Below are 56,926 nucleotides of genomic sequence, written 5' to 3'. Positions count from 1 at the left end.
CTGTCGGCGCTCGGCGGAGCGACGTCACCGCCCGAGCCGGTGCCGGGGGTCCCGGACGGGCTCGCGCTGCTCGTGCCACCGCGGCCCGCGGGGTTGCCGGCGTGTCCGTCGTCGCCCAAGATCAACCCTCTGATCAGCGACGACGTCAGGAGCACGGCGAGCGCGCCGCCCACCGCCGCGGCGATCAGTACCGGGCGGGCGGTGCGTCGCGCGGGCCGCCGCGGTGGCGGTGGCGGGACGGTCCAGCCGGGGCCGAACGAGGTGGGCGGGACCGCCCCGGGCATCCCGGGCGCCCCGCTCGCGCCGCTCGCCCCGCGCGTGCCGTCCGCGCGGCTCGTGCCGGCCACCCCCGACGGCCCCCGCATCAGCACCAGCGAGCCCCCGGCCCCCGCCGACCGGCGCTGCGGCCGGGGCAGGCCCCTGGCCAGCAGCGTGCGGTCCACCTCCGAGTGGATCTCGTCGAGGGTGAGCGGGACCGGCGCGGCCAGGGCGTCCAACAGGGCGCCGGTGAAGGCGGTGTAGGGCTCACCGGGCGGTGCGAGCGAGGGGCGGTGCCCCGTGGTGGACGTCAGGGTGTACGTGCCGGCCAGGTCGAGCTGGCCCAGGGCCAGGTCCGTCGGCCCGGTCATCGCGGAGATCGCCCGGCCCGAGAAGCAGCAGTCCAGGACCAGCACCCGGGCCCTGGCCCGGGCCTCGCCCACGTGCCGCCGGACCAGGTCGATGGGGACGGCGGAGAAGCCGAGGTGGTCGCGGTCGGTGTGCATCAGGCCCAGGTGCAGCAGCCCGGTGGTGTCGTCCACGATGCCGTGGCCCGCGTAGTAGACCAGCAGCAGTTCCTCCGCCTCCCGCCCCGCCCAGGCCAGCGCCGCCCCCACGGCTGCCGGGTCGGCCGGGTCGGCCACCACCCGGCAGTGCTCCGGCGGCAGCAGACCCTGGGTCCGGTGGGTGAGCGCGGTCCACAGTGCCTGGAGGTTGCCCGCGACCGAGGGGAAGTTCTCCAGGTCGGGGCTGGTGAAGCGGCTGGTGCCGATCAGCACGACGCGGCTGGCTGCGCCGTTCGGGAACCATCTGTCGGTGTCCGGATCCTTCATCGATGTCCTCCCCCATGACGGATCGTCGCCGTCATCCTGGCACGATCATCCGGGCGGCAGGGGCCGATTCCGACGGACCGGCCCGGGCAATCCGCGGGCCCATCTCCCGCCCCGGACAGGGGAGTTCAGGCTCCGTTTCCGACCGGGTCGTCCGGCAGCACGAACTCGCACCACAGCGCCTTGCCCGACCCCCGCGGCTCGGCGCCCCACCGGTCCGACAACGCCTCCACCAGCAGCAGCCCCCGCCCCGAGGTCGCCGTCTCGCCGGGGTGCCGGCGCCGCGGCCACTGACTGGACCGGTCCTCGACCTCCAGCCGGAGCCGGCGCGGGGCACCGGGCACCAGCTCCACCGAGACCAGGGCGCCGCTCTCGGTGTGGGTGAGCGCGTTGGCGATCAGCTCGGAGGCGGCCACCTCCACGTTGTGGGTGACCGCGCCCGCCCGCCACTGGTCCAACGTGCGGCGCAGCGCCGAGCGGACCTCCGCGGTGCCCGCCGGGTCGGCCTGGTGGACGTGCAGCCGCAGCCGCGGCGTGGCGGCCTCGCCCGGGATCGTGCTGCGGTGCAGCAGCAGGAGCGCCATGTCGTCGTCCGAGCCGGGTTGGGCCCACAGGTGGTCGGAGAGCAGGTCGGCGAGCGCCTCCAGCGCGGTGGGACCGGCGCGGACCGCGGCGGACAGCGCGTCGATCCCGGCCGAGATGTCCTGGCCGGGCTGCTCGACCAGCCCGTCGGTGCACAGCAGCAGCGTCGAACCCGGCTCCAGGAACAGCTGGGTCTCGGGGAAGTGGTCCTCCCCGAAGCCGGTGGCCAGCCCCAGCGGCAGCCCGCCGCAGATCTCCGGCCAGTCGATGTGCCGGGAGGCGTTGCAGATCAGCGGCCCCAGGTGGCCGGCCCGGGCGATGTACAGCGCCCCGGACTCCAGGTCGGCCTGGATGTAGGTGCAGGTCGCGAACCGCTCGGTCTCCAGCTCCGCCAGGAAGCGGGAGGCCCGCACCAGCACCGTCTCCGGCGGGTGGCCCTCGCTGGCGTAGGCGCGCAGCGCGATCCGCAACTGGCCCATCACCGCCGCGGCGTGCGTGTCGTGCCCCTGGACGTCGCCGACCACCAGCCCGGTGCGGCCCTGCGGCAGCGCGATCACGTCGTACCAGTCGCCGCCGACGTCCCGCCCGACGCTCGCCGGGTGGTAGCGGACGGTGACCTCGCCGCCCGCGATGGGCGGCAGCCGGCGCGGCAGCATCGCCGCCTGCAACCCGGTCGCGAACTCCCGCTCCTGGTCGAAGAGAGTGGCCCGCTGCAAGGACTGCGCCACCACACCGGCCAGCGCCAGCGCCAGGTTCCGGGCCTCCGGCGACTGCACCGCCGGCTCGTGATTGAACAGCCCCAGCGCCCCGAGCACGGTGTCCTGCGCGACCAGCGGCAGGAAGGCGGCGCTGCCGGTCGGCAGCACGTCCACGTACGGGCGCAGCCGCGGATAGCGGGCGATCAGCTCGCCCCGGGTGCTCAGGAAGCTGGGCCGCCGGGAGCGCACCGCGTCGGACAGCGGGAGGGTGTCGTCGAGGTGCGAGTGCGTCATATCGGCGGGCACCTCGCCGTCCAGCCCGGCGGCGGCGATCACCTCGAACCGGTCGTTCTCGACCAGGCCCAGCACCAGCGCGTCCGCGCCGAACCGCCGGGCGCCGCCGCTGCCGGTCAGCACCCGCGTGACGTCCTTGACCGACAGGGCGCGGGCCAGCGCCGCGGTGGTCTGCTGCACCATCACCGTCTGCCGCTGCCGTTCCTGCTGGAGCGAGCGCAGCAGCGCGGAGTCGGCGAGTTCGCTGGTCGCCTCCCGGACGATGCCGATGACCCGGTACGCCACGCCCTGCGCGTCGTGCAGGATCCGGCCCTGGGCGTGGGTCCAGCGCCGGGTCCCGTCGCGGCACTGGATCCGGAAGTACGCGCCGTAGGAGGAGTTGCCGTCCTGGAGGGCCTGGGAGAGCGCGGCGTCCAGCCGCAGGCCCTCCTCCGGCAGCACCCGGGAGATCAGCGACATCGGCGCGCCGTCGTACTCCCCGGGGCGCAGGTCGAAGACCTCCATGGCGCCGGGGTCCAGGTCCATGCGCCCGCGGTCCAGGTCCCAGTCGAAGGTGCCCATGCGGTTGAGCGAGAGCCGTTCGCGCAGGTCGATCGGCTCGTGGTGGGACACCCCGGATGCCGCCTCCTCGACCCGGGGCGTTTCCCGGTCGGCACGGGGGTCGTAGCCCTCCGTGGAGGGGTCGGGGGGCCGCTCGGCCATGCGAACACCTTAGGCGGGGCCCCGGGGACCCGCACTCCCGGCGGCCGTGACCCGCGGTGACGGTGTCACCGCACGTCACGGCCGGGACGGTGCCCGGGGTGCTCAGGCGTGCGCCGCGGCCCGCGGGGCCGGTGCCACCGGCCCGGTGCAGGCACCGGCGCTGCCGTGCTTGCCGTTGTCGAGGCAGGGGTGGTGGCCCAGGACGATCTTCCAGCGGGCCCGGGACGCCCGCAGCGCGCCGTCCAGCCAGGCCCGCTGCTCCGGCATGTACGGCCCGTCCCGGCAGCGCCGCGAGCGGGTGGCGTAGCGGACCTCCCGGTCCCCGTGGGCAGCACCGCCAGCGCCGCACCGGCCATCGCCCCGCCCAGCAGCGCCCGGCGCCCCAGAGGGGCCGGAATCCGCCCGGTGGTCCGCGGCGCCGCCCCACCGATGGTGACGGAACGATGAAGCCGAGGTGGACGTGTGACGATCAGTGGTGGTCGTCCGCCCGGCGGACCAACCGGCGCAGCGTACGGCCGAGATGACGGACGTAGGCGCGTTGGAAGAGCGGCAGCAGTGGGCCGGCGAGGCGGGCGAGCGGGCGGGCCGGCCGGCTGAAGGCGGTGACGACGAGCCACACCGAGCCGTCCGGGCGGTGCACGACGACGAACGCCTCCTCGCCGCACACCGGATGACCGGGCCGGGACCCGTACCCGAAGCCGGCCCGGTCCGCCGTCTCCACGGTCCACACCACCCGGCACGGGCCGGTGACCCGCAGCGGGCCGAGGCCCACGGAAACGTCGACGGCCACGCCCGGGGCGGCCCGTGGCGCGTCGGCCCGGATGCGGGTGCCGGCCGCGCGGTGCATCCGGAAGCCGGCCACCGCGTCGCCGGCGGCGGCGAACACCGCCCGGCCGTGGCCGAGCCGGACCGCCTCGCGCAGCGGGCGATAGCCGGGTGGCAGCGGGGAGCGCCGGGTGCCGCCCCGCTCGGGGTAGGTCAGATCGCCGTCGGTCATCGGGCGTCGTCCACCGCCCCGTGCCGCCCGGCGCCCGCCGCGAACCGCGCCGCGCCCACCAGGCCCTCCGCCAACACCGCCTGCCCGTACAGCAGTTCGGTGGCCATCGCGCTCTCCTCGTCCCGACCCTCCTGGTCCAGCAGGGACGCCCGGTCGCTGCGCAGGCACGCCTGCGGGAGGCGGGCCAGCTCCGCGGCCAGCCGCTCGGCGGCGGTGCGGGCGGTGCCGGTGGGGACCACGCGGTTGACCAGCCCGATGTCCAGGGCCTCCGCGGCCGGCACCGGGCGTCCCGTCAGGACCAGGTCCATGGCCCGGCCGGCGCCGATCAGCCGGGGCAGCCGCACCGTGCCGCCGTCGATCAGCGGGACGCCCCACCGCCGGCAGAACACCCCGAGGACCGCGTCCGCCTCGGCCACCCGCAGATCGCACCAGAGCGCCAGCTCCAGGCCGCCGGCCACCGCGTGCCCGGCGATCGCCGCGATCACCGGTTTGCCCAGCCGCATCCGGGTCGGGCCCATCGGCCCGTCGCCGTCCGGTGCCACGCGGTTGCCGCGCGCGGTGCCGACCGCCTTGAGGTCGGCACCGGCGCAGAACGTGCCGCCCTCGCCCCACAGCACCGCCACCCGCGCGTCCTCGTCGGCGTCGAACGCGCGGAAGGCGGCGGCCAGTTGACGGGCGGTCGGCCCGTCCACCGCGTTCCGGGCGGTGGGCCGGGACAGCACCACCGTCGTCACCGGCCCGGCCCGCTCGACCCGGACCGAGGCGCGGCCCTCCCGGTCCTCCTGGCTCTCCTCCGCCATCAGGCGGCGTCCCCGCCGGTCCGGGCGCGTCCGAGGATCGCGGTGAGGTCGGCGCCTGGCGGCAGGGTGCCGAAGGCGTGGCCCCACTCGCCGTCCAGCCGGGAGGCGCAGAACGCGTCGGCGACCGCCGGGGTGCTGTGCCGCACCAGCAGCGACCCCTGGAGCACCAGCGCCAGCCGCTCCGCCAGCGAACGCGCCACCAGCTGGGCCCGCTCCGGGTCGCCGAGCCCGCCGAGCGTCTTGCGCAGCCCGGCGACCGCCGCGTCCAGCCGCCGGTCGGCGCCGGCCGCGGTCTCGACCTCGGCGAAGTAGGCTTCCAGTCCCGCCGGTTCGCGGCCCAGCGCGCGCAGCACGTCCAGCGCGGCGACGTTGCCCGAGCCCTCCCAGATCGACAGCAGCGGCGCCTCCCGGTACAGCCGCGGCATCCCCGAGTCCTCGACGTAGCCGTTGCCGCCCAGGCACTCCAGGGCCTCCGCGGCGTGGGTGCTGCCGCGCTTGCACACCCAGTACTTGCCGGCCGCCAGCGCCAGCCGGCGCAGCGCGGCCTCCCCGGCGTCGCCGGCCTGCGAGCGGTCCACCGCCGCCGCCAGCCGCATCCCCAGCACGGTGGCCGCCTCCGACTCGACGGCGAGGTCGGCCAGGACCGAGCGCATCAGCGGCTGCCGGTCCAACTCCCGCCCGAACGCCTGCCGGTGGGCGGTGTGGTGCAGCGCCTGCCGCAGCCCCGCCCGCATCCCGGCCGCCGAGCCCAGCACGCAGTCCAGCCGGGTCATGTTCACCATCTCGACGATGGTCCGCACCCCGCGGCCCGGTTCGCCCACCGGCCAGGCGCCGGCGTCCTCGTACTCGATCTCCGACGAGGCGTTGGAGCGGTTGCCCAGCTTGTCCTTCAGGCGCATCAGCCGCATCCCGTTGCGGGTGCCGTCCGGCAGCACCCGCGGCACCAGGAAGCAGCTCAGTCCCTCGTCGGTCTGTGCCAGGGCCAGGAACACATCGCTCATCGGGGCCGAGGTGAACCACTTGTGGCCGGTGAGACGGTAGCTGCCGTCCGCGGCCGGCACCGCCCGGGTGGTGTTGGCCCGGACGTCGGAGCCGCCCTGCTTCTCCGTCATCGACATGCCCGCGATCAGGCCGCGCTTGGTGAGCGGGGCGCGCAGCCCGAAGTCGTAGGTGCGGGCGGCGAGCAACGGCTCGTACCGGGCGGCGAGTTCGGGTGCGGCGCGCAGCGCGGGCACCGCGGCGTAGGTCATCGAGATCGGGCAGCCGTGGCCGGGCTCGGCCTGCGACCAGACGTAGAACTTGGCGGCGCGCACCAGGTGCGCCCCCGGGCGGTCGTCGGTCCACGGCGCGGCGTGCAGACCGTGTTCCACGGCGGTGGTCATCAGCTCGTGCCAGGCCGGGTGGAACTCGACCTCGTCCACCCGGTGCCCGTACCGGTCGTGGGTGTGCAGCCGGGGCGGCTGCCCCTCCGCCCAGCGCGCCCGGTCCTGCACCGCCTCGGAACCGGCCAGCGCGCCGAGTTCCGCGACCTCGGACTCGCCCCAGGCGCCGCCCTCCCGGCGCAGCGCCTCCAGCAGCGCCGGCTCGTCCGCGGCGCTGAAACCGGTCAGCGGTGGAGCCTGATTGGTTACTTCATGGGTGACGGTCATACCGCGACGTTACAGATTTTCAACAGTCGAAGGAAGAGCGTAAGGAGTCAAGGACGGGCGCGGCGCCGGACGGTCGCGGGCCCCGCCGCCCCGGCCCGGGGTGCTCCCCGCGCCCGGTCCCGCCGCCCGCACGACCTAGACTTCCGGGCACCTATGAACGACGCCCCGCTCGCCCTCCGGCCGCTGACCGCCCGCTCCGTCGTGCTGAGCACCCTCCTCGGCCACCACCCGCCCCGGCTGCCGGTGCGCGCGCTGGTGCGGGTCGGCGAACTGTTCGGCATCGCCGAGGGCACCGTCCGGGTCGCGCTCTCCCGGATGGTGGCGGCCGGAGACCTCCGGCAGCAGACCGGCGGCTATGCGCTCAGCGCGCGACTGCTGGCGCGGCAGGCCCGGCAGGACGAGAGCCGGGCGCCGCGGACCCGCCCGTGGCACGGCGCGTGGGAGATCGCCGTGGTCACCGCGGACGGCAGTCGCCCGCCCGCCGAACGCACCGCGCTGCGCCAGGCGATGGCCGGACTGCGGCTGGCCGAGCTGCGCGAGGGCAGCTGGCTGCGCCCCGCCAACCTCGACCGGCCCCGCCCGGCGGTGGCCACCGCGCAGTGCACCTGGTTCACCGGCGCGCCCGACGGCGACCCGGCCGGGCTGGCCCGGAGCCTGTGGGACCTGGACGGCTGGGCGGTGGACGCCCGCGAACTGCTGGCCGCGCTGGACCGCGCGGACACCCCCGCGGACCGCTTCACCGTCGCGGCCGCGGTCCTCCGCCACCTCCTCACCGACCCGCTGCTGCCCGAACCCCTCCTCCCGGACGGCTGGCCGGGGGCCGTGCTCCGCTCCCGCTACGACGCCTTCGAGGCCGAATTCCGGGACCTGCTCCGGCACTTCCTGGCCCCCGGCGAGGCGCCCCGAGCGTGATCGTCGAGCGGGGCCAGTGCGCTTGCCCCGCGCACGTGCCACCCCATTGGCGCGGTGCCCCCCGCCCCCCGCGGACGGCGGGTCGGCGGGGCGGAGGGGCGCACGGGCGGCGCGGTGACGCGCGACGATGCGGGGCATGCGGGCGCGGGCGGGGGCGCACGGGGCGGGCCGCCCGATGGGGTGTCGGTGCGCCGGGCCGGTGCGCGCCGCGCGGCGGGCCGGTGACCGCGGCACGACCTGCCAAGTTCCGGTAAAACCCGGCTGGTTGCACCGACCCGTGGGCCGTGCGCGGTGTGTGCGGCCCCCCGCCGCGCGTATGCATCGACCCCGGCGGATGTACTGGGCGTAACCCCCGGAAGTCGAACGCCCGGGCGATTGGCGCTCGGTCGGGTACCCCGGGCACGAGGGGTGCGCCCCTACCCGTCGGGTCCATGCGCCATGCGGAGGATTTCGTCCCTCTTCCGGCGGCGAGGGGGCAGAGCGCCCGTCGAAGGCGCTACCGCGCGCTCTGCCGGTGTCGACACGGCCCATGGTTGTCTCTTCCTCGTCGAATTCGATGGCCCGCAAAAAACCACCCGACGATCCAGAATCCCAAAACTCGCCGAAATCGCTGACATCTCTGCGCGCTCACCGAAATGCCGGCACCTAAGACATTCGGTGCGAGCGACACCTCAGTACGCACAGCACAAGCGACGGGAGCACGAAAATGGAAACTCAGCAGGTACCGGGAACGCAGGAATCGCCGGAACCGCAGGTATGCCGGGCAGCGGAAATCCGTGAACCGGCGGAGCGGGCCGTCCGCGGCGAGGCACTGCGCGGCCGGGGGGCCCGGGGGGTCACCGCGGCCGCCGTCCTGCTGGCCGCCGGAGCGCTGGGCGCGGTGTCCGAGGAGCCGGCCGAAGCCGTCGGCACCGGCACCTGGGACCGCCTCGCCCAGTGCGAGAGCGGCGGCAACTGGCGGATCGACACCGGCAACGGATTCTCCGGAGGGCTCCAGTTCGGCCACTCGACCTGGCGTTCCTTCGGCGGTGGGAGCTATGCGGCACGCGCCTCACGGGCGTCCCGGGAACAGCAGATCCGGGTCGCCGAACGGGTACTGGCCCGCCAGGGCTGGGGCGCCTGGCCGGCCTGCTCCGCCTCGCTGGGGCTGCACGGCGTCGCCCGCGGCGGTGTGCACACCCTGCCGGCCCGAGAGAAGATCACGCCCAAGCGCACCCACGGCCGTCACCACAGGCCCCAGGAAAAGCCTTACAAGAAGGCACCGCACCGGATTTCCGTGGGCCTGGTGTTGGTCAATGCGGGAGACACCCTGAGCGGTATCGCCGTGGTCCACGGAAAGCCCTGGCAGGAAATCTACCGGCAGAATCGCCAGGTTATCGGTGAGGACCCGAACCTCATCTACCCGGGCACCCGGCTTCGGGTCGAAGCCTCCAGCAAGGGGTGAGTGGCGGCGGCTGAACGGCCGCCGCTGAAGATCCGCCGATCAGTGAATATCCTGGAAATCCCAAAAGGAATACACGGAGAAGCCGGGGGGTGTCTCCAGTGAATTCGGATGGATTTCCGAGGAATTCTGGAAGTTGGTGTGCGAGAGGGGGAGGGCAGGCCGCCCGAGGCGCCGCGGACGGCCTGCCCGCGACCTGATCTAGCTCCGCCGGACCCGCCGGCGGATTTCGTACGCGGCCAGGACGACACCCAGCGTGAGCAGACTCAGCCAGAATTGCGCCCGGCTGTCCGACAGCACCGCCATCGCCCCGATCACCAGCGCCATCAGCGCGATGGTCAGCCGGCTGAGCCAGGGGAAGCCCCACATCCGCAGCGTCAGCCGGGCCGGTTCCTCGCGTTCCAGCCGGCGCCGCATCCGCAGTTGCGCGACCGCGATCGCCAGATAGACGAACAGGGCAATGGCGCCATAGGAATTGATCAGGAACGAGAAGACGACATCGGGCGAGATCCACGCCGCGATCACCGACAGATATCCGACCGACGTACCGGCCAGCAGCGCCCGGCGGGGCACCCCGCTCGCGCTGACCTTGGTGAAACCGCGCGGCGCGTCCCCGTTGCGGGTGAGCGCGAAGAGCATCCGGGACGAGGTGTAGAGCGCGGAATTCAGGCAGGAGAGCACCGCAACCAGCACGACCGCATTCATCACCGTCCCGGCCGCGGGCACCGCCAGCCGGTCCAGCACCGCCGCATAGGGGCTGACCTCGATCGCCTTCGACGTCCACGGCACCACGGCGACCACCAGGAAGATGGACAGGACATAGAACGCCACCACCCGCAGCACGATCGACCGGATGGCACGGGCCACCGCCCGCTCCGGCTCGACCGATTCCGCGGCGGCGATGGTGACGATCTCGGCGCCGGTGAAGAAGCCGACGCAGGGCACGACGGCGGCCAGCACCGCGCCGACCCCGGCCGGCGCGAACCCGCCGTGCGCGGTGAGCTGCGCCAGCCCGCCGCCCGACCCCGGCCACAGTCCGAGCACGAAGAGCGCACCGAGGAAGAGGAACACCACGATCGCCGCGACCTTGATCGACGAGAACCAGTACTCGAACTCGCCGTAGGAGCGGGCCGAGACCATGTTCGTCGCCGTCAGCAGCGCCATCAGCACCAGGCTGACCGCCCACAGCGGCACGCCCGGCAGCCACAGCCGGACGATCCGGCCGCCCGCCACCGCCTCGACCGCGACCACGATCACGAAGAAGTACCAGTACAGCCAGCCCACCGCGAAGCCCGCCCGGTGCCCGAGGGTCTCCCGGACGTGCGCGTAGAACGAGCCCAGCGCCGGCTGCGCCACGGTCATCTCGGCGAGCATCCGCATGATCAGCACGGTCAGTCCGCCGGCCGCCAGGAACGACAGCACCGCGGCCGGCCCGGCGGAGTGGACCACCTCCCCGCTGCCGACGAACAGCCCCGCCCCGATCACCCCGCCCAGCGCGATCAGCTGCACATGGCGGCGCTTGAGGCCCTGCCGGAGGCCGGTGCCGGGGCCGGTGCCGGCGGCATCCGCGCCGGGGCTCGCGGTGTCCGGCGCGCCCTCAGCGCCGGCTGCTGTGGTTCCCGTACTCATGGGGCGCGACGCTAACGCGCCAATCGTGCGGGCCGGTTGCCGCAGTGTTTCGACCCCGCCGACGGCCCGGCGCGCAGGGCCGGTCAGCGCGGCAGGACGCAGACCGCCATCGGCGCCGCGAACGGCTCGCCCACCCGCACCAGCGCCCCGCTCCGGGCGTCCACCGCGAACACCGTCACCGACCCCGACTTCTGGTTCGCGGCGAACAGCCACCGCCGATCCGACGAGAACGCGATCTGCCGCGGGAAATCGCCGCCCACCGGCACCGTGTCCAACAGCCGCAGCCGGGCCCCGCCCGCCTCCACGGCGTACCGGGTGAGGCTGTTGTCACCGCGGTTGGCCAGGAAGGCGAACCGGCCGTCGCCGGTGACCAGGATCTGCGCCGGATAGCTGACCCCCGGACCGGTCCCGGTGGACTGCGGCGCCCCGGGCACCAGCCGCCCGCTGCGCGGGTGGTAGCCGCAGACCACCACCGTGTTGTCGACCTCGTTCGCCAGATAGGCGTGGCGGCCCGACGGGTGGAAGGTCAGATGGCGCGGTCCGGCGCCCGGCCGCAGCGCCGCGTGCGCCACCTGGGTCAGCGTCCCGGCCCGCGGGTCGAGCCGGTAGGTGTAGACGGTGTCGTTGCCGAGGTCCACGGCCAGCACATGGCGGCCGTCCGGCGCGGTGACGATCTGGTGCGCGTGCGGCCCGGTCTGCCCGGGGCCGGGCGGCGGGCTGCTGTGGACGACCAGGTCCGTGCGCGGCCCCAGCGCGCCACTGCGCCGGTCGATCGGGTGCACCGCCACGCTCCCGGAGAGGTAGTTGGCGCTCAGCAGCCACTGTCCGCCGGGGTGCACCGACAGGTGGCACGGCCCGGCCCCGCCGGTGGACCGGGCGCCGAGCACCACCGGCCCGCCGCCGTCCCGGCGCAGCGCGACCGCCGTCACCGCCCCGTCCTCCTGCTCGTCGACCGCGTAGAGCGTCCGGCCGTCCGGCGCCAGCGCCAGGTAGGAGGGATCGGCGACCCCCGGGAGCACGCCGCCGCCGGTGAGCGCCCCGGTCGCCGGGTCGTAACCGGCCAGCCCGATGCCGGTGCCGCCCCCCGGCTTGGAGGTGTACGTCCCCAGGAAGAGCGGCCGCAGTCGCCGCTGCCCGGCCCACGCCGGAGCGCCGACCCCGGCCGCCCCTGCCGCCGCGACTGCCCCGATCGCCCCGACGGCCCCGACGAACCGCCGCCGCCCGATCCCGCCGCGCGCCCCTGCCGCCTCGCCCATGCCACACCTCCGGTCCGGTGCCAGCCAGAGTGACCCGCCCCACACCGCCCCGCAAGGGCACCGCTTATGACGCCCCGTCAGTGCACCCCGGCCCCCCGAACCCCGAGCGCCCCGTACGTCGCGATGATGACCAACACCCCCACACGTAGCACTCCAGTCGTACGCCACAACCCATACGGGGACGGATTCGCCGCACCCTCCATCTTTCGTACGTTCGTGAGCACGGCAAACGAATGATCGAGAGGCCATGGATCTGATGTACGGCAAGGCATTCGCCCCGGAGTACCAGGGCGAACTGGGCTCGGCGCTGAGCGTGAACTCCTCCTACGAAGAGGTGCTGGCCACGGCGCACCGGACACTCGCCGACGCGGACACCGCGCTCGCCCGGTCCAGAGCCCAGCTGGCCGTCGCCGAGGCCAACCGGCGACTGGGCCGGGCGGACGCCGCGGGCGCCGCCTGGCGGGCCGCCTACCGCAGCGCCCGGACCGCCGGCGACCCGGCCGCCATGGCCTGGGCACTGTGGAGCGGCGGCACCCTGGCCCGCCAGTGCGGCACCCTGGCGCTGGCCCGGCGGCTGCTCGGCCACGCGGTGGCGCTGGCCGAGACCGGCGGCGACCGCCTGGCCCACGGCTACTCCCTCGCCGGCCTCGCCGAGACCGGCCGCATCCAGGGCGACTACGCCGCGGTCGCCGAGCTGCACCAGCAACTCCTGGACCAGGCCAGGGCGCACGGCGAGGCCCGGCACATGGTCTGGGCGATGTCCGGCATCGCCCAGATGCACCGCAACACCGGCGAACACCGCAAGGCCCTGGAACTGTTCGAGGAGTCCGCCCGGATAGCCGCCGAGGCCGACGACTTCCGCGGCCGGGCCTGGTCGCTGCGCGGGGTGGCCGACGTGCTGTCCGTCCGCGGCGAGCCGGACCGGGCGCTGGCCCTGCTGTCCGAGGCGGAGACCATCTGCCGCACCATGGACCTGGCCGGCGCGCTCGCCTACAACCACAAGATGCGCGGCAACGTCCTCTACCGCGCCGGCCGCTACGCCGAGGCCCGCGACACCTATACCGGCGCGCTGCACGAGTTCCGCGCGATGGGGGAGCCGCGCGGCGAGGCGCTCTCCCGGCTGGGCCTGGCCAAGTCCCGTGCCCGGCTCGGCCGCGACCGCGCCCGGACCCTGGCCGAACTCGACCTGCTGGAGCGGGACTTCGCCCGGATCGGACTGCGGCACGCCCGCGAGATGGTCATCGCCTTCCGTACAGAGCTGACCGCGACACCGGCGGCAGGAACTCCCGCTCCGCGGTCCGGTGCCACCACTCTCCGCTCTCCCGCAGTTCCCGCCAGGTCGTGAAGCGGTAGCGGAAGACCCTGGCACGCACCCGGGCCGGCGGCAGATCGGGGAACGGATTGCGGCGCAGCAGCCGCAGGGTGTCCCGGTCGTTCTCCAGCAGCCGCGCCACGAAGGGCAGGAACCACGCCCGGGCATAGGCCGGCGAGAGCGCCGCGAACCACATCAGCCAGTCCAACCGCAGGTGAAAGGGAGCGAACTGGCGCGGCAGACGCCGCAGTTCACCGGGCTTGCCGTGGAACTCGTAGGCGTGCCAGGTCGTCCCGGGGCCGGAGACCGCGTCTTCGGTGCCCTCGACGACGATCTCCCGGCGGACCCGGGTGATGCTGCCGAACGCGCCGTAGGAGTTGACCAGGTGCAGCGGCTCGTAGGAGGTGTTCATCAGCTGGCCCCGGGAGACCAGGTTGCGCGCCGGACGGTAGCTGAGCGCGAGGACGCCGACCGCGGCGGCGCCCACCACCGCCTCGAACCACACCGGCGGGGCACCCGGCGCCGCCGGGGGACCGGCCCACAGCGGGGCGGCGGCCGACAGGGCCAGCGCGATGGTGATCCAGTTCAGCCAGGCGAAGTTGCCGGACAGCACCAGCCACAGCTGGGTGGCGGCCATCCCGAGGGCCGCCCACCCGGCCACCGGCTGCGGGGTGAACAGCAGGATCGGCAGCAGGAGTTGGGCGACATGGTTGGCCGCCGTCTCGACCCGGTGCAACGGCTTCGGCAGGTGGTGGAAGAACCAGCTGAGCGGGCCCGGCATCGGCTGGGTCTCGTGGTGGTAGTAGAGGCAGGTCAGATCGCGCCAGCAGCGGTCCCCGCGCATCTTGATCAGTCCGGCGCCGAACTCCACCCGGAAGAGCAGCCAGCGCAGCAGCCACATGATCAGCACCGGGGGAGCGGTGTCGGCGTTGCCGAGGAACACCGCCAGCGCCCCCGCCTCCAGCAGCAGCGTCTCCCACCCGAACCCGTACCAGGTCTGCCCGACGTTGACGATGGACAGGTACATCGCCCACAGCACGGCCCACATCGACATCGCCGCCCACAGCGGCACCGCGTCCGCCGCCCCGGCCGCGACCGCCGCCGCCAGCGTCGCCCCGCTCCAGGCCCAGCCCGCGAAGAAGCGGTCCGAGTAGCACAGCTGGAAGACCGACGGGGACAGTCGGAACGGCACCCGCGCCGTGAAGTCCGGGATCGGCAGCATCCCCCGGGACCCCAGCAGGGCCCGGAACTGTCGGGCCGCGGAGACGAACGCGACCAGGTAGAGCACCGCCAGCAGACGCTGGAAGACCAGCCGCCCGAGCCAGGAGCCGGGATCCGAGAACCATTCCACAGCGCCCATGGGTAGCACCGCGGCCACCGGCGCCGGAACACGGCACGCGGAAGGGCGCCCTCGCGCATACGCCCTACCTTTCCACGCTACGCAGGCCCCCGACCCCGGCAACCGGGGCGCCGCGAACGCGGCGCGGAAGAGGGGCTGACGGCCGTCCGGGTGAATGACGCAGCGTGTCCGGGGCGCCCCGGGGCCGCGGTGGTGCCGGGCGGGATTCCCGCCGCCCCGAGACGTGCCGATTTCACCGGAAAAAGTCGAGCGGCCGACGTGCCGCGTCGATATTCTGGAGGGCGACGGACGACCCTCCTGGGAGACGCCAACACCATTGGCCCGTCGCGGGAACGCCACAAACCCTGGCCGACCTCCCGGTTTGTGAACAAGGCGCCACCGCGTCGGAACCAATACCTCGATGAAGGAGTGCGTGGTGGCATTGCACAAGGCTCAACACAAGCAGCCCCGTCTGAAGCAGGGCGAGCGCCCCGGGCGTATCAAGGAAGTCCGCAATCTCGAAGCCTGGGACCGCTGTGCTCCGGTCCGTCTGGCCGGCTGCGAGGAGGATCCCGTCGAACCCCATATCGTCCGCGGCATCGACTGACCCGACCGCGGGTGTCCGCCGGCCCCGACCCCTCCGCGGGGGCGGGGCCGGCCCCTGCTTCGCCCCTCAGGGCCGGCGACCGAGCAGGCACAGCAGCCGGGTCAGGTCGTCCGCGTCCGCCGGGGGCTCCACCGGCGCGGCGAACAGCCCCGACCCCTCCAGCGCGTCGGAGTACGGCTCCACCTCGCGCAGCGCCGCGGACACCAGGCGCTCCGGCAGCCGTTCGTCCGCGCCGATCGCCCGGGACAGGTCCCAGGTGTGCACCACGGCGTCGGCCGTCAGCTGCGTGCAGTACGCGTCGGCCGGCGTGGTGCCGTAGGAGAGGTGGACCGACCGGTGCAGGGCGCCCGGCTCGGCGAACGCCGCCATCGCCGCCGCCGATGCCCGGTCCCAGGCGCCGACCGGGTCCTCGCCGAGCTGGTCGCCGTCGAAGTCCCCGTCCACCGCGGCGACCGTGGACCCGTCCCGCACCAGGCGGGGCACCCACAGCTGCTCCGCGGTCAGGTGGTTGACCAGGTCGAACACCGACCATTCCGCGCACGGGGTGGGCGCCTCCCACTGGTCCTCCCGGACGGCGTGGACCCGGGCGCCGAAGAGCTTCAGCGCCTCGCCGTGGGTGCCCAGGATGTCGTTGTTGCCCATGGTCCCGAGGATAGGAGCGGCCACCGGTGACGGCCCCCTGTGCGGGGCGATCGGAGCACCGACGGGGATGGCGCGGTGCGCTCTGGTGGTCGCCCGGCGGTTGGCGCTTCAATGAGCCGGACCGGTGTGCGCCGGTCCTGGCCGCTCCCTCTGGAGGCACCATGGAATCCGTCGCACCGCCCGCCGCCGGCGCCCCCGCCATCCGCTGCGGCGGACAGGCCCGCGGCTATCCGGAATTCCTCGACCGCGCCGCACGGATCGCAACGGGCCTGGCCGCATGGGGAGTCACCCCCGGCGACCGGGTCGCCGTGGTGCTCCGCAACGAGCCCGCCCATCTGGAGATCACCACCGCCGCCGCCCAGCTCGGCGCCGCCGCCGTCCCCGTCAACTGGCACTTCCGCCAGGACGACCTGCGCCATGTGCTCACCGACAGCGGCAGCACGGTGGTCTTCGCCCACACCGACTTGCTGGACGCGGTGACCGCCGTCCTCCCCGAGGGGGTGCGGGTCGTCGAGGTCGCCGTGCCGCCCGGCGTGGCGGCGGCCTGCGGCACCACCGCCCCACCGGTCACCGGCCGGTACCCCGTCCTCGACGACTGGCTGGCCGACCGGCCGCCGCTGGCCCGGCCCGCCGAGGCCCGTCCGCCCACCGTCATCTACAGCTCCGGAACGACCGGACGGCCCAAGGGGGTTCTGCGCGAACCGGTCGGCCCGGACCGGCTCGCCGAGGCCGTGACGAGCTTCCTGGAGTACTTCGCGGTCGCCCCGGGCGGCCGCACCCTGATCCCCGCCCCGCTCTACCACGCCTCGCCCAGCCAGCACGCGGTGCTGGCGCTGGCGGCCGGCCTGGACATCACGCTGATGCCGCGCTTCGACGCGGAGGAGTTCCTGCGGCTGGTCGAACGGCACCGCATCGAGCAGGCGCAGGTGGTCCCCACCATGTTCGTCCGGCTGCTGCGGCTGCCCAAGGACGTCCGCGAGCGCTACGACCTGTCCTCGCTCAGCTCGGTGGTGCATGCCGCCGCGCCCTGCCCGCCGCACATCAAACACGCCATGATCGACTGGCTGGGACCGGTGCTGCGCGAGTACTACGGCGGCAGCGAGACCGGCGCGGTGACCTGGTGCGACAGCGCGGAGTGGCTGTCCCACCCCGGCACTGTCGGGCGCGCCCAGGGCACCTGCGCGGTCGCCGTCCTCGGGCCCGACGGCGCGCCGCTGCCGGCCGGCGCCACGGGTGAGATCTACGTCCGGCCCGCCGAGAACTGGCCGCGCTTCAGCTACCTCGGCGACCCGGGCAAACGCGCTGCCATGGAGGCGCCGGGCCGGCCGGGATACGTCACCCTCGGCGACATCGGTCACCTCGACGAGGACGGCTACCTCTACCTCAGCGACCGCCGCAACGACCTGGTGATCTCCGGCGGCGTCAACATCTACCCGGCGGAGATCGAGGGTTGCCTGCTCGCCCTGGACGGGGTGCACGACGCGGCGGTGTTCGGCATCCCCGACGAGGAGTTCGGCGAGGCCCTCGCCGCGCACCTGGAGACCGACCCCGGGGTGCGGCTCACCGCCGCCGCGGTCCGCGCCCATGTCGCCGAACGGCTCGCCAGGTACAAGGTGCCCCGGACCGTGGTGTTCGAGCGGCGGCTGCCCCGGGACGAGTCGGGGAAGCTGTTCAAGCGGCAGCTGCGGGACCCGTACTGGGAGGGGCACGGCCGCCGGATATGACTCCCGCGGCCGCGTCCGGCACGGCCGGCGCCCGCCGCAGCTCGCCCTGGTCGTCCAAGCCCTGGCACAGGGGTGGGCAGTCGATCCGCGGCTGGGCGCCGAGCACGCTGCCGGATTCGGCCGACTCCAGCCTAGTGGTGGTGATTTCACGCCGGAGGGCGTCATGGGCGAGGGAGGCGCTCTGGCTCGGCGTCGCCCCGGTGGAGCGCGGCGACCCGGCCTTCGCCAAGGTGCTGGCGGTGCTGCCGGACACCTTCGGGCCGACGGCCGGCTACCGCCGGACCCTGGCCGCGCAACTGGCCGCGCTGCGCACCGCCCAGCGACCGGACGGCTGCTGGGAGGTCAACCTCGCCGACCCCGGCCACCTGCCCGGCCCGGAGACCAGCGGCACCGCGTTCTTCACCTTCGCCATGGCCGCCGCGATCCGCTCCGGGTTCGTCCCGCGCGGCGACTACCTGCCGGTGGCCGCCCGCGCCTGGGCGTCGATGGCGGCCACCGCCGTGCACCCCGACGGCTTCCTGGGGTACGTCCAGAACGTCGGCGACCGGCCGGAGTCGAGCCAGCCGGTCACCTACGACAGCACCGCCGACTTCGGCGTCGGGGCGTTCCTGCTGGCAGGCACGGAACTGGCCGCGCTGGGCGGTTGACCGGCGCTGGGCCGGCCGGCCGCCGCTACCGCCGGGGCACGGCGGCCGTCATGTCGCCGCCCCGCTCGGGACGATCTGGAGCTTGCGGCCGGTGCCCCGCCGGAAGGTCTCCAGGGCGGCGGCGTAGGAGTCGAGCCCGAACCGGTGCGTGATCATGGTCTCGGCGTCGATGACGCCCTTGCCCAGCAGCTCCACCGCGCGCCCGAAGCTGTGCAGGATCGCCATGCTGCCCACGACCCGGATCTCGTCGTGGTAGATCCGGAACGGTGAGAACCGCGCGGTCTCCTGGTCGGGTGGCGCTCAAGTCGGTGACCGGGTAGCCGTGCTCGGTGAGGTAGGCGACCATCGCGTCCTTCATGGCGGTGCCGGCGTCGTCGCCACCGAGGGCGAGGGGGAGGGCAGAGGCGCGGGGCACTTCGGGCTCCTGGGGCTGGGAGGGACGGGGGACTCGGAGCGGGCGCGGGAGGTCTCGTCAACCGCCGGAGAGCTCTTCGAGGACCTTGCGCAGGCCCCCGGTGTCATGGGCGAGCCGGCCCAGGAACAGCCCGTCGACGGCGCCGGCCAGCTCGCCGTGGGTGCCGGGGCCCACGGTCCCGCCGTAGATCAGCCGGCCGCGCACGTCGTGGTCGTGCAGCGCGCCGCGGAGTGCTGTGGCCACCGCGCGGATGTGCCTGGCGGGCGCTGGTTCGCGGGCGCCGATCGCCCAGACCGGCTCGTAGGCGACGATCACCTCGCTGCCCGGTGCGGCGCCCGCCAGCGCGGCCCTGACCTGGGTCAGCGTCTCCTCGGCGGCCGTCGCCGGGTCCCCGGCGCGCTGCTCGCCCGCGCAGATCACCGGGACCAGGCCGGCCGCGGTGGCCGCCCGGGTCTTGGCCGCCACCGTCTCGTCGGTCTCGCCGAAGTGCCGGCGGCGCTCGGCGTGCCCGCCCTCGACGTAGCGGGCGCCGGTCTCGACGAGCATCCCGGCCGACACCTCACCGGTCCACGCGCCCTGTTCGGCCCAGTGCACGTCCTGCGCGCCGTAGCCGATGCGGGTGCCGGACAGCAGCTCCCGGGCGTCCGCCAGCGCCGGGAAGGACGGCAGGACGAAGAGGTCGACGGGGCGGGGGAGGCCGGTCAGCGCCGCGTCGAGGGCGGCCACCTCGGCGAGCCAGGCGCGGGTCCGTGCCAGGCCGAAGTACAGCTTCAGTGAGACGCCGACCACCGGGCAGGGCGCCGCCCGGGCCGCGCGGGCCGTCGCGTGGTGAAGGGGAACGGCCTCAAGAATCACGTCGCTCATGATGCATCCAACGGAATCGCATGTGAAGTTCTCAAATCAAGATGTGAATTTCACGGGTTCTCTGTGATTTCTGCGAAGGTGGGGGCATCGGACGCCGGCCGGCTCCCGAGTCCGGACCATGGCCCGGTCACCCCCTGATCGCCGCCGGGCACCCCCCGCTAAAGTCGCCTCACCACTGCAGACCAGGGCAGACCGGCGCAGACGCCACGCTGCCGCGGGTACCGGGGGCGCCGCCCCGGGGGGAGGACGAACCGTCAGATGAGCCGCCGTTCCCAGGGATTACTCGGCATCTGGGCCGAGGCACAGCGCCAGCAGCAGCGCCAGGCGGAGGCCGCGCACCGCGCCCGGCTGCAACAGCAGCGGGAACAGGAGCGGCAGGCCCGCGCCGCCGAGCGCGCCATGGCCCGCATGCACCGCGAGCGGCAGACCGCCTACCGCCGGCAGCGCGAGGCCGACGCCCGCCGCCGCACCGAGGAACTCGACGCCCGCGTCGCCGCCCTGACCGGCCTGCTCGCCGACGGCTGCCGGGCCCCCGCCTTCACCCCCACCGCCCTGCTCCGCCCCGAACGCGTCGAACCGTTCGCCCCCGGCGCCCTGGTCGCCCCGGTGGCCATGCCCGACCCGGCCCGCTACCAGGTGCCCACCGGCGGCCTGCGCTCCGGCGCCCGCCGCGACCGTGACCGGCAGGAGGCCCGCGCCCGCTTCGAACAGGACTGGTACACGGCCCAGGCCGCCGAGGCCCGGCGACAGGCCCAACTGACCGCCTACCAACAGCAGTACGACCAATGGGCGGCCGGCGCCCTCGCGGAGATCCGCCGGCACAACGCCGGCGTCGAGGAACTCGTCGCGGGCCTGCGCGCCGGCGAAGCGGACGCCGTCGTGGAGTACTTCTCCGCCGCCCTGTACTCCGGCACGTCCTGGCCCGAGGGCTTCCCCCGCCAGCTCAGCGCCGGCTACGACACCGCCGCCCGCCAGCTCGTCCTCGACTGGGAACTGCCGGGCTACGACGTCGTCCCCGAGGTCAAGGCGGTCCGCTACCTGCCCACCGCCGACGAGGAGCGGGAGACCGCCCGCCCGGCCGCCCAACGCCGGGCGCTCTACCGCGAGGTTCTCGCCCAGGGCGTCCTGCTGGTGCTGCGCGACCTCTTCGCCGCCGACACCCACGGCGCCCTGGACTCGGTGGCGCTCAACGGCTTCGTCGACGACGTGGACCCGGTCACCGGCCGCCCCGCCACGATCTTCCTCGCCACCGTCCTGGCCCCCCGCAGCGCCGTCGAGTCCTACCGCCTGGACCAGGTCAGCGCCCTCGACTGCCTCACCGACGGACTCCGCGGCCAGCTCTCCGCCCGCCCCGACCAGCGCACCCCGGTCCGCCCCGGGCGGCGGCCGGACGACATCGCCGGCGGCGCGGTGGTCTCCCACGGCACCGACGGCGACCCCGACCTCCTGGAGATGGACCCGCTCGCCTTCGAGCAGCTGATCGCCGAGCTGTTCCGCGCGATGGGGATGCGGGCGGTCACCACCCAGCGGTCCGGCGACGGCGGGATCGACGTGGACGCCCTGGACCCCGACCCGATCCGCGGCGGCAAGATCGTCGTGCAGGTCAAGCGCTACCGCAACACCGTCCCACCGTCCGCCGTCCGCGACCTCTACGGCACCGTCCAGTCCGAGGGCGCCAACAAGGGCGTGCTGGTGACGACCTCCCACTTCGGGCCCGGCGCGCACGGCTTCGCCCAGGGCAAGCCGCTCACCCTCATCGCCGGACCCGAACTCCTCGACCTGCTCGGCCGGCACGGGCTGCGCGGCCGCCTCGGCCCCGGCGACGCCGGCCCCGACACCCCGGAGCCCGCCGAGCCGGCCCCGGACCACACCACCCTCGCCATGAACTGGTCCGGCCCGGCCGCCCTCGACGTCTGCGCCCTGGTCTGCGAGGGCACCACCGTGCTCGACGACGACCACTTCGTCTTCTTCAACAACCCGGCCACGCCGGACGGTTCGGTGCGGATGCTGGCCGGCGTGATCGAGGACCGCGCCGCCCTGCGGGTGCGCTTCGAGGACCTGCCGCCCGACGCCGACCGGCTGGTCCTGGTCGCCGCCGTGGACCCGGAGACCGACCCGGACGGCGACCTCACCGGCTTCACCGACGCCCGGATCCGCCTGCTGGACGCCGCCGGCACCGAACTCGACCGACTGCCGGTCTCCGACGGCCGGCCCGGCGAGCGGGCGCTGGTGCTCGGCGCGTTCCGCCGCCGCGCCGGCGGGGACTGGGACTTCGTCCTCGGCGGCAAGGGCTACCCCGGCGGGCTGGCCGCGCTGGTGGGCGACTTCGGGATCGAGGTGGCGTGAGTCCGGGTCGACGCCGCGCCGGGGAGCGCCGGCCCGGTCAGCTCTGCCACAGCCGGGCGAGGACGTCGTTGACCACCTCGGGCCGGTCCTGGTGCGGCGCGTGATCGGTGCCCGGCACCCGCACGTGCCGGGCACCGATCATGTCGGCGAGGTACTCCCCGCATGCGGCCAACGCGTCGCCCACGAACGCCCGGTAGTCGGGGTGCGCGGTCTCCCACGTCCCGTTGACGACGGTCTTGGGCATCTGCGCCCGGGCCAGCGGCGCCAGCGGGATCTGCGCGTCCCAGACCGGCCGCTCCCGCATCGCCGACCGGACCGCCCGCAGCAGGCGCGGCGTGCTCTCCGGCAGCCGCATCCCGTACGCCTCGGTGGACTGCCGCAGATACTCCTCCGCGCTCATCTCCCCGGCCCCCTCGGCGCTCGCGAACGCCGCCCGGATCCGCTCCACCGCCGCCCGCACGACCGGGTGCGCGGCCGCGGTGCGCAGCGGCGACGGCTCGATCAGGGTGAGCGACTGGACGGCCTCCGGACGCGCCGCGGCGGCCAGCATCGCGCCCGCCGCGCCGTAGGAGTACCCCACCAGGTGGGCCCCGTCGCCGAGCAGCCGGCCGATGTCCTCGGCGTCCACCGCGTAGTCGCTGCGCTCGATGTCGGGGCTGTCGCCGAAGCCGCGCCGGTCCATCAGCTCCAGGCGGAACATCCCGGCCAGTGGTCGTTGCCCGGCGAAGCACTCGGTGCCCCAGGTCATCGTGCCGTGCACCAGCAGCGCCCGCGGCGCACCGGTCGGCCCCTCGTCCCACACCGTCACATGAAGCGGTTCCTCGTCCATACCGGGCCACCCTAGGGCGTGTCCGACGGGTCAGGGGCGGACGGACCCCGGGCGTGTCCGGGCGGATCACCCGTCAACAGGTCGGCGAAGGACCCGTGTTGCTGACGATGCCCAGACAACCGGTGTGGGAGACAGGGGAATTGTGGCGCTCGCGGTGGGCGGAAGCCGTCCGGGCGGGCGCACGGCCGACGGTGCGGCGGTGCGGCGGCGCGACGGGGAGCATCCGGTGGTCGGCCGGGCGGCCGGCCGCGGGCGCCGGTTCGGCCGTCCGAGGGACACCGCCGGACATCACCGCACGCGGTCATTTTCCCGCGCGGGGGCCTGGTATCTGTCGGATATGAGCGCGTTAACTCGGTATGCGGCGGTCGTTCTGCTCATCGCGCTGGCCGTCGGCTGCGGCGCCCGGCCGGACGACCCGCCCGCACCCCCATCGGCCCCCTCGCATCCCGCACCCCGCGCCCTCGCGCCGCACCGCCGCGCCGGCGCTCGTCCCCCTGCCGCCGACCCCGCCCGGCCGTTCACCCTGGTCGCCGCCGGCGACGTCATCCCCGCCCACCCCGAGGCGCTCGGCACGGCACAGGACGATGCGCCGGTGGACGGCGGCTACGATTTCCGGCCGATGCTCCGGGGCGTCGCCCCCGTCGTCGGCGCCGCCGACCTGGCGCTGTGCCACCTGGAGGCGCCGCTCGGCCCGCTGGACGGCCCGTTCACCGGCTACCCGGAACTCCAGGCCCCGCCGCAGGTGGCCACCGCGCTCAAGGCCACCGGCTTCGACTCCTGCGCCACCGCCTCCGACCACGCCCTCGACCAGGGCGGGGAAGGGGTGCGCCGGACCCTTGAGGCACTGGACACGGTCGGCCTGCGGCACACCGGCACGGCCCGGGACGCCGCCGAGGCCACCCGCCCGGCTCTGCTGCGCGCCCCCGGCGGTGCCCTGGTGGCACACCTCGCCTACACCTACAACACCGACGACGCCCGGCCCCCACCGGCCGCGCCGTGGACGGTCAACCGCATCGTCCCCCGGCGGATCCTCGCCGACGCCCGGGCGGCCCGCCGGGCCGGCGCCGACGTGGTGGCCGTCAGCCTCTACTGGGGCACCGAGTACCGCACCGCCCCCGACGCCCGCCAGCGCCGGCTCGCCCGCGTCCTGACCGCCGCCCGCACCGCCGGCCGCCCCGACATCGACCTGATCGTCGGCAGCCACGCACACACCCCACAGCCGTTCGAGAGGCTGCACGGCACCCGGGCCGCCCGGACACCGGACGGCCGACAAACGCAGGCTGACAGGCGCGACAGCGGCACATGGGTCGCCTACGGGCTGGGCGACCTCATCGGAGGCACCCATCACGACGAGAACGGAAGGATGAGCGCTGCCGCCCGGTTCACGTTCACCCCGCCGCCCACTCCGGGCGATCGCTGGAAGATCACCAAGGCCGAGTTCGTCCCGCTGTGGTGGGACGCCGAGGCGGGCCGCGTGATCAACGTGAACAAGGCGATCAAGACAGGACGCTCGGACCTCAAGCCCATCCGCCACACCATCTGGCACACGGTGCTGAGCAGGGGCGCGCGCAAGGCCGGATTGCTCATGGGCAGATAACGGCAAAGTGGACCACAGGGCAATCCCCAACGATCGCCCGCTCCGGGACATCCTCGCCCACAAGTCCAAGGTGCGGGGAGAGGACGACGCCCATCGCGCCCCCTCCACCGACGCACAGCCAGCCCAGGGCCGCCGGCGGGCGAGGCGCGCGGGCGCAGACCTGTCGCCCAACCACCTCTGGACTTTGCTCGCCTCGGCCTCCCAGTAGCGCCGGCGCGCCGCATTCGCCCAGGCGCCGGCCACCTTCGCGGCAGGTGAGCTCGACACGCTCTGGTGCTACGGCCGAGCCGGCGCCCGTCCCGTACGCTCAACGATCAGGCGTCTGGGGCCGGAGGAGGGGATATGCCGCGGCCAGGGCGATCAGCTTGCTTCCCAAGCGTTTTGAACTATGTAGACCTTCTTGTCTGCCTCCCAGGCGCGGTTGACGATGTAGACCTTCTTGTCCGCTTCCCAAGCCCGGTTGACGATGTAGACCTTCTCCTTCGCCTCCCAGGCGCGGCTGACGATGTAGACCTTCTCGTCCGCTTCCCAGGCGCGGTTGACGATGTAGACCTTTGGCATGCCGAAGTCCCTTACTGGTTCCTGATGAACGGCGCCTAAGACCATACGTCCGATCAACTGGTAGGGCACAGCGGCCGGTTGGCATGCCGAGGGACAAGCGGGCCGCCGCACCTGCTGAACCACCGATTCGGCTGAGCTGAAGCGGGCCGGCTGTCGATGCCCACCTCAACTCAACGACTCGTCCACCAGGCGGCGCCACTACCGATGGTTACTGTCGCGAGCGGGACGAGCCATGCGGGGATGCGCTGAATGGTCACATGGAGGCCACCGCATCGGAGTTCGAAAGCAGGTGCCTGGGGGCTGGTCGTCTGTTCGTGCTTCTGTGCCATGCCTGATATCGCACTACACGCGCCCCTGCGGACAACAGGTAATTCTTGGGGAAGTTGAGGGCGTGACCCCGGAGATTTTGACGGCCCGTTTGCCAAGGGGCATCAGTGGTCTGGCACGGAAGTGACCGCCGTTCCCGCCTGCCGGTGGACTCGAACCTTCAAGCGTTGTGCGGTTGGCATCACGTGCGGAAGTCCAGCGCGGAGGGTGCGGCGGCTCGGCGGAGGAGGGTGCCCAGGCGGAGGCCGGTGGAAAGGCACCCGAAAGAACTGCGGTACGGCAGCGCTCACTTCGCTCGCCGGTGAGGTTGCCCGTCGCGGTGCCCTTACCGTGGGCTGCCTTGCCGTTGGGGCGGGCTGCGGCGTGATGACTTGCGCAACTGTCGCCGGACGCCGGCGACAGAATGACGCCGATACCGCCAGCGGCTGGAGCAGGCCGACACGGACGGGGCCCGGTGCCGGCGGCCGGAGGCGGCCGGCGCAAGCCCGGGGGCTCCCCGGACGGCCGGGTCCGCGCGAACCGGCGGCCTCCGGTCGCCCGGGAGGACCTGACCCGCGACCACAACGGGTGCCACTGCCAGACGGTCCTCGTCTACTTACGGCAATAACTTCATGCCCCCAGGCCGGCGACTACGACCGCCAATGGCAGGAGCTCACCCGCGGAATGACCGGCGCGGAGGCACGGAGGGCATGGCGCCGCCACGTTGAGGCGTCTAGTGGGCACTAGCCCGGCACATGAGCCGGCCGTTCACCTCTCATTCGTGCTCAGTCTTCATCGCTCTGGCCCGTCTCGTCGTCATCGTCGTCGTCATCCGAAGAGGAGACGACCTGCTTGGAATGGGTCGAGGGAGCCTTGTGCGCGACGGCAGCGGCCGCACCTGCGCCATGGAGTACGGCTGTCGCGACCAGGGCTGCGGCGGCAATTGCAGTGCGAATGCGCATGGAAATCTCCAAGGGTCGAAGCGGAACTACGTGCTGGGAACGTCCCCTGGTGGCTGTCCCTCGATCCGTTTACGCAAGGCAGTTAACCCAATCAGGCCCCGTTGCTTCACCTAACTGTCCGGCCCGGGCACCTGGGGTCGGGCTGCACATCGAATCCTGACGACAGCGAGGAGAGGTTCCTGCATGGAGACCACCCCCACCATCACTTCCGGGCAGGCCGAAGTTCCCGCCGGCCGCGCATCGAGCCCGACCGACGCGACGAACGGCCCCGAGGAGCCGGTGCAGCCGGAGGGGCACGGCGACGGCCAGGAGCGGGGTGTCGACGCGCTCCGAGCGGAGCTGAAGACCGTACGGGCAGAGGCGGCGAAGTGCCGCACTGAGGCACGGGAGGCGGCAGCGGCACTGAAGGCGGCCCGGATCCCGGAGCAGTTCCAGGCCGTGGCCGACCGGGCCACGGAGCTGGAGACGGAACTGCACCGGGAGCGCATGGCCCGCCGCTACCACCTGCCGGACGCCCTGGCCGTCCGGATCGCCGGGGCCGACGAGGACGCCGGCGAGGCGGACGCCGAGACCCTGGCGGAGCTGTTCCGCAGCCGGGGCCACGGCGTGGGCCGGGGCGGACTCGATCCGTCGGTCACGCCGGTACCCAGCGATCCGGAGAGCCGGCCGCCAGCATCCCGCGCCTGCCGGAAGACGGCTTATGGGGCCTCGCCGTCACCTGCTGGCTTCGAGGGCCGCGTGCGCCGCGCTGTCCGTGAGGCTTGCCGGAGCGACGGCGCCCCACACATGGCCGACGAAGGCGAGAGCATGATCGGCGATGGGGTCAGTCGACGCTTGCGCCGGGGTGGCGAGGACCCCGAAGAGTGCCATGGTCCCGACGATGACACAGGCGATGCGGCGCATTAACTACTCCTCGATGTAAGGCTGTTGGCTGATCTGGCGACAACTTTCCCCGGCCATGTGCCGATAGGCCCAAGGTCCTCTTTGTGGGTGGCGCTGAATCGATCTGTCGCTTCCTTGCTCGATGCTTGAGGCTCTGACGCTGGTGCCGCACGGCCCGAACTCCCCCAGGAACGCCACCTCATGTTCTTGGGGCCTTCACGCAACACCAAAACCAAGGGGGCATGTCCAAAGTCCTTGGCTGTGCTGCGTGCTGGCCCGGGGCCCCTGCTCCGAGCGGAGCGCATGGCTGACAGTTTTCTGAAGTCCGAGAAGATCGCAGCGACCGCGCCGGGTCTTCTTGAGCGCGAAATGGTCCTGTCGCGCCTGGTGTGGACCAACGGCGGGTTCGGCTTCACCGGCGCCAAGGACGACGCCGTCACTGTCCGTATCTCGGTGACCACGACGGCTCGCGAGTATCGCCGGGGCCGAGTGCGTCCCGCTGCTCACGGAGGCCGGTCCGCGGGTGCGGACCCGCGTCCCGACTCGGGCCCGCAGGCGCCGGGATGTGCGGGCGGAGATCGGCCGGCGGAGATCGGACAGGGGAGATCGGACACGGGGGATCGGACAGGGGGGGCGACCGGGTGGCGCCGAGCTGGGGTGCCGGCGCGGACGGGCTGGTGCGGGGGGCGGTGACGGGCGGGGCGGGGGCAGGCCGTCGCGCGGCCGGGCGGACCGGATTGTGCGCCTCCGGTACGGTCCGCCGCCGGGGTGTGAAACCCTGATGAAGTGTGCCGACCCCGCCGACGACCGGATCGGCCAGGCCAGGAAAGGACCGGAGGGCAGTGAGCGAGAGTGCGGCCGTCCGGCCCCGTAACCCGCGCGGACAGGGCGAGCGCCTGCGGGAGGAGCTGCTGCGGGCCACCGAGCGCCTCCTGGAGGAGGTCGGCAGCGAGGACGCGCTGTCGCTGCGCGCGGTGGCCCGGGAGGCCGGGGTCGCCGCGCCGAGCATCTACCGGCACTTCGCCGACAAGACCGAACTGGTCTGGGCGACCCTGGAGATCAGCTACGAGCGGCTGGCGCACGCGATGGCCGACGCCGCCGCGGAGGCCGACGACGCCGATCCGGTGGACCGGCTGCGCGCCCAGCTGCGGGCCTACTGCCGCTATGCCATAGAGCACCCGGCGAACTACCGCCTGCTGTATGAGACCCGGCAGACCCCGGTCGGCCCCGAGCGGCTCGCCGGGCACCCGGCCGGGCTGCTGGTGCGCAGCTGGCACCACGCGCTGACCGCCTGCGAGGAGGCCGGCTGGCGGGTGCGCGGCTCGCGCGCCGAGGCGCCGTATCTGCTGTGGTCGGCGGTGCACGGCCGGGTCATGATCTGGCAGGTCATGCCGAGCCGCAAGGACACCAGCCGGCTGGACGGGTTCGTGGAGGAGCTCCTCCAACTGCTGCTGGAGCACTGAACCCGGCTCCCTGTGCACACCCGCCGCCGGACGGCCGCGGGTGTTCCGTCGCTCACGTTTCGCCGAGACCCCCCTGACGTTTACCCGATCATTACGGATGTAAGTTTACGCTTGTTAGGCGAAGGATCGACTCATGGCGCACACCCGATCGGTGTGCGCACGAGGAGCGAGATGACCGAGATGATCGACACGACAGTCCCCACCGCCCCGGTACCGCCCGGCCAACCCCCGAGCGGCTGCCCCTTCGAACCGCCGCCGCACGCCGACCTGCTGGAGCGGGGGGACCCGCACCGTGCGTTCGGCACCCTGCGCACCGAGGAGCCGATCTCCAAGATCTCGCTCCCCGACGGCAGTTGGGCCTGGCTGGCCACCCGCTACGCCGACATCCGCGCGATCCTCGGCGACACCCGCTTCAGCTCCGACACCACCCTCCACGGCTACCCGCTCAGCGGCATGACAGGCGGCGGCGACACCAAGAACCGCGGCTTCATCCGCATGGATCCGCCGGAGCACACCCGGCTCCGCCGGATGGTCACCCGCGAGTTCATGGTCAAGCGCGTCGAGGCGCTGCGCCCGGAGGTCCAGCGCCTGACCGACGAGCTGTGCGACGCGATGGAGCGCCGGGCCGGCGAGCCGGTGGACCTGGTCGAGGCGCTCGCCCTGCCCGTCCCCTCGCTCGTCATCAGCCTGCTGCTCGGCGTCCCCTACGACGACCACGAGGTCTTCCAGCGGCTCACCGGCAAGCTGCTCTCCCGCACCATCGCGGACGAGGAGCGCGAGGCCGCCCGGAGCGAACTCCGCGACTACCTCGACGCGTTGGTCACCGCCAAGGAGCAGGAGCCGGGCGACGACATCCTCGGCCGGTTGATCGTCGAGCAGCAGCGCACCGGCGAGATCGACCACGACGACGTCGCCGCCTTCGCCGCCCTGCTGCTGATCGCCGGGCACGAGACCACCGCCAACATGATCGGCCTCAGCGTCCTGACGCTGATGCAGGACCCCGACTCCGCCGAGCGGCTCCGCCAGGACCCGACGCTGATCCGCGGCGCCGTCGAGGAACTGCTGCGCTTCCACAGCATCATCCGCAACGGCCCGCGCCGGGTCGCCACCACCGACATCGAGATCGGCGGAGCGCTCATCCGCGCCGGCGAGGGCGTCGTGGTGGCCGTCCCGTCCGCCAACCGCGACGACAGCGTCTTCGCCGACCCCGACCGCCTCGACGTCGGCCGGCCCAACGCCCAGCACCATGTCGCCTTCGGCTACGGCATCCACCAGTGCCTCGGCCAGGCCCTCGCCCGGGTCGAGCTCCAGGTCGTCATAGCCACCCTGCTCCGCCGCTTCCCCACCCTGCGGCCCGCCGTGCCCGTCGAGGAGATCCCCTTCCGCACGGACATGGCCATCTACGGCTGCCACGCCCTGCCCGTCACCTGGTGACCGGCCGCACCGACCGTCCCACCGTCCCGACCAACACCCACGGAGCCACCACCATGAAGATCACCCTTGATGCCGACAAGTGCTGCGCCGCCGGCCAGTGCGTGCTGGTCGCCCCCGAGGTCTTCGACCAGCGTGACGAGGACGGCGTGGTCGTCCTCCTCGACGCCGAGCCGCCCGCCGCGCAGCACGCCGCGGTCCGCGAGGCGGCAGCCATCTGCCCCGCCGCCGTGATCGAGGTGCAGGAATGACGATCCGTCCGATCGCCGTCGTCGGCGCCTCGGCCGCCGGGATCACCGCCGCCGAGGCCCTGCGCCGGGCCGGCTGGGACGGCCCGCTGACCCTGATCGGCGACGAGCCCCACCTGCCGTACGACCGGCCGCCGCTGTCCAAGCAGCTGCTGCACGGCGCCTGGGAGCCGGCGAAGCTGCTGCTGCGCACCGAGGAGCAACTCGCCCCGCTCGGCCTCGATCTGCGGCTCGGCACCCGCGCCACCGGCCTCGACGTCGCCACCCGCACCCTCACCCTCGACGGGGGTGAGCGCCTGGCCTGCGCCGGCGTGATCATCGCCACCGGCGTCGCGGCCCGCACACTGCCCGCCGCCGACGGCCTGGTCGGCGTCTTCACCCTGCGCACCCTGGACGACGCGCTGGCGCTGCGCGACCGGCTGTCCGAGGGCGCCCGCCGCCTGGTCGTGGTCGGCAACGGCGTCCTGGGCTGCGAGGCCGCCGCGGTGGCCCGGGAGCTGGGACACGAGGTCACCCTCGTCGGCCGGGAGCCGGTGCCGATGGCCGCCGCCGTCGGCGCGGGCATCGGGGAACTCCTCGCCGAGGAGCACCGGGCCCGCGGCGTCCGCCTGGTGACCGGGGAGGTGGCCGAGTTCGAGACCGTCGCGGACGGGAGCGCCGCCCGGGTCGGCGGCGTCCGACTGGCCGACGGCAGCCGGCACCCCGCGGACCTGGTGCTGCTCGCCATCGGCTCCGAGCCCGCCGTGGGCTGGCTGGCCGACCCGGCCCTGGACACCACCGACGGGCTCGGCTGCGACGCCTACTGCGCCGCCGCCCCCGGGATCTACGCCGCGGGCGACGTGGCCCGCTGGGAGCACCCCGGGCACGGTCGCCCGCTCCGCTTCGAGCACCGGATGAACGCCACCGAACAGGCCATGGCCGCCGCCCGCAACCTCGTCGCCGAACTGACCGCCGAGGGGGCCGTGGCCACGGCGGAGGGCGCAGAGCCGCAGGAGCGCCGACCGTTCGCCCCCGTGCCCTACTTCTGGTCCGACCAGTACGGCCTCAAGCTCCAGGCATACGGCCTGACCAGCGGCGCCGACGAGGTGGAGACCACCGTCCTGGACGGGGAAGCCCGCCGCGCCGTCGCGCTCTACGGCCGCGACGGCCTGGCCGTCGGCGTGCTGGCCTGTGCCCTGCCACCGCGTCAGATACGCGCGCTGCGCGCGGTGGTCGCCACCCCCGTCCCCTGGGAGGAGGCACGCGACCGGGTCCGGGCCGCCACCGCCACCGCCACCGGCTGAGCGTGGCGCCCACCGCGCAGGGGTGCCGCCGCCCCGGCGGACGGTGTCCGATCATGGAGACATGACCGACTCGTACGTCCGGGTGCGCGGCGCCCGTGAGCACAACCTCCGCGGTATCGATGTGGACATCCCGAGGGACGCGCTGGTCGCGTTCACCGGGGTGTCCGGATCGGGCAAGTCCTCGCTGGCCTTCGGCACCCTCTATGCCGAGGCGCAGCGCCGCTACTTCGAGTCGGTCGCCCCCTATGCCCGGCGGCTGATCCACCAGGTCGGTGCCCCCAAGGTCGAGGAGATCAGCGGGCTGCCGCCGGCCGTCGCCCTGGAGCAGCGCCGCTCCGCGCCCACCTCCCGTTCCTCGGTCGGCACCGTCACCACCCTCTCCAACACCCTGCGGATGCTCTTCTCCCGCGCCGGCGACTATCCGGCCGGCAGCACCGGCCGGCTCGACTCCGACGCCTTCTCGCCCAACACCGCCGCCGGCGCCTGCCCGGAGTGCCACGGGCTGGGCACCGTCCACCGCGTCACCGAGGACTCCCTCGTCCCCGACGCGTCCCGCTCCATCCGTGACGGTGCCGTAGCCGCCTGGCCCGGTGCCTGGCAGGGCAAGAACCTCCGCGACATCCTCGCCACTCTCGGCCACGACATCGACCGCCCCTGGCGCGACCTCCCGCCCGCCGACCGCGAGTGGATCCTGTTCACCGACGAACAACCGGTCGTCACCGTCCACCCGGTCCGCGAGGCCGGCCGCATCCAACGGCCCTACAAGGGCCAGTACATGAGCGCCCGGCGCTACGTCCTGCACACCTTCGCCGACTCCAAGAGCGAGACGCTGCGCAAGCGCGTCCGCCAGTACATGACCGCAGAGCCCTGCCCGGTGTGCGGCGGGCGCCGACTGCGCCCCGAGGCGCTGGCGGTCACCTTCGAGGGCCGGGACATCGCCACCCTCGCCGGCCTGCCGCTGGCCGCCCTCGCGGAACTCCTCCGCCCCACCGCCGCCCGCCCCGGCGACGCACCCGCGCCGGCCCTCGCCCGCGACCTGGTCGCCCGCATCGAGGTCCTCACCGAACTCGGCCTGGGCTACCTCAGCATGGACCGACCCGCGCCCACCCTCTCCGCCGGCGAACTCCAGCGCCTCCGCCTCGCCACCCAGCTGCGCTCCGGCCTCTTCGGCGTGGTCTACGTCCTGGACGAACCCTCCGCCGGACTCCACCCCGCCGACACCGAGGCCCTGCTCACCGTGCTCGGCCGCCTCAAGGAGGCCGGGAACACCCTCTTCGTCGTCGAGCACGACATGGACGTGGTCCGGCACGCCGACTGGATCGTGGACATCGGCCCGCGCGCCGGGGAGCACGGCGGCCGGGTCCTGCACAGCGGTCCGGTCGCCGCCCTCGCGGACGCCGAGCACTCCGCCACCCGCCGCTTCCTGTTCGCCGCCGCACCGCCCCCCGCCCGCACCCCGCGCACGCCCACCGGCACCCTGGCCCTGCACGGCGTCACCCTGCACAACCTCCGCGACCTGGACGCCGCCTTCCCGCTCGGCGTCTTCACCGCCGTCACCGGCGTCTCCGGGTCCGGCAAATCGACCCTGGTCACCCGGGTCCTCGCGGAGGCCGTCCAGGACCACCTGGGAACCACCGACCCCCGCCCGGACGCCGACGACACCACCAGCGACGATCAGGACGCCGGACCGGCGCCCCGCGCCCGGCTCACCGCCGCCACCGGCCTGGAGGCCGTCGACCGGCTGGTCCGCGTCGACCAGAAGCCCATCGGCCGCACCCCGCGCTCCAACCTCGCCACCTACACCGGCCTGTTCGACGCCGTCCGCAAGGTCTTCGCCGCCACCGACGAGGCACGCGCCCGCGGCTACACCGCCGGCCGGTTCTCCTTCAACGTCGCCGCCGGCCGCTGCGAGACCTGCCAGGGCGAGGGCTTCACCGCCGTCGAACTCCTCTTCCTGCCCGGCACCTACGCCCCCTGCGCCGACTGCCACGGCGCCCGCTACAACCCCGAGACCCTCCAGATCACCTACCGCGGCCGGACCGTCGCCGACGTCCTGGGTCTGACCGTCGACGACGCGGCCGGGTTCCTGGCCGACGTGCCCGCCGCCGCCCGCAGTCTGCGCACCCTCCAGGACGTCGGGCTCGGCTATCTGCGGCTCGGCCAACCCGCCACCGAACTCTCCGGCGGCGAGGCCCAGCGCATCAAACTCGCCGCCGAACTCCAGCGGGCCCGCCGTGGCCACACCCTCTACCTCCTCGACGAACCCACCACCGGTCTGCACCCCGCCGACACCGAGGTGCTGCTGCGGCAGTTGCACGGCCTGGTGGACGCCGGCAACACCGTCGTGGTCGTCGAACACGACATGGGCGTGGTGGCGGGCGCCGACCACGTCATCGACCTGGGCCCCGGCGGCGGCGCGGAGGGCGGCCGGGTCGTCGCCGCGGGCACCCCCGCCGAGGTCGCCGCCGCCCCCGGCAGCCGCACCTCCCTCTACCTCGCCCGAGCCCGCCGTAGGGCACACCCGGAGCGTTCTTGACGGTCCGCTAATGTACGCGGGTCAGTTCACCTCGCGGTTCCGGCACAGAGACCGGCTGCGGCACGACGAAGGGGCACCACCCGTGGCAGACATAGAGCAGGCCAAGGCCACGTTCGCGAAGTTCGACGCGGACGGCGACGGCCGCGTCACGCCGGACGAGTTCAAGAGCGCGATGGCCGCGATGGGCGACCACCTGGTCACCGGCCCGATGGCCGAAGCGGTCATCAAGGCCAAGGACAGCGACGGTGACGGCCTGATGTCCTTCGACGAGTTCTGGACGTCGGTCCAGGGCTGAGTCGCGGGACCGGGCCGGAGCCCGGTCCCGCCGCTTGACCGCGGTGCGTTCAGCGCCCGCCCCCGGCCGGCCGCTGCGGGGCCGCGGCGAGCGCGCCCGGCGTCCCCACCGGCGGCGGGGCCGCCCCCTCGCCGGTGCCCCAGCGGGACGGCTCCGGGCCCACGGAGAACGCCAGAGCACGACCGGCGCGCAACTCGGCGGTGGTCAGATAGGTGCGGTCCCGGGGCGCGCCGTCGAGCCGCACGGCCTGGACGTAGCGGTGGGCGGACGAGGTGCCCGGGGCCAGGACGGTGAAGTGGCCGGCGGGGTAGTACCGGCGGTCCAGGGTCAGGTCCACCCGGTCGAAGACCGGGGTGCTCAGGCCCCAGGTGTCGGTGCCCGGCTGGACCGGGAAGACGCCGATCGAGGAGAGCACCATCCACGCCGACATGGTGCCCAGGTCGTCGTTGCCGGTCATCCCGGTGGGGGTGTCGGTGAAGAGGGTCAGCGCGGCGTGCACCACGTCGGTGGTCTTCCAGGGCTGCCCGGTGGAGAGATAGGTGTACGGGGCGATGAGGTCGGGTTCGTTCTGCGGGTTGTACTTGTCGGCGTTGTAGTAGTCGTAGGGGCCGTTCACCCACACCTCGCGGGCCGTCCTCGCCGGGTCGGCGAGCAACTGCCGGTAGGCGAAGAAGGAGTCGAGCCGGGCCGTGGCCTTCTCCTTGCCGCCGATCAGCGCCACCATCCCCGGCAGGTCCTGCGGCACCAGCCACTGGTACTGCCAGGCCGTGCCCTCGTGGAAGCCCTCGCTCTTGGCCGGGTCGGCGGGGCCGGCGAAGGCACCCGAGGCGTCCCGGGCCCGGAAGAAGCCGGTGGAACGGTCGAAGAGCGTGCGGTAGTTGAGCGCCCGTGCGGCGTACCGTGCGGCGTCCGCGCGGTGGCCCAGGTCGCGCGCCATCTGCGCCAGCATCGCGTCCGACAGGGCGTACTCCAGCGTCGCCGAGGCGCCGTGGTCGAAGTCGGAGTCACCGGGCTTGGTGTGCGGGCGGCCCTTGAGGTACGGCGCGTAGCCGTTCTTGAGGTAGGCGGCGTTCGCCTCCCGGCCGACGGCGGGGGAGGTGGCCGGCGGCACCCCGTCGGCGTTCTTCCGCAGCGCGGTGTACGCCTCCTCCTCGTGGCCCTTGAGCAGTCCCTGACGGTAGGCGTTGGTGAGGAACGGGGTCACCGGGTCGCCGGTCATGATGTTGGTCTCGACGGTGCCGTAGCCCCACTTGGGCAGCCAGCCGCCCTCCTTGTCGATGCGCAGCACCGACAGCGCCATGTCGCGCGCCTCCTGCGGCGCGAGCAGCGACAGCAGCTGGGTCTGGGTGCGGTAGGTGTCCCACAGTGACCAGTTCTGGTAATAGGTGAACCCCCGTGCCAGGTGCGGGCGTTGGTCCCAGCCGGTGTAGCGGCCGTCCACGTCGGTGCCGAGGTTCGGGGCGAGGAAGGAGCGGTAGAGGGAGGAGTAGAAGGTCCGGCGCAGGGTGCGGTCGCCGCCGCGGACCCGCACCAGGCCCAGCCGCCGCTCCCAGGCCGCGTCCGCCGCCGCCCTCGCCCGGTCGAAGGAACTCCCGCCTTCCGCCGCGAGGTTGCGCGCCGCGCCGGCCGCGTCCACGTAGCTCAGGGCGGTGGTCGCCTCGACGACGCGGTCCTTGCGGGTGTCGAACCGGACGTAGGCGCCGTTCCGGCCGGGCCCGGTGGAGTCCCCGGACCCGGGCGTCACGGTGCCGCCGCGCCACGTCCCGTACGCGGTGAACGGCCGGTTGAAGCGGGTCACCGTGTAGACGGTGTACGGCCGGGTGTCCTGGCAGAAGCCGCGGCCGGTGATCGCGGTGCGGACGGTGCGGGAGTCCAGCACCTCGACGCGGGTGGAGACCGTCCGGTGCAGCGACTGGCCGGCGTTGAGCAGCACATTGGCCCGGTCGGTGGCCGGGAAGGTGTAGCGCTGGCGGCCGGTGCGGGCGGTCGCGGTCAGCTCGGCGGTGATCCCGCCGTACGAGGTCAGCCGGACGCGGTAGGAGCCCGGGCGGGCGGACTCGCCGTCATGGGTGAAGGCCGCGGCGTACTTCGCGTCGTCGGTCTCGGTGACGGCGCCGGTGGTCGGCAGGACCGGCAGGTCGCCGCCGAGCCCGCAGCCGACTCCGGAGATGTGCACCGAGCCGAATCCGCGGATGTGGTCGTCGTCGTAGTCGTAGCCGGTGGTGTGCCCGGTGTCGGGGGAGAGCTGCACCATGCCGAACGGCACCGCGGCCCCGGGGTAGGTGTTGCCGTCGTTCCGGCTGCCGATGAAGGGGTTGACCAGGTCGGTGAGGCGGCCACCGGGCGGTTCGGCCGGCGCGGCGGGGGCGGCGTGCGCGGCCGGGGCGGTGAGCACGCTCCCGAGGAGCACGGCCGCCACCGCCGCGCCCGCGGTGCGCGGCCGAGGGCGTCGGGTCCAGGGCATGGGCAGACCTCCAGGAGGGCCGACAACGTTGTCAGGGCGGGCTCATTCTTGGGCCCGGGGCAGGGCGCGTCAAGGGGCCGCGATGCGCCAACGCCCCTCGCCTACCCTTGCCTTGTGCAGCCCTCGGAACCACCCCCGGCAGACCGGGACACGCCACCGGAACATCCGGACCCGGCCAATCCCGCCGCCCTGCCCGCCGCGTTCGTCCGGTACGCCGTCGCCCTGGACGCGGTCGAACTCGCCTGGGGATACCTGCACGCCAGGCTGACCGCCGAGGACACCGTCGAGCTGGCGTTCCTCCGGCGCTGCGACCTCGGGACGGACGGGATCGCGTTCGAGCGGATCCACCGGGCGGGCGCTTCGGTGGCGACGGGTCGGACCGCCGAACTCCACGCCGTCTGCCGGGAGATCGCGCCCGCCGACGAGGACGGGGACGGACGTGATCCGGAGCGGATCTGGGACCACCTCGCCGGCTGCCGCCGGGCCGACCACGGCGACCGGACCGTGACCGAGTCCCGACTCGCCGCCGGCCGCGCCGAGTTCCTGCTCGCCCGGGCGGTCCCCGGCCGCGGCATGAACTGGCAGGAGGACTCCGCGCTGCTCGGCACCGACCGCCCCGAGGAGGTGGACGCGGCCTTCGCCCGCGGCGAGGAACGCGTCGGCGTCGCGGTCATCGGCCTGGCGCTCACCCACCCGAGCCCCCAGGCGATCCTGCCCCGCGTCGCACGGACCCTGGAGCGGGCCCTGGCGGCGGACGACGCCGGCCTGCGCCACCAGGGCATCGTCGCGCTGGCCCACACCGCCCGGCTGCACCGCACGGTGGACGCCCGGTCTCTGGCGCTGCTGCGCCGCTGCCCGCGCGACACCGAGGCCGACACGGACCTCTGGGCGTACGTTCCGCGCCGCCGCCTGCCGTGGTGGCTGTGGTGGCACCGGAGCGTCGGGCGGCGCTGGCGAGCGGTGCGACGGCGGTTGCGGCGGAGGATGCGGCGGCGCGGCTGAACCCGCGCGGCGGGCCGCCCCGCCCGGGCGTCATGCGTCGCGTGCGGCGCCCGTCCCGTGCGGCGCGCGGGGCGCCGGCTCCGCCCGCAGCCCGGGCGCCAACACCACCGTCACCCCCATCGACGCCACCGCGAGCGCCGCCATCGCCCGCCCCGGCGGGAGCCCTTCGGCCAGCGCCCCGGCCAGGGCGGCGCCCGCCCCCTGGCAGGTGAGCATGCCGGAGGAGTGCAGCCCGAGGGCGTGGCCGCCCAGCTCGTCCGGGGTCAGGGCCATCAGCCGGTCCTGGAGCAGCAGGCCCGAGGCGTAGCCGAGGGTGGCCAGCAGCACCGCCGCCACCGCCAGGGCCGTCGGCGGCCGCACCGCGAAGACCAGGTACGGCCCGGCGAGCAGCAGGCACAGCGGGACCGCCAGACGGCCCGCCCGGTGCCGGGGGACCCACCGGCCGACGAGGGTGTCCCCGATCAGCATGCCGAGCGCACCGCAGGCGAACAGCAGCCCCGCCTGCCGGGGTGCGTACGGCACATAGAGCGACTCGCAGCCGACGATCAGGCCGTTGGGCAGCCACAGCGCGAGGTAGACGGACCGCCGCGGCCGATCGGTCCACAGCAGGGCGTTGGCGCGCCGGGTCCGGGCGAGGGAGGGGCGTCCGGTGGCGCGCGGCGGACGGACGGCGAGGCCCCGCCGGGTGACGGCCGCCCCGGCGGCGTACAGCGCGGCGGCGACCAGCAGGGCGCCGCGCGGCGAGAGCGTCGCCACCAGCGCCCCGCCCACCGCGAAGCCGCCGATCTGCAGCACCCCCGACGCCATGCCGAACACCGAGCGGCCCAGGAGGTAACCCTCCCGCGCCAGCAGCTCGTTGAGCAGTCCGTACCGCACCCCGCCGCCCAGGGAGGCCAGCACCCCCAGCACCGTCAGCACCGCGAAGGACGCCCACAACGGCAGCCCCGGCACGGCCTGGACGGCGGTGCCGAGGGCCGGCAGCAGGCCCAGGGCGGTCAGCGCGGCGCGCGGCGGCAGCCGGTCGGCCGCCGACAGCAGCGTGGCCGCGCCGACCACCTGGGCCAGGGCCGGGCCGAACATGGCCAGGGACGACAGCAGCGGCGAGCCGGTCGTCCCGTACACCAAGGTGCCCAGAGCCAGACCACCGACCGTCTGCCCGGCCACCTGGCAGGCGGACGCGACGAGGAGCGGGGAGAACTCCGGCGTGCGGAAGAGCTCGCGATAGGTGCGCATGCCGGGAGTCTCCGGGCCGCCCGGTGCCCCGACGTACAGTTTCGCGGGCGCGCGAAACGAACACGGAACGAGGGGGCGGCGGGCGTGGGTTGGTGGCAGATCGACGCGGACACCCTCGCCGCGGGCCGGTTCGTCGTCTCACCGCTGGCCGAGACCACCGCCGCCCTGAAGACGCTGCACCGCGGCAGCGCCGGCGACCCGGGCGAACGTGCCTGGCTCGACGCCCGACTGCCCGCCTACCGCGCCCGCCTGGCCGACGACCCGCCGACCGCCCTGCTCGTGCGCTGCGCCCTCGGCCCCACCTGGAACGCGACCTTCCTGACCCCGGCCCCGAGCGGCGACCGCGACCAGGACTTCCCCGCCGAACTGGTCCGGGTCCGCGACACCCCGCCGGCCACCGCCCGCACCGACCTCGTCGAGGCCCGCGGCGGCACCCCGCTGCCCGCCGCCCTCCGCGACCGCGACGACCTGCCGGAACGCGCCGCCGCCCTGCTCGACTGGGTCTGGCGGCACACCGTGCTCCCGGACTGGCCGCGTCGCCGCCGCGTCCTGGAGGCCGACGTGCTGGCGCGCACCGCCCGGCTCGGCGACGGCGGTTGGGCCGCGGCTCTGGACGGGATGCGCCCCGGGCTGCGCTGGCTCGGCGAGAACCGTCTGCGGATCGGCGTCCACGGCCAGCCGCCGCGCCAACTAGGCGGTGCCAGGCTTCTGTTCGTACCCGTCACCCCGCGACAGTCCTGGCTGTGCTGGGACACCGGCGGACGCCGGCCGCACCGCTCCGCGGTGGTCTACCCCTGTTCCGGTGCGCTGGCCGAGCCGGACCGGCCGCCGGCGCCCGGGGCGTTGGCCGCGCTGCTCGGCCCCGGCCGGGCGGCCGTCCTGGCGCTGCTCGGCACGCCGAAGAGCACCACCCAGCTCGTCGCGCTCACCGGCCAGGGCCTGGGCTCGGTCGGCCGGCACCTCCAAGTCCTGCGCGACGCCCGCCTGATCGCCCGCCGCCGGGCCGGGCGCAGCGTGCTCTACCGCTGGACGGAGGCCGGCGAGGCGGTCGTACGGGCCGTCACCGCCGCCCCTCGGCCGTCCCGTCCGCCCTCGCCAGCTCCGACTTCCGGTAGGAGTACGAGAAGTAGATGACCAGGCCGACCAGGAACCACACCACGAACCGCACCCAGGTCTGCCACTCCAGGAAGGTGATCAGCCACAGCGAGAAGCACACCCCGATCGCCGGGACCACCGGCATGCCCGGAGTGCGGAAGGTCCGCGGCAGTTCGGGTCGCCGGTAGCGGAGCACGATCACCGCGACGCACACCACCACGAACGCCAGCAGGATGCCGATGTTGGTCAGTTCGGCGGCCTCCCCGATCGGCAGGAAACCGGCGATCAGCGCGGACGCCACCCCGACGATCCAGGTGACCCGGACCGGCACGTGGTGGGTGGCGCTGGTCTTGGCGAACCACTTGGGCAGCAGTCCGTCGCGGCTCATCGAGAACCACACCCGGGTCACCCCCAGCATGAAGGTGAACATCACGGTCAGGATGCCGATGATCGCGCCGACCGCGATCACGTCCGCCAGCCCGGTCAGCCCGACCGACTTGAAGGCCGAGGAGAAACCGCTCTCCGGGTCGATCTGCCGGTAGTTCTGCATCCCCGTCAGCACCAGGCAGGCCAGCACGTACAGCACCATCGACACGGCCAGCGAATACATGATCGCCCTGGGCATGTGGTGCTGGGCGTCCCGGGACTCCTCGGCGGCGGTGCTCATCGCGTCGTAGCCGAAGACCGCGAAGAAGACGGTGGCCGCGCCGGTGAACGCGCCGCTCACCCCGAACGGGAAGAACGGCCGGTAGTTGGCGGTGTCGAGGTGGAAGAAGCCGACCCCGATGACGACCAGCACGACCAGCACCTTCAGCCCGACCACGATCGTCTCGAACCGTGCGGCGTTCTTGATGCCCAGGGTCAGCAGATACGCGATCAGCAGGCACAGCACCGCCGCGAAGAGGTCCACCCGGTGACCGGGGCCGGTGCCGGGCGCGCCGAGCAGCCACGCCGGCAGCTTCAGGCCCAGCTCGCCGAGCAGGAAGGAGAAGTAGCCGGAGATGCCGATCGCGACCACCGCCACGATCGCGGTGTACTCCAGCAGCAGGTCCCAGCCGATGAACCAGCCGGCCAGTTCGCCCAGCACCGCATAGCCGTAGGTGTACGCCGAGCCCGCCTTCGGGATCAGCCCGGCGAACTCGGCGTAGGAGAAGGCCGCCGCGGCGCTGGCGACGCCCGCGATGAGGAAGGAGACCAGCACCGCCGGGCCGGCCTTCTCGTGCGCGACGGTGCCGGCGAGCGTGAAGATGCCGGCGCCGATGATGCCGCCGACGCCGATCGCGGTCAGTTGCCACAGCCCGAGTTCGCGGGTGAGCCGCTGGGACGCGGTGCCTTCGGGCTCCTCGATGTGCTCGATGGGTTTACGGCGCCATACGCCCTCTCCCGCGCGCAGCAGGCGTGCCATGGGTGATCCCTCCGTACGCTCGGTACGTGCCCGTCGTGGTCCGACGGCGGATCATCATGGACCGCCGGCGACGCCGTACGAAGGCGACGCGGCGGCGGGGAGCCATTCGGCCCCGGTGCTTCAGCCCGTGTCCTCCAGCCGGAAACCGACCTTCAGACCGACCTGGTAGTGGTCGATCCGGCCTTCGACGATATGGCCGCGGACCTGCGTGATCTCGAACCAGTCGAGATTGCGCAGGGTGTTGGAGGCGCGCTTGATGCCGTTCTGGATCGCGGCGTCCACGCTCTGTTGGGACGTCCCCACGATCTCGGTGACGCGATAGGTGCGGTCGGTCACGGTGGTCTCCCTCGTCGGGGCGGCACTCCGCCCGTCCACCCTCCACCGTGCCTCAGCCGCGCCCGGCCCACCAGCGGAGCCGGACCCGACCTAGGGCACCACCGTGACCGGCCACCGGCCGGCCTTCACCAGGCGCACCGCGACCGAGCCCATGATCCGGTGCCCGGCGGACTCCGAGGCGCCCACCACCACCGCGTCCGCCCTGAGCTCGTCGGCCATCTGCACCATGCCGTTGTACGGGTCCCCGCGCAGGGTGTGGAACTCCCACCGCAGCTGGTAGATCCCGTCGAGCCGCTCGGTGGCCTGGCGGATCTCGGCCATCAGCTCCTCGGCCACCTCGTTGGTGGCGTCCATGACCGGCGCGCCCAGCGCGGCCCCGGTCGCCAGCACCGGCTGGACGTAGACCATCACCAGCTTCGAGCCCTGGCGCCTGGCCAGTCCGGCCGCGTACGCCGCGGCGCGCCAGGACGAGTCGGAGCCGTCGACGCCGACGACGATGACCTTCGGGCCGTCCGTTCCGCGCTCGAACCGCGCGGCTACATTGTCCTCCACACCAGCGAGGTTATCCGCACACACGTGCAGTCGGGCTCAGGGCCTGGCTAGGGGGCGGTGGGGTGTGCGCCGCCGTCCTCGGGTGCCGCGGGCGCCGGCGGCCAGCGGTCCGGGGCGAGCACCCCCAGCACATACGCCTTCGCCACCAGCGCGGTGCGGCCCTGCACGCGCCAGCGGCGGGCCAGCCGGGTGAGGTGGTAGTTCACCCCGTCGACGGTCAGGCCCAGGGCGCTGCCGATCGAGGCGGTGGTCGCCCCGCCGGCCGCCAGCGCCAGGATCCGGGCCTCGACGGGGCTGGCCGCGGCGCGCGGCACGGCCGGCGGGGCGGCGGCGATGGCCCCGCCGTCCTCCCGCAACAGGGCCAGCAGCGCCGGCGGCGCCGCGGACGGGTCGCCGACCGGGTCGATCGTCAGCTCCCCCTGCCGCTCCGGCTCGCCGGGCCCGGTCCGCCACCGCACCTCGACCGGATAGCGGGACCGCCGGCCCAGCCGCAGCGCCTCCATGATCCGGGCGATCTGCGCCGGGTCCCGCGGCCGGAACCGGTCGAGCAGATTGCGGCCGCGCAACTGCCCGGGGGCCGAGCCCCACTGCGCCGCCATCGCCGGATTGGCGATCAGCACCAGGCCGTCCACCCGGCACACCGCGATCGGCGTGGGGATGCGGTACAGCAGCATCACGAAGTAGTCGCGGTAGGCACTGGCCGGGGGCGGGTCGGGCAGGGCCTGCGGCTCCCGGCGTGGACAGTCCCCGCCCGTGTCGTCCTCCGGCGCACCACCGTGCGTCGCTCCGCCCATCGCCCGGTTTCCGCCCTTTCTCCCGTGCCGCCGGCCGCCCCTGCCCCATCCTCGCCCCGCGCGCAAGAGTGCGCGACGACGAACCACTGCACAATCATGCAGTTCCCCGGGGCGAGCGCGGTCACCGGGCCGGTCACGCTGGAGACATGACCGACACCATCGCGCCCCGGACGGGCGACCTCACGGACGCCACGGGCGCCCCGGTCGCGGACCTCACGGCGACCGGCATCAGCAACACGCCCCTACAGCAGGCCATGGACCTCGCCCGGATCCACGGCCCGGCCTTCACGCGCAAGTTCGGTGCGCGCGAGACCCTGTTCCTCTCCTCCCTCGACCTGGTCACCGAGGTCTCCGACGAGACCCGCTTCGCCAAGGGCGTCTCGGTGATCCTGGAGGACGTGCGGGAGTTCGCCGGTGACGGTCTGTTCACCGCCTACAACGACGAGCCCAACTGGGCCAAGGCCCACGAACTGCTGATGCCGGCCTTCGCGCTGGGCTCGATGCGGACGTACCACCCGGCGATGCTGAAGGTCGCCCGCCGGGTCATGGCGGCCTGGGACCGGCGGATGACCGAGGGCCGCCCCATCGAGGTCGCCGACGACATGACCCGGATGACGCTGGACACCATCGGACTGGCCGGCTTCGGCTTCGACTTCGAGTCGTTCTCCCGGGACACCCCGCACCCCTTCGTCGAGGCGATGGTGCGGTGCCTGGAATGGAGCATGACCAGGTTCGCCCGCCAGCCGGGCACCGACCACTCCGCCACCGACGCGGCGTTCCGCGCGGACGCCGACTACCTCGCGTCCGTCGTCGACGAGGTGATCGCCGCCCGCCGGGCCGGCGGGGAGCAGCGCGACGACGACCTGCTGGGCCTGATGCTCGCCGCCGGGGACGGCGACGGTGCGCACCCGGGCCCGGTCCTGGACCTCGCCAACATCCGCAACCAGGTCATCACCTTCCTGATCGCCGGCCACGAGACCACCTCCGGCGCGCTCTCCTTCGCCCTGTACCACCTGCTCAAGGACCCGGTCGCGCTGCGGCTGGCGCAGCGCGAGGCGGACGAGCTGTGGGGCGACGACCCCGAGCCGGACCCCTCCTTCGAGGACATCGGCAAGCTGCCGTTCACCCGCCAGGTGCTCAACGAGGCGCTGCGCCTGTGGCCGACCGCCGCCGCCTTCACCCGCCAGGCCCGCACCGACACCGTGCTCGGCGGCCGCTACCCGGTCGCTGCCGGCGAACTGGTCACCGTCCTCACCCCGATGCTCCACCGCGACCCGGCCTGGGGCGACAACCCCGAGGCGTTCGACCCGTTCCGCTTCACCCCGGAGGCCGAGGCGGCCCGCTCCCCGCACGCCTACAAGCCCTTCGGCACCGGCGAACGCGCCTGCATCGGGCGGCAGTTCGCGCTGCACGAGGCGACCATGCTGCTGGCGCTGCTGGTGCACCGCTACCGGCTGATCGACCACACCGGCTACCGGCTCCGCGTCAAGGAGACCCTCACCCTCAAGCCCGACGGCTTCACCCTCGCGCTCGCCCCCCGCACCCCCGCCGACCGGGCCGCGGTCCGCGCCGCGCTGGCCGTGCTGCCCGGCGGGTCCCCCGAAGGCGCCACCACCGGCGCCGCCCCCGACGACGGCCTGCCCACCCGCGTCCCGCAGGACACCGGTCTGCTCCTGCTGCACGGCACCAACTACGGCACCTGCCGGGAGTTCGCCGAGCGGCTCGCCGACGAGGCAGCCGCCCTGGGCTTCGCCGCCGACGTCGCCCCGCTCAACGCCTACGCCGGCGGACTCCCCGTCGACCGCCCCGTCGTCATCGTCGCCGCCTCCTACAACGGTCAGCCGACCGACGACGCCACCGACTTCACCGCCTGGCTCGCCACCGCGCCCGAGGGCGCCGCGGCCGGCGTCAGCTACGCCGTGCTGGGCGTCGGCGACCGCAACTGGGCCGCCACCTACCAGCAGGTCCCCACCCTCATCGACGACCGGCTGACCGCACTCGGCGGGGCGCAACTGCTGCCCCGCGCCGAGGCCGACGCCTCCGGCGAACTCATGGGCACCGTAAAGGAGTTCGCCGCCGCACTCCGCGTCGAGCTGCTGATCCGCCACGGCGACCCGGCGACCATCGGCGACGCCGCCTCCGACGCCGTCGACGACTCCGGCTACACCGTCACCGCGCTCACTGGTGGCCCGCTCGACGCGCTCGCCGCCCGGCACGACCTCGTCCCGATGACGGTGACCGAGGCGTACGACCTGACCGCCGAGGGCTGGCCGCGCCCCAAGCGCTTCCTGCGGCTGGCGCTGCCCGACGGTGTCAGCTACCGCACCGCCGACCACCTCGCCGTGCTGCCGGTCAACACCCCGGAGGCGGTGGCCCGCACCGCGCGGGCGCTCGGCGTCGACCTGGACACCGTCCTGGCGCTGCGCCCGCCCGCCGGCCGCCCGACCCGCGCCACCCTGCCCGTCGACCGTCCGCTGACGGTCCGCCAACTCCTCACACACCACCTGGAGTTGAACGCCCGCCCGACCGGCGAGCAGCGCGCCCTGCTCGCCGCTCACAACCCCTGCCCGCCCGAGCGACACGCCCTGGAGAACCTCCCCGAGGACGATCCGCGCACCCTCGTCGAGCTGATCGAGGCGCACCCCGCGCTGCGCGGCGCACTGCCCTGGCCGGTGGTGCTGGAGCTGCTGTCGCCGCTCCGCATCCGCCACTACTCGCTGTCGTCGTCGCCCGCCGCCGACCCCCGGCACGCCGACCTGATGGTCTCGCTGCTGCCCGGCGGCACCGGCTCGACGTATCTGCACACCCTGCGGCCCGGTGACACCCTGCTGGCCCGGGTCCAGCCGTGCCGGGAGGCGTTCCGCCTCGACCCGGCCGACGACGCCCCGGTCATCATGGTCGCCGCCGGCACCGGACTGGCGCCCTTCCGCGGCGCCGTCGCCGACCGCGTCGCCACCGGCCGGACCACCCCGGCCCGGCTCTACTTCGGCTGCGACGACCCGGACGGCGACTTCCTGCACGCCGCGGAGTTCGCCGCCGCCGAGCGGGCCGGCGCGCTCGCCGTCCGCCCCGTCTTCAGCGCCCGCCCCGAGCGCGGCCACCGCTTCGTCCAGCACCGGATCGAGGCCGAGGCCGCCGAGGTGTGGGAGCTGCTGCGGGCCGGGGCCCGGGTCTACGTCTGCGGGGACGGCAGTCGGATGGCCCCCGGCGTCCGGGCCGCCTTCCGTGCCGTGCACCGGGCCGGCACCGGCGCCTCGGAACAGGAGTCGGAGGCGTGGCTGCGTGAACTGACCGCCTCCGGCCGCTACATCGAGGACGTCTACGCGGCCGGCTGACCCCCGGCCGAACCACCGGCGGCGGGTGCGGGATCCTCCCGCACCCGCCGCCGAGCGTCGATTGAAGCGTCCTAGTCCTCGGCGCCGTCGTCCGCGCCGGCCGGCCGCGCGGTCCTCCCCGGCACCGTCCCCGACAGCTGCACCAGGATCAGCACCACGCCGGTCAGGAGGAAGTTCCGCACCGCGGCCTCGACCCCGTTCCACTGCTTCGACTGCCACATCGAGAACCACTCGCCGCCGATCGCCCAGAACCCGGCGCCGAACAGCACCATCATCATCAGCAGCCCGACGGTGGCCAGTCGCCGGGCCCGCGGGGCACCGCCGGACCGCCCCCGCAGCGCCCACAGCGCGGTGGCCGCCAGCAGCACCAGCGCCGCCGCCGACTCCCAGACGATCACCGCCACATACGCGGCGTCCTGCGCCGTCCGCGAGGTGATGGCCCGCCACATCAGGTCCGGGTCCTGGAAGGTGGTGTCCATCGCCAGCACATGGCGGACGTACGCCTGGTTGGTGCCGAAGTCGGTGATGTTCCCGAAGGCCACCAGCGTGATGTACAGCGCCACCACCCCCGTCAACACCGGCGCCGCCCAGGACAGCCCGTTGGAGGTGGTCGCGTTCCCCCGGTTTTGCATTCGTACGTCCTTTCGTTCAGTCGTTCGCGTCGCTGACCGTATCGTGCCTGCTCCCGTTCCGCTTACCGACCGCCAACTCCCGTACGCTGCTGACCGACCAGGCAGGACACCAGGGGAAAGCGGGGAACATGAACAGGAAGCGGTGTGCGGGAACGGTCGCCGTCGCGGCGGCGGCGATGCTCGCGGCGACCGGCCCGGCGGGCGCGGAGCCGGCCACGGCGACGGCCGCCACGACGACCTCCTCCACCTACGACACCACCACCGCGGTCGGGGTCCACAACGCGTACGAGAAGGCCAAGTACCCCTACTTCGCCGACGCGTTGGACTCCGGAGCCGCCCTCGTCGAGGTGGACGTCTGGACCAACGGCCTGGGCGCGTCGTGGCGGGTCGCGCACAGCAACCCGCTGGGCAACAACAGCAACTGCGTCGGCGCGACCACGGCCGCCGAACTGCGCACCAAGGACCGCAACCAGGACTTCGCCGGCTGCCTCGCCGACATGCGCGCCTGGCACGACGCCCACCCCGGCCACCGCCCGATCCTCGTCAAGGTCGAGATGAAGGACGGTTTCCACGCCAAGGGCGGGCGCGGACCGGCCGAATTCGACGCCCTGATCCGGCAGAAACTCGGCGACGCGGTGTACGGCCCGGGCGACCTGGCGGCCGGCCACACCACCCTGGACGAGGCGGTGCAGGCCGGCGGCTGGCCCGCGCGCGCCGACCTGGCCGGCAAGTTCCTCTTCGAGCTCATACCGGGCACCGTCGAGGAGCACAACCCGCTCGACAAGCTGTGGACCGACGTCGAATACGCCGGCCACCTCAAGGACCTCGCCGCCCGGGGCCAGTTGGGCCGGGCCACCGCCTTCCCCGCCGTCCACGGCGCCGCGCCCGGCGACCCCCGGGGGCGCTACGCCGACCCCGCCCTGCGCCCCTGGTTCGTGGTGTTCGACGGCGACGCGGCCACGTACCTCGACGGCACCATCGACACCTCCTGGTACGACGCCCGGCACTACCTGCTCATCATGACCGACGCCCACAAGGTGCCCCCGGCCCTCGACCCCACCCACCCCACCGAGGCCGAGGCGCTGGCCCGGGTCGGGAAACTCGCCGCCGCGCACGCCAGCTTCGCCACCGCCGACTGGTACCCGCTGCCGCCGGTCCTCGCCACGGTCGTCCCGCGCGGCGGCGCCTGACGGCCCGGTCGGCCGGCCCGGTCCGCCGGTTCGGGCCGTCAGGTCGTGTCACCTAGCCCCGGACGGCCCGCCGGTACAGCTCCGCCACGTCCGACCCGAAGCGGCTGCTGTACGACGTGGTGTCGTCGCCGCCCTCGTCCTGGCCGCCGATCACCCCGATGAGCGAGCCGGTGCCGGTCACCGGGTCGACGTCGGTGAGCATCGGGCCGCCGCTGGTCCCGTTGGGGAAACCGGCGCAGGGGAAGCGGAGCTGGCTCGGCCCCTCGGCGTCCGCGGTGTGCCGACAGCTGACCGGGGTGTCGCGGTCGGACGGGTAGCCGGTCAACTGCGCCGGTCGGCCGGGCGGGGCGTCGAACCGGATCTGCTCGGCGCCGGTGACGTCCTCGACGCGCTGGTCCGTGCCGCCGTGCCGGCGGACCCGGAGGAACGCCACGTCGTGATCCGGGTCCCGGTCGCTGATCCAGCGCGGATCCACGTCGATCCGGGTCGGCACCCACAGCCCGTACGGCGCGACCCCGTCGTGCAGGCCGGGCGCGAAGACCAGCCGGGTGCGGAACCCGCCGTCGTGGACGCAGTGCGCGGCGGTGGCGACGAGGTTCCCGGCGGGGGAGTGCACCACGCTGGCGGTGCAGTAGTGACCGGCGTCGCCGTCGTCGCCGGGGGAGAAGAGCGCGCCGACCGGTGGCGCGGGGGTCGCCGCACTGGCCACCAGCGGGCGGGATACGGGCAGCGGGGCCGGCGCGCCGTCGGCCCCGCGCGCGGTGGTCGCCGCCGGTCCCGGCACCTCGCGGTACGGACCGGCCAGCACCGCGGCGGCGGCCCGGTCACCGGCGGACCGCGAGGCGAGGTAGGTGCCGGTGGCCGGGTTCCCGGGCGCCACGTACGGGTCCTGCCGCGCGGCCTTCAGGGCCAGCGCCGTCCCGCCCACGACGACCGTCAGTATCCCGAGCGTCAGGGTCACCCGCAGCGGCACCCCCGCGCGGGCCCGCCCGGTGCGGACCGGCCCGCCGGGCTCCGGCGGTTCCGGCGCCGGCCCGGACCGGGCCGCCCCGGTCGTGCCGGGCGCGCACCGCGCATCCTGTTCCGCCGCCCCGGGCTCGCGTTCGCTCGTCTCCACCAGGTGCCGCCTTGCGCTTCAGCCGGCGCCGCCGCACCGCGCGCCGTCGTGCGGGGCGGGGGCAGCGCCGGAACCAGACATTTCAACCAGTCTGATGCACGGCGGCGCGTAGTGGTTCGGTTCGACGGCCGATCACGTGTGCGGCTGGGCCGGCAGGGTGACGCCGAGCCCGGCCAGGTTGTGCCGGATCAGCGTCTCGGCCATCCCGAACTCGTTGGGGAAGTCCATCGGGACGATGCCCAGGCCCCGCCAGGCACTGCCCTCGGCGCCCTCCAGCAGGCTCTTGACCCGCGGATTGAGCCGGTCGGCGTTGGACCGCGGCGGCAGCAGGGCGGCGGTCGAGACGTAGTTGACGAAGAGCTTGCCGGGCTGGGCGACGGCCTTGCGGAACTGCGCCTCGACCTTGGGGTACTTCCCGATCGGCTCGGTCATGTAGTCGTCCTGGATGTCGAACAGCGCCGGGTCGGCGTACCGCACCCCGCCCAGCCCGTCGGAGTCCGCCAGCAGCACGACCCGCCCCCGGGCCGCGCCCAGCGTCGGCAGCCCCTGCTCCAGCCGGAACAGCGAGCGGTAGCCCTTGCCGTCCAGGTAGATCTCGAAGATCCGGCGGAACTCCGCCGCGGAGACCTCCGAGTACTCCTGCTTGACCCGCATCAGCACGGTCTCGGACGGGTGTGCCCGCAGGAAATCCCGGCAGGCGTTGAGCACGTCGCCGAACATCAGCTCCTGGAAGAACGCGCCGTGGTGGATCGCGAAGGCGTCGTCGATGGCCCGGCAACGGACGTCCAGGAACCGGATGCCGGAGGCGAGTTGCTCGGCGACCGAGGTGTTCTGGCACTCCACCCAGGGCCCGCCGATCCGGGCGCCGGAGTCATGGGTCCCGGGGATGCTCAGCCGCTGCACGGGCGTGGCGTCGACGAGGGCGGACATCCAGTCCCGCACCGACACCGCGGCCGGGGCGGCGGCCGCCGCGGACCCGCCACCGCCGATGCCCGCGAGCAGCCCGGCGGCGGACAGCCCCGCCGCGCCCCTGAGGAAACTCCGCCGATCCAGCGCCGTGCCCATGCCCTGCCCCTCCGTCGAGCCCGTGTGGGTCCGCACGCGGCGGGCGAGCCCGGCGACACGTACGGATGTGCGATCGGGGCATCGAACCACATCGGCGGGGGACAGGGCACCCGGTGGCCGGAACGGGTCAGACCCGCAGCGCCAGCGACAGCGCGAACCGGCCGGCGCGGTCGGTCCACCACTCGGTCAGCCGCAGCCCGGCGGCGGCGAGTTCGGTGCGCACCCCCTCCTCCCGGAACTTCGCGGAGATCTCCGTGCGCAGCTCCTCACCGGCCGCGAACGGCACGATGAGGTCCACGTCTGGGATCTTGACGGTCAGTTCCGTGCGGGCCCGCAGCCGCATCTCGATCCACTCCTGTGCGGCGTTCCACCGCGCGACGTGGTCGAACGCCTCCGGGTCGAAGTCGCCGCCCAGCTCGCGGTTGATGACCGCCAGGACGTTCTTGTTGAAGGCGGCCGTCACCCTGCGGGCGTCGTCGTACGCGGCGACCAGGGTGGCCTCGTCCTTGACCAGGTCGGTGCCGAGCAGCAGGGCGTCGCCGGGCGCGAGCAGGTCGTGCACGGCGCGCAGGAACGCGGCCCGCTCGTCCGGCAGGAGGTTGCCGATGGTGCCGCCGAGGAAGGCCAGCAGTCGCGGCCCGGGCGCGGGCGGCAGGGTGAGACCCTGCTGGAAGTCGGCGACCAGGGCGTGCACGGTCAGCCCGGGGTGCTCGGCCAGCAGCCCCTCGCCGGCCGCCCGCAGCGCGGACTCGCTGACGTCGACCGGCAGGTAGGTGTGCAGGTCGGTGAGCGCGCGCAGCAGGTGGCGGGTCTTGTCGGACGAGCCGGAGCCCAGCTCGATGAGGGTGCGGGCACCGGTGGCGGCGGCGATCCGGTCCGCGGTGGCCAGCAGGATCTCGCGTTCGGCGCGGGTGGGGTAGTACTCGGACAGGGTGGTGATCTCGTCGAACAGCTCGCTGCCGCGGGCGTCGTAGAACCACTTCGGCGGCAGCTGCTTGGGCGTGCGGGACAGTCCCGCGACGACATCGGCGCGCAGTGCGGCCGCGGTGGCGTCGGCGGGCAGGGTGCGGGTGATGCTGAGCGGGCTCACGTTGCGGGCTCCTTGAGCGGGGTGAGGTGGACCTCGGTGCGAGTGGCGCACAGCAGCGTGCTCTCGGGGACCTCGGTCCAGTGGGGGGAGTCGTCATAGGGTTCGGAGGCGACGACCCGGCCGCCGCCGGGGACGGCGCGGTGGAACAGGGTGTCGCCCCAGGTGGTGGCGGCGATGCCGGTGCCGTCGGTGAGCAGCAGGTTGAGCCGGGAACCGGGGGCCGCCTCGGCGACCCCCTCCACCGTGCCGGCCAGCGCCCGCCCCAGGTCGTCGCCGGCGGCCAGCCGGTGGTGCACCAGGGCCCACAGGAACGCGGTGTCGCTGCGGGCCTGGAGCCGCAGCAGCTCCGCCGCGGGCAGCCCGGCGGCCAGCGGCGCCAGGGCGTCCGGCCAGCCGGCCACCGCGCCGTTGTGGCTGAAGAGGTACCGCCCGGAGGCGAACGGCGCGGCGGCGGCCTCGGCGTCGGCGCCGGCCACGGTGGCGTCCCGGACCGCGGCCAGCAGCGCCCCGGTGCGGATCACCCGGGCCAGGTCGGGCAGTTGCTCGTCGGCCCAGATCGGGCCGGCCCGGCGGTAGCGGGCCGGCACCGGGTCGCCGGGCGCGTACCAGCCGACGCCGAAGCCGTCCGCGTTGACCGTGCCGTGCCGCTGGTGGCGCGGCGCCCAGGACTGCCGGTACAGCCCGTGCGGCGGCGCCAGCACCACCTGACCGAGCGGTGTCTCCGGCCCCAGATAGGCGAGATGACGGCACATCAGATGAGGTCCTCGGCCGCCGGCCCGGCGTCCCGCGCGGTGCGGAACCCGGCGAAGATCTGCCGCCGCACCGGGAGGTCCCAGTTGCGGAAGGTGCCGCGGCAGGCGACCGGGTCGACGGCGAACGAGCCGCCGCGCAGCACCTTGTGCGCGCTGCCGAAGAACACCTCGGAGTACTCCCGGTAGGGGAACGCGGCGAAGCCGGGGTAGGGCAGGAAGTCGCTTGCCGTCCACTCCCAGACGTCGCCGATCAACTGGTGGACGCCGAGCGGCGAGGCGCCGTCGGGGTAGCTGCCGACCGGGGCCGGCCGCAGGTGCCGCTGGCCGAGGTTGGCGTGCTCCGGGGACGGGTCCGCGTCGCCCCACGGGTAGCGCCGGTCCCGCCCGGACGCCGGGTCGTGGCGGGCCGCCTTCTCCCACTCGGCCTCCGTGGGCAGCCGCCGCCCGGCCCACCGCGCGTACGCGTCCGCCTCGTACCAACTGACGTGCAGCACCGGCTCGTCCGGCGGCACCGGCTCGGTCACCCCGAACCGGCGGCGCAGCCACTGCCGGCCCTCCAGCCGCCAGAACAGCGGTGCCCGCAGACGGTGTTCGCCGACCTGCGCCCAGCCCTCCGGGGCCCACCAGCGCGGGTCGTCGTAGCCGCCGTCCTCGATGAAGCGCTGGTAGGCGCCGTTGCTCACCGGGGTGGTGTCGAGGAAGAACGACGGCACCGTCCGCCGGTGTGCGGGGCGTTCGTTGTCCAGCGCCCAGGGCTCGGTGGACGTCCCCATCAGGAACGGCCCGCCGGGGACCAGCACTTCGGACGGCAGGGGGCCGGTGGGCGCGGGCGGCGGCTCGGGTGCGGTGAGCACCGGCGGGCCCTTCCGCAGCTGATGGGTGATCAGCATCGTCTCGTCGTGCTGCTGTTCGTGCTGGGCGATCATCCCGAAGGCGAAGCCGGCCGACAGCAGTGGGCCGCCGTGCAGCTCGGCGCGCTCCAGGACGTCCAGCACCCGGCCGCGGACCTCGGCCACATAGTCGCGGGCCTCGGTCGGCGGCAGCAGCGGCAGCGCGGGCCGCTCGGCCCGCGGGTGCTCGAAGGCGTCGTAGACGGAGTCGATGTCCGGGCGCAGCGCGTCACGACCGCCGACGGTGCGCAGCAGCCACTGCTCCTCTTGGTTGCCGATGTGCGTCAGGTCCCACACCAGTGGGGACATCAGCGGCGAGTGCTGGGCGACCAGGTCGGGGTCCTCGACGCAGCCGGTCAGCAGGCGGGTGCGGTCGCGGGCGGCGAGCAGCGCCGCGGCGGCCCGCTCCCGGAACGGCTCGGGGTCGATGGTCACAGGCTGTCCTTCCCACGGATGAGGCGGCCCTCGGCCGCGGTGCCGGGCCCGCCGCCCGCCGGGTCCGGGCCGCCGGCGTCCGCCGCGGGCAGCGCGTTCAGCTGGTCGTCGGCGGGGCACCGGCCGCGCGCCACATAGCGCTCGGTGAACTCCGCGACCGCCGCGCGGATCCCGGGGGCGGCGCCCAGCCGCGGCAGCGCCTCCTGCGCGGCGGCGAAGCAGGCGACCGCGGCGGCGCCCAGCTCGGGGTCGGTGAGCCCGTCCCGGGCCGCGGTCCGCCACAGCGGGTTCTCCGGCGGCGGGCGCAGGCCGGCGGTCTCTGCAAGGGGTTTGACGGTCCGATAGGCGAACTCGGCCGCCTCCGGATCGTCGAACAGGGCGGCGGTGACGGCCAGCGGCACGATCCACCCGTCCGGGCCCGGCTGCGCGTCGATCATCCGCAGCTCCAGATGACCGCGCGGCCGCACCGGCGGGAAGAGCGTGGTGACGTGGTAGTCCAGGTCCTCCCGCGTCACCGGCCGGGGCAGTCCGGTGCGGATCCACTCGCGGAAGGTGAGGCCCTCCGGGACGTCCCAGGGGCCGTCCTGGCTCCGGACGCACATCACCGGGGCGTCCAGGGCGTAGCGGGCCCACGCGGTGCGCGGCTCCGCGTCCTGGGGCGGGGCGAGGGTGCGGCCCGGGTCGATCTGCGTCCAGATGGCCTGGCGGGTGGTGCGGTAGCCCGTCGGGCGCCCCTCGGCGAGCGGGGAGTTGGCGAACGCGGCGGCCAGCACGGCGCCCAGCAGGTGCGCCAGCAGCCACCGTCTGCCGAGCCCCAGCGGCCCCGGCTCCTCGTGACCGGCGTCCACGCAGACCTGCACGGAGGCGGTGCCGCACATCATGGACCGGCCGGCCGGTCCGTGCCGGTCGAAGTACGCCTCCATGGCGTTGTAGCGCGGTGCGGTGAGAACCCGTCGGGGCGGGTGCCAGGGATTGTGGCCGTGGCCCGCGAGACCGAGGCCCAGTTCCCGCAGGACGGGCCGGACCCGGGCGAGATCGGCGGCCACCGCCTCGACGCAGGCGGTGAGGGAGTCGGCGGGCAGCGAGCTGAGCTCCAGCTGGCCGCCGGGTTCGAAGGTGAGGCAGGAGTACAGCGGCTGGGCGCGCAGTGCGCGGGCCGCCTGGTGCATCCGATCCGGTGAGACCGGACATCGGGGGTTGTGCGCGTCGTGGACCAGCAGTTCTATCTCGACGCCTATGCGGCGCGGCGGGCCCGTCTTGAAACAGATCCCACTCAGGTGCGCCTCAAGTTCCGCTTCCGATACCGACGGTCGTACGGGCATCGCTTCCCTCTCCCCTCCGGGCGGCGGCAGGATTGCCGCCCTCCACCTAAGCCGCTGCGGGCGGTCCGCTCAAGAGCGCCTGCCCGCGGCGGGCGGGCCGGCACGGAGGACCGGGCAGGTGGGACGGGGGAGCAATGCGGGGAAACCAGTACACCCGTTCGGGTGGTGCGCGACCGTGGTCGCGGCCGGGACGGCGGGTGCCCCGGCCGCGCCGCCCGCCCTACTGCCGGTACCCGGCGAGGAAGCGTCCGATCCGGCCGATCGCCGCATCGAGGTCGTCGGCGTGCGGGAGGGTGAGGATCCGGAAGTGGTCCGGGCGCGGCCAGTTGAAGCCGGTGCCCTGGACGACCTGGATCTTCTCCCGCAGCAGCAGGTCGAGCACGAACTTCTCGTCGTCGTGGATCTTGTGGACCGCCGGGTCGAGGCGGGGGAACGCGTACAGCGCGCCCTTGGGCTTGACGCAGGAGACGCCCGGGATCTCGTTGAGCCGCTCCCAGGCCCGGTCGCGCTGTTCGCGCAGCCGGCCGCCGGGGAGGACCAGGTCCTTGATGGTCTGCCGGCCGCCGAGCGCCGCCTGGATCGCGTACTGCGCCGGGGCGTTGGGGCACAGTCGCATGGAGGCGAGGGTGCCCAAGCCTTCGAGGTAGTCCGCGGCGTGCTCCTTGGGGCCGGAGACCACCAGCCAGCCGGAGCGGAACCCGGCCACCCGGTAGGACTTGGACAGACCGCTGAAGGTCAGGCACACCAGGTCCGGGGCGAGCACCGCGGCGTGGTGGTGGACGGAGTCGTCGTACAGGATCCGGTCGTAGATCTCGTCGGCGAAGACCATCAACTGGTGGCGGCGGGCCAGGTCGAGCATGCCCTCCAGCAGCTCGCGCGGATAGACCGCGCCGGTGGGGTTGTTGGGGTTGATGATGACCAGCGCCCGGGTCCGGTCGGTGATCTTCGAGGCGAGGTCGTCGAGGTCCGGCAGCCAGTCGGCGGACTCGTCGCACAGGTAGTGCACCGGCTTGCCGCCGGCCAGGCTGGTGACGGCCGTCCACAGCGGGAAGTCGGGTGCCGGGATGAGGACTTCGTCCCCGTCGTCCAGCAGTGCCTGGACCGCCATCGAGACCAGCTCGGAGACGCCGTTGCCCAGATAGACGTCGTCGACGTCGACGTCCGTCAGCCCGGCCTCCTGGTAGCGCTGGGCCACCGCGCGGCGGGCGGCGAGGATGCCCCGGGACTCGGTGTAGCCGTGCGCGCGGGAGAGGTTGCGCATCACGTCCTGGAGGATCTCCTCCGGGCACTCGAAGCCGAACAGCGCCGGATTGCCGGTGTTCAGCCGCAGCACGCTGTGGCCGGCTTCCTCCAACGCGTCCGCGTGCTCGATCACTGGCCCGCGGATCTCGTAGCAGACGTCGGCCATCTTGCTGGACTGCTTGAACTGCATGCGGCGGCCTCCCTGGTCCTCTCGCCCGCCGCGGGGCGCGGCAGCACGCGTGACACCGTACTTGGTTTTCCCAACTTCTAGCTTGGAAAATCCAATCACATGTCTATGCTGGTGTCATGCCGCGCCGAAGTTATGACCAGTACTGCGCCGTCGCCCGGGCCCTGGACGCCGTCGGCGACCGTTGGACGCTGCTGATCGTCCGGGAACTGCTGGGCGGCTCCCGCCGCTACACCGACCTGCACGCCGACCTGCCGGGCGTCAGTACCGACATGCTCGCCTCCCGCCTGAAGGACATGGAGCGCGACGAACTGCTCACCCGCCGCCGCCTCCCCCCGCCGGGCGCCGCCTTCGTCTACGAACTCACCCCGCGCGGCCGCGCCCTGCTCCCGGCCCTGACCGCGCTCGCCGACTGGGGCGCCCCGGCCCTCGACGAGCGGCGCCCCACCGA

49 protein-coding genes (2 of these 49 only partly in view) are annotated in these 56,926 nt (G+C 74.0%); 20 read left to right on the top strand and 29 right to left on the bottom strand.

What is annotated here, in order from left to right:
• From JNO44_RS40005 to JNO44_RS39980, 6 genes are all read right to left on the bottom strand, one after another.
• Positions 1-1,091, bottom strand: the 5' portion of a protein-coding gene (locus tag JNO44_RS40005; RefSeq protein ID WP_205368871.1) for a caspase family protein. 499 nt of this gene lie to the left of the window's left edge; only the first 1,091 of its 1,590 coding nucleotides appear in the window; it begins with the start codon at positions 1,089-1,091; its stop codon lies off the left edge, out of view.
• 125 nt (positions 1,092-1,216) lie between these two features.
• Positions 1,217-3,364, bottom strand: coding sequence for a SpoIIE family protein phosphatase (locus JNO44_RS40000; RefSeq protein WP_205368870.1), 2,148 nt, complete (start codon positions 3,362-3,364; stop codon positions 1,217-1,219).
• A 102-nt stretch (positions 3,365-3,466) separates the two neighbouring features.
• A complete protein-coding gene (locus JNO44_RS44190) occupies positions 3,467-3,631 on the bottom strand; it encodes a hypothetical protein (RefSeq protein ID WP_240167878.1) in 165 nt (54 codons plus the stop codon).
• Positions 3,632-3,833: 202 nt separating this feature from the next.
• Positions 3,834-4,361, bottom strand: a complete 528-nt coding sequence (locus JNO44_RS39990) for a DUF1990 family protein (protein WP_205368869.1) — start codon at positions 4,359-4,361, stop codon at positions 3,834-3,836.
• A complete protein-coding gene (locus JNO44_RS39985; protein WP_205368868.1) occupies positions 4,358-5,161 on the bottom strand; it encodes a crotonase/enoyl-CoA hydratase family protein in 804 nt (267 codons plus the stop codon). The genes JNO44_RS39990 and JNO44_RS39985 overlap by 4 nt, the downstream gene beginning before the upstream one ends.
• Positions 5,161-6,810, bottom strand: a complete 1,650-nt coding sequence (locus tag JNO44_RS39980; protein ID WP_205368867.1) for an acyl-CoA dehydrogenase family protein — start codon at positions 6,808-6,810, stop codon at positions 5,161-5,163. Before JNO44_RS39980 ends, JNO44_RS39985 begins: the two co-directional genes overlap by 1 nt.
• A 153-nt stretch (positions 6,811-6,963) precedes the next feature.
• Between JNO44_RS39980 and JNO44_RS39975 the strand changes: the two genes are divergently transcribed.
• Positions 6,964-7,722: a PaaX family transcriptional regulator C-terminal domain-containing protein gene (locus JNO44_RS39975; protein WP_205368866.1), complete on the top strand. Its 759-nt coding sequence runs from the start codon at positions 6,964-6,966 to the stop codon at positions 7,720-7,722.
• A gap of 706 nt (positions 7,723-8,428) precedes the next feature.
• Complete coding sequence (locus tag JNO44_RS44685) at positions 8,429-9,166, top strand: LysM peptidoglycan-binding domain-containing protein (protein WP_275695789.1); 738 nt, start codon at positions 8,429-8,431, stop codon at positions 9,164-9,166.
• Between the two features lie 198 nt (positions 9,167-9,364).
• Here JNO44_RS44685 and JNO44_RS39965 read toward each other — a convergent pair whose 3' ends face one another.
• Entirely contained in the window at positions 9,365-10,792 is a 1,428-nt protein-coding gene (locus tag JNO44_RS39965; RefSeq protein ID WP_205368865.1) for an amino acid permease, read from the bottom strand.
• An 83-nt stretch (positions 10,793-10,875) separates the two neighbouring features.
• Complete coding sequence (locus JNO44_RS39960) at positions 10,876-12,048, bottom strand: lactonase family protein (RefSeq protein ID WP_205368864.1); 1,173 nt, start codon at positions 12,046-12,048, stop codon at positions 10,876-10,878.
• Between the two features lie 256 nt (positions 12,049-12,304).
• On the opposite strand from JNO44_RS39960, the gene JNO44_RS39955 reads away from it, so the two are divergent.
• On the top strand, positions 12,305-13,393 hold the full coding sequence (locus tag JNO44_RS39955) for a tetratricopeptide repeat protein (RefSeq protein WP_073448846.1): 1,089 nt from the start codon (positions 12,305-12,307) through the stop codon (positions 13,391-13,393).
• On the opposite strand, the gene JNO44_RS39950 is transcribed toward JNO44_RS39955, so the two are convergent.
• Positions 13,287-14,711 carry a lipase maturation factor family protein gene (locus JNO44_RS39950; protein WP_205371354.1) on the bottom strand — a complete coding sequence of 475 codons (1,425 nt, stop codon included), beginning with the start codon at positions 14,709-14,711 and terminating at the stop codon, positions 13,287-13,289. The two genes, JNO44_RS39955 and JNO44_RS39950, sit on opposite strands and share 107 nt — an antisense overlap.
• Positions 14,712-15,135: 424 nt before the next feature.
• Between JNO44_RS39950 and JNO44_RS39945 the strand changes: the two genes are divergently transcribed.
• Positions 15,136-15,306 carry a hypothetical protein gene (locus JNO44_RS39945; RefSeq protein WP_159030818.1) on the top strand — a complete coding sequence of 57 codons (171 nt, stop codon included), beginning with the start codon at positions 15,136-15,138 and terminating at the stop codon, positions 15,304-15,306.
• Between the two features lie 66 nt (positions 15,307-15,372).
• On the opposite strand, the gene JNO44_RS39940 is transcribed toward JNO44_RS39945, so the two are convergent.
• Positions 15,373-15,948 (bottom strand): TIGR03086 family metal-binding protein, encoded by a 576-nt coding sequence (locus JNO44_RS39940; RefSeq protein ID WP_205368863.1) that lies wholly within the window; start codon positions 15,946-15,948, stop codon positions 15,373-15,375.
• Positions 15,949-16,109: 161 nt separating this feature from the next.
• Here JNO44_RS39940 and JNO44_RS39935 point away from each other — a divergent pair, with 161 nt between their 5' ends.
• Together JNO44_RS39935 and JNO44_RS39930 are read left to right on the top strand one after the other, a co-directional pair.
• Entirely contained in the window at positions 16,110-17,672 is a 1,563-nt protein-coding gene (locus tag JNO44_RS39935; RefSeq protein ID WP_205368862.1) for an AMP-binding protein, read from the top strand.
• Between the two features lie 140 nt (positions 17,673-17,812).
• Positions 17,813-18,319 carry a glycoside hydrolase family 88 protein gene (locus JNO44_RS39930; protein WP_240167877.1) on the top strand — a complete coding sequence of 169 codons (507 nt, stop codon included), beginning with the start codon at positions 17,813-17,815 and terminating at the stop codon, positions 18,317-18,319.
• Positions 18,320-18,367: 48 nt separating this feature from the next.
• On the opposite strand, the gene JNO44_RS39925 is transcribed toward JNO44_RS39930, so the two are convergent.
• Positions 18,368-18,553 carry a hypothetical protein gene (locus JNO44_RS39925; RefSeq protein WP_240167876.1) on the bottom strand — a complete coding sequence of 62 codons (186 nt, stop codon included), beginning with the start codon at positions 18,551-18,553 and terminating at the stop codon, positions 18,368-18,370.
• A gap of 238 nt (positions 18,554-18,791) precedes the next feature.
• On the bottom strand, positions 18,792-19,598 hold the full coding sequence (locus JNO44_RS39920; protein ID WP_205368860.1) for a triose-phosphate isomerase family protein: 807 nt from the start codon (positions 19,596-19,598) through the stop codon (positions 18,792-18,794).
• A gap of 258 nt (positions 19,599-19,856) precedes the next feature.
• Between JNO44_RS39920 and JNO44_RS39915 the strand changes: the two genes are divergently transcribed.
• Complete coding sequence (locus JNO44_RS39915) at positions 19,857-21,944, top strand: restriction endonuclease (protein WP_205368859.1); 2,088 nt, start codon at positions 19,857-19,859, stop codon at positions 21,942-21,944.
• A gap of 37 nt (positions 21,945-21,981) precedes the next feature.
• Here the strand turns inward: JNO44_RS39915 and JNO44_RS39910 are convergent, their stop codons facing one another.
• Positions 21,982-22,773: an alpha/beta fold hydrolase gene (locus JNO44_RS39910; RefSeq protein WP_240167875.1), complete on the bottom strand. Its 792-nt coding sequence runs from the start codon at positions 22,771-22,773 to the stop codon at positions 21,982-21,984.
• Positions 22,774-23,110: 337 nt separating this feature from the next.
• On the opposite strand from JNO44_RS39910, the gene JNO44_RS39905 reads away from it, so the two are divergent.
• Positions 23,111-24,370 (top strand): CapA family protein, encoded by a 1,260-nt coding sequence (locus JNO44_RS39905; protein WP_205368858.1) that lies wholly within the window; start codon positions 23,111-23,113, stop codon positions 24,368-24,370.
• A 360-nt stretch (positions 24,371-24,730) separates the two neighbouring features.
• Here the strand turns inward: JNO44_RS39905 and JNO44_RS39900 are convergent, their stop codons facing one another.
• The gene (locus JNO44_RS39900; protein WP_205368857.1) at positions 24,731-24,931 is read right to left on the bottom strand and encodes a 7(1) septoil knot domain-containing protein; all 201 of its coding nucleotides are present in this window, start codon (positions 24,929-24,931) and stop codon (positions 24,731-24,733) included.
• A gap of 1,091 nt (positions 24,932-26,022) precedes the next feature.
• On the bottom strand, positions 26,023-26,199 hold the full coding sequence (locus JNO44_RS39895) for a hypothetical protein (protein ID WP_205368856.1): 177 nt from the start codon (positions 26,197-26,199) through the stop codon (positions 26,023-26,025).
• A 183-nt stretch (positions 26,200-26,382) separates the two neighbouring features.
• Between JNO44_RS39895 and JNO44_RS39890 the strand changes: the two genes are divergently transcribed.
• The 7 genes from JNO44_RS39890 to JNO44_RS39860 all read left to right on the top strand — a co-directional run bounded on the left by JNO44_RS39890 (position 26,383) and on the right by JNO44_RS39860 (position 34,337).
• Complete coding sequence (locus JNO44_RS39890) at positions 26,383-27,105, top strand: hypothetical protein (protein ID WP_205368855.1); 723 nt, start codon at positions 26,383-26,385, stop codon at positions 27,103-27,105.
• Between the two features lie 818 nt (positions 27,106-27,923).
• Positions 27,924-28,544 carry a TetR/AcrR family transcriptional regulator gene (locus JNO44_RS39885; RefSeq protein ID WP_039630696.1) on the top strand — a complete coding sequence of 207 codons (621 nt, stop codon included), beginning with the start codon at positions 27,924-27,926 and terminating at the stop codon, positions 28,542-28,544.
• Positions 28,545-28,715: 171 nt separating this feature from the next.
• A complete protein-coding gene (locus tag JNO44_RS39880; RefSeq protein ID WP_205368854.1) occupies positions 28,716-29,978 on the top strand; it encodes a cytochrome P450 in 1,263 nt (420 codons plus the stop codon).
• A 53-nt stretch (positions 29,979-30,031) separates the two neighbouring features.
• Positions 30,032-30,226, top strand: a complete 195-nt coding sequence (locus JNO44_RS39875; RefSeq protein ID WP_039640322.1) for a ferredoxin — start codon at positions 30,032-30,034, stop codon at positions 30,224-30,226.
• Complete coding sequence (locus JNO44_RS39870; protein ID WP_205368853.1) at positions 30,223-31,506, top strand: NAD(P)/FAD-dependent oxidoreductase; 1,284 nt, start codon at positions 30,223-30,225, stop codon at positions 31,504-31,506. The genes JNO44_RS39875 and JNO44_RS39870 overlap by 4 nt, the downstream gene beginning before the upstream one ends.
• Before the next feature lie 61 nt (positions 31,507-31,567).
• Positions 31,568-34,042 (top strand): excinuclease ABC subunit UvrA, encoded by a 2,475-nt coding sequence (uvrA, locus tag JNO44_RS39865; protein ID WP_205368852.1) that lies wholly within the window; start codon positions 31,568-31,570, stop codon positions 34,040-34,042.
• Positions 34,043-34,124: 82 nt separating this feature from the next.
• Positions 34,125-34,337, top strand: a complete 213-nt coding sequence (locus JNO44_RS39860) for an EF-hand domain-containing protein (RefSeq protein ID WP_189863610.1) — start codon at positions 34,125-34,127, stop codon at positions 34,335-34,337.
• Positions 34,338-34,386: 49 nt separating this feature from the next.
• On the opposite strand, the gene JNO44_RS39855 is transcribed toward JNO44_RS39860, so the two are convergent.
• Complete coding sequence (locus tag JNO44_RS39855; protein ID WP_205368851.1) at positions 34,387-36,801, bottom strand: GH92 family glycosyl hydrolase; 2,415 nt, start codon at positions 36,799-36,801, stop codon at positions 34,387-34,389.
• A 114-nt stretch (positions 36,802-36,915) separates the two neighbouring features.
• Here JNO44_RS39855 and JNO44_RS39850 point away from each other — a divergent pair, with 114 nt between their 5' ends.
• Entirely contained in the window at positions 36,916-37,803 is an 888-nt protein-coding gene (locus JNO44_RS39850) for a hypothetical protein (protein ID WP_205371467.1), read from the top strand.
• Between the two features lie 30 nt (positions 37,804-37,833).
• On the opposite strand, the gene JNO44_RS39845 is transcribed toward JNO44_RS39850, so the two are convergent.
• Positions 37,834-39,036, bottom strand: coding sequence for an MFS transporter (locus JNO44_RS39845; RefSeq protein WP_205368850.1), 1,203 nt, complete (start codon positions 39,034-39,036; stop codon positions 37,834-37,836).
• An 84-nt stretch (positions 39,037-39,120) separates the two neighbouring features.
• On the opposite strand from JNO44_RS39845, the gene JNO44_RS39840 reads away from it, so the two are divergent.
• Positions 39,121-40,170: an ArsR/SmtB family transcription factor gene (locus tag JNO44_RS39840; RefSeq protein WP_205368849.1), complete on the top strand. Its 1,050-nt coding sequence runs from the start codon at positions 39,121-39,123 to the stop codon at positions 40,168-40,170.
• Here JNO44_RS39840 and JNO44_RS39835 read toward each other — a convergent pair.
• The 4 genes from JNO44_RS39835 to JNO44_RS39820 all read right to left on the bottom strand — a co-directional run bounded on the left by JNO44_RS39835 (position 40,097) and on the right by JNO44_RS39820 (position 43,218).
• Entirely contained in the window at positions 40,097-41,536 is a 1,440-nt protein-coding gene (locus JNO44_RS39835) for an amino acid permease (RefSeq protein WP_205368848.1), read from the bottom strand. The two genes, JNO44_RS39840 and JNO44_RS39835, sit on opposite strands and share 74 nt — an antisense overlap.
• Positions 41,537-41,656: 120 nt before the next feature.
• The gene (locus tag JNO44_RS39830; protein WP_039630682.1) at positions 41,657-41,872 is read right to left on the bottom strand and encodes a dodecin; all 216 of its coding nucleotides are present in this window, start codon (positions 41,870-41,872) and stop codon (positions 41,657-41,659) included.
• Positions 41,873-41,962: 90 nt separating this feature from the next.
• Complete coding sequence (locus JNO44_RS39825; protein WP_205368847.1) at positions 41,963-42,424, bottom strand: universal stress protein; 462 nt, start codon at positions 42,422-42,424, stop codon at positions 41,963-41,965.
• A 47-nt stretch (positions 42,425-42,471) separates the two neighbouring features.
• Positions 42,472-43,218 (bottom strand): PAS domain-containing protein, encoded by a 747-nt coding sequence (locus tag JNO44_RS39820; RefSeq protein ID WP_205368846.1) that lies wholly within the window; start codon positions 43,216-43,218, stop codon positions 42,472-42,474.
• Between the two features lie 146 nt (positions 43,219-43,364).
• Between JNO44_RS39820 and JNO44_RS39815 the strand changes: the two genes are divergently transcribed.
• The gene (locus JNO44_RS39815; RefSeq protein WP_205368845.1) at positions 43,365-46,553 is read left to right on the top strand and encodes a cytochrome P450; all 3,189 of its coding nucleotides are present in this window, start codon (positions 43,365-43,367) and stop codon (positions 46,551-46,553) included.
• A gap of 71 nt (positions 46,554-46,624) precedes the next feature.
• Here the strand turns inward: JNO44_RS39815 and JNO44_RS39810 are convergent, their stop codons facing one another.
• Positions 46,625-47,185, bottom strand: a complete 561-nt coding sequence (locus JNO44_RS39810; protein WP_205368844.1) for a DUF2165 domain-containing protein — start codon at positions 47,183-47,185, stop codon at positions 46,625-46,627.
• Between the two features lie 128 nt (positions 47,186-47,313).
• On the opposite strand from JNO44_RS39810, the gene JNO44_RS39805 reads away from it, so the two are divergent.
• A complete protein-coding gene (locus JNO44_RS39805; RefSeq protein WP_205368843.1) occupies positions 47,314-48,375 on the top strand; it encodes a phosphatidylinositol-specific phospholipase C domain-containing protein in 1,062 nt (353 codons plus the stop codon).
• A gap of 52 nt (positions 48,376-48,427) precedes the next feature.
• On the opposite strand, the gene JNO44_RS39800 is transcribed toward JNO44_RS39805, so the two are convergent.
• From JNO44_RS39800 to JNO44_RS39770, 7 genes are all read right to left on the bottom strand, one after another.
• On the bottom strand, positions 48,428-49,492 hold the full coding sequence (locus JNO44_RS39800) for a trypsin-like serine peptidase (protein WP_205368842.1): 1,065 nt from the start codon (positions 49,490-49,492) through the stop codon (positions 48,428-48,430).
• Between the two features lie 132 nt (positions 49,493-49,624).
• A complete protein-coding gene (locus JNO44_RS39795) occupies positions 49,625-50,557 on the bottom strand; it encodes a phosphatidylinositol-specific phospholipase C (RefSeq protein WP_205368841.1) in 933 nt (310 codons plus the stop codon).
• A gap of 127 nt (positions 50,558-50,684) precedes the next feature.
• The gene (egtD, locus tag JNO44_RS39790; protein ID WP_205368840.1) at positions 50,685-51,647 is read right to left on the bottom strand and encodes an L-histidine N(alpha)-methyltransferase; all 963 of its coding nucleotides are present in this window, start codon (positions 51,645-51,647) and stop codon (positions 50,685-50,687) included.
• Positions 51,644-52,399, bottom strand: a complete 756-nt coding sequence (gene egtC, locus JNO44_RS39785; protein WP_205368839.1) for an ergothioneine biosynthesis protein EgtC — start codon at positions 52,397-52,399, stop codon at positions 51,644-51,646. Before egtC ends, egtD begins: the two co-directional genes overlap by 4 nt.
• Entirely contained in the window at positions 52,399-53,724 is a 1,326-nt protein-coding gene (gene egtB, locus JNO44_RS39780) for an ergothioneine biosynthesis protein EgtB (protein ID WP_205368838.1), read from the bottom strand. The genes egtC and egtB overlap by 1 nt, the downstream gene beginning before the upstream one ends.
• A complete protein-coding gene (gene egtA / locus JNO44_RS39775) occupies positions 53,721-55,046 on the bottom strand; it encodes an ergothioneine biosynthesis glutamate--cysteine ligase EgtA (protein WP_205368837.1) in 1,326 nt (441 codons plus the stop codon). Before egtA ends, egtB begins: the two co-directional genes overlap by 4 nt.
• A 220-nt stretch (positions 55,047-55,266) precedes the next feature.
• Positions 55,267-56,478 (bottom strand): pyridoxal phosphate-dependent aminotransferase, encoded by a 1,212-nt coding sequence (locus JNO44_RS39770; protein ID WP_039630668.1) that lies wholly within the window; start codon positions 56,476-56,478, stop codon positions 55,267-55,269.
• Between the two features lie 116 nt (positions 56,479-56,594).
• Here JNO44_RS39770 and JNO44_RS39765 point away from each other — a divergent pair, with 116 nt between their 5' ends.
• Positions 56,595-56,926: the 5' portion of a winged helix-turn-helix transcriptional regulator gene (locus JNO44_RS39765; RefSeq protein WP_205368836.1), read on the top strand. The gene runs 313 nt beyond the window's last position; 332 of the gene's 645 nt are visible here — the first part of the coding sequence; the start codon lies at positions 56,595-56,597; its stop codon lies beyond the right edge, outside the window.

Origin of the sequence: Streptomyces noursei (assembly GCF_016917755.1) — a bacterium.
GTDB classification, from domain to species: Bacteria; Actinomycetota; Actinomycetes; order Streptomycetales; family Streptomycetaceae; genus Streptomyces; species Streptomyces yunnanensis.
Note: the sequence above shows the minus strand (reverse complement) of the source record. Positions and strands in the feature narration are given on the sequence as shown.

Coding starts and splice junctions, on each gene's coding strand:
- JNO44_RS44685 (WP_275695789.1), top strand. CDS start 8,429: ATGGAAACTCAGCAGGTACCGGGAACGCAGGAATCGCCGGAACCGCAG.
- JNO44_RS39815 (WP_205368845.1), top strand. CDS start 43,365: ATGACCGACACCATCGCGCCCCGGACGGGCGACCTCACGGACGCCACG.
- uvrA (WP_205368852.1), top strand. CDS start 31,568: ATGACCGACTCGTACGTCCGGGTGCGCGGCGCCCGTGAGCACAACCTC.
- JNO44_RS39915 (WP_205368859.1), top strand. CDS start 19,857: ATGAGCCGCCGTTCCCAGGGATTACTCGGCATCTGGGCCGAGGCACAG.
- JNO44_RS39870 (WP_205368853.1), top strand. CDS start 30,223: ATGACGATCCGTCCGATCGCCGTCGTCGGCGCCTCGGCCGCCGGGATC.
- JNO44_RS39805 (WP_205368843.1), top strand. CDS start 47,314: ATGAACAGGAAGCGGTGTGCGGGAACGGTCGCCGTCGCGGCGGCGGCG.
- JNO44_RS39910 (WP_240167875.1), bottom strand. CDS start 22,773: ATGGACGAGGAACCGCTTCATGTGACGGTGTGGGACGAGGGGCCGACC.
- JNO44_RS39795 (WP_205368841.1), bottom strand. CDS start 50,557: ATGGGCACGGCGCTGGATCGGCGGAGTTTCCTCAGGGGCGCGGCGGGG.
- JNO44_RS39890 (WP_205368855.1), top strand. CDS start 26,383: ATGGAGACCACCCCCACCATCACTTCCGGGCAGGCCGAAGTTCCCGCC.
- JNO44_RS39965 (WP_205368865.1), bottom strand. CDS start 10,792: ATGAGTACGGGAACCACAGCAGCCGGCGCTGAGGGCGCGCCGGACACC.
- JNO44_RS44190 (WP_240167878.1), bottom strand. CDS start 3,631: ATGCCGGAGCAGCGGGCCTGGCTGGACGGCGCGCTGCGGGCGTCCCGG.
- egtC (WP_205368839.1), bottom strand. CDS start 52,399: ATGTGCCGTCATCTCGCCTATCTGGGGCCGGAGACACCGCTCGGTCAG.
- JNO44_RS39895 (WP_205368856.1), bottom strand. CDS start 26,199: ATGCGCATTCGCACTGCAATTGCCGCCGCAGCCCTGGTCGCGACAGCC.
- JNO44_RS39940 (WP_205368863.1), bottom strand. CDS start 15,948: ATGGGCAACAACGACATCCTGGGCACCCACGGCGAGGCGCTGAAGCTC.
- JNO44_RS39820 (WP_205368846.1), bottom strand. CDS start 43,218: ATGGGCGGAGCGACGCACGGTGGTGCGCCGGAGGACGACACGGGCGGG.
- JNO44_RS39975 (WP_205368866.1), top strand. CDS start 6,964: ATGAACGACGCCCCGCTCGCCCTCCGGCCGCTGACCGCCCGCTCCGTC.
- JNO44_RS39955 (WP_073448846.1), top strand. CDS start 12,305: ATGTACGGCAAGGCATTCGCCCCGGAGTACCAGGGCGAACTGGGCTCG.
- JNO44_RS39880 (WP_205368854.1), top strand. CDS start 28,716: ATGACCGAGATGATCGACACGACAGTCCCCACCGCCCCGGTACCGCCC.
- JNO44_RS39770 (WP_039630668.1), bottom strand. CDS start 56,478: ATGCAGTTCAAGCAGTCCAGCAAGATGGCCGACGTCTGCTACGAGATC.
- JNO44_RS39835 (WP_205368848.1), bottom strand. CDS start 41,536: ATGGCACGCCTGCTGCGCGCGGGAGAGGGCGTATGGCGCCGTAAACCC.
- JNO44_RS39990 (WP_205368869.1), bottom strand. CDS start 4,361: ATGACCGACGGCGATCTGACCTACCCCGAGCGGGGCGGCACCCGGCGC.
- JNO44_RS39980 (WP_205368867.1), bottom strand. CDS start 6,810: ATGACCGTCACCCATGAAGTAACCAATCAGGCTCCACCGCTGACCGGT.
- JNO44_RS39875 (WP_039640322.1), top strand. CDS start 30,032: ATGAAGATCACCCTTGATGCCGACAAGTGCTGCGCCGCCGGCCAGTGC.
- egtA (WP_205368837.1), bottom strand. CDS start 55,046: ATGCCCGTACGACCGTCGGTATCGGAAGCGGAACTTGAGGCGCACCTG.
- JNO44_RS39845 (WP_205368850.1), bottom strand. CDS start 39,036: ATGCGCACCTATCGCGAGCTCTTCCGCACGCCGGAGTTCTCCCCGCTC.
- JNO44_RS39935 (WP_205368862.1), top strand. CDS start 16,110: ATGGAATCCGTCGCACCGCCCGCCGCCGGCGCCCCCGCCATCCGCTGC.
- JNO44_RS39810 (WP_205368844.1), bottom strand. CDS start 47,185: ATGCAAAACCGGGGGAACGCGACCACCTCCAACGGGCTGTCCTGGGCG.
- JNO44_RS39900 (WP_205368857.1), bottom strand. CDS start 24,931: ATGCCAAAGGTCTACATCGTCAACCGCGCCTGGGAAGCGGACGAGAAG.
- JNO44_RS39985 (WP_205368868.1), bottom strand. CDS start 5,161: ATGGCGGAGGAGAGCCAGGAGGACCGGGAGGGCCGCGCCTCGGTCCGG.
- JNO44_RS39905 (WP_205368858.1), top strand. CDS start 23,111: ATGAGCGCGTTAACTCGGTATGCGGCGGTCGTTCTGCTCATCGCGCTG.
- JNO44_RS39920 (WP_205368860.1), bottom strand. CDS start 19,598: ATGAGCGACGTGATTCTTGAGGCCGTTCCCCTTCACCACGCGACGGCC.
- JNO44_RS39855 (WP_205368851.1), bottom strand. CDS start 36,801: ATGCCCTGGACCCGACGCCCTCGGCCGCGCACCGCGGGCGCGGCGGTG.
- JNO44_RS40000 (WP_205368870.1), bottom strand. CDS start 3,364: ATGGCCGAGCGGCCCCCCGACCCCTCCACGGAGGGCTACGACCCCCGT.
- JNO44_RS39960 (WP_205368864.1), bottom strand. CDS start 12,048: ATGGGCGAGGCGGCAGGGGCGCGCGGCGGGATCGGGCGGCGGCGGTTC.